The sequence below is a fragment of the Lancefieldella parvula DNF00906 genome (assembly GCF_000758945.1).
Taxonomy (GTDB): Bacteria; Actinomycetota; Coriobacteriia; order Coriobacteriales; family Atopobiaceae; genus Lancefieldella; species Lancefieldella parvula_C.
Genome location: NZ_JRND01000007.1, coordinates 1 through 56,366, shown reverse-complemented (window position 1 = coordinate 56,366; position 56,366 = coordinate 1). Strand labels below are relative to the sequence as shown.

The following is a 56,366-nucleotide window of genomic DNA, read 5'->3' as shown; positions in this document are numbered from 1 at the left end:
CCGTAGCTGGAGCCGTTGCCAGAAGGCTTTACAAACATAGGGAGTCCGAGGTCCTCAATAAGCTTGTCTACCTGTTCATCTGTAAAGACGGTACCTGCGGCAACGTCAATTCCCTTAGGAGTTGGAACACCTGCCTGCCTATACATGAGCTTCGACAGCTCTTTTTCAGTTCCCATAGCAGACGCAAGGACCCCAGAAAACGTGTAAGGAATGTGCAGAATCTCGAGAAGACCTTGGATGCAGCCATCCTCACCAAAACGGCCGTGCATAGCAACGTACACGACATCATAACCGCCCTGAGCAAGGGTAACTACAAAGTCTTTTTCTGCAACATCAAGCAGGTCAACACTGGTAAAGCCAGCTTCTTTAAGCGCTTCTGCACACTGCTTGCCAGACTCCATTGCAATCTCATGCTCGTCTGACCAGCCACCTGAAACAACTGCTACATGAAGCTTTTTTAGCTCTTCACGTGTCATTTCCGCTCCTTCAGATAAGTCTCCCATAGGGTAAACTCTAGTAAACGTATTTCTTCTAAGATACCGCAGATAGCTTAGAAGAGTTGGAGAAGGACAAAAATGCAATCAAATAATACTCTTGACGGCACAAACACCACGGCTGACGGCGCAGACATCTCCGCGCTTGATTCTCGCCCACAGAAGGCTGCCGCCAAATCTGACCTCAGAAGCCTTTCATCAGAGCAAATTCTTGAACTGGTGACCTCCCTTGGCCAGCCGAAATTCCGTGCAAAGCAGATTGAGGAGTGGATCTGGTCTAAGGGCGCTACCTCTTTTGATCAGATGAGTAATCTTCCAAAAACACTGCGAGAAGAACTATCTAAGCAGGTAACGCTTGCTGGTGCTGAACAAATTGTTCGCCAGGTCTCTGAAGACGGAAGCCGTAAATACCTGCTTCGCTACCCTGATGGTACTTCTGTCGAGTGCGTTGGCATGCCAACCGGCAATAAGCTTTCGGTCTGTGCTTCTACACAGGCTGGCTGCGCCATGAGCTGTGCTTTCTGTGCAACAGGCGCTGCTGGTCTCACGCGCTCTCTTTCTGCGAGCGAGATTTACGAACAGGTTATACACGTCCGCGACGATTTTGACGCGCGCGTTACCAGCGTTGTTCTTATGGGACAGGGCGAGCCCTTCATGAACTACGACGCTACTCTCGCAGCTATGAGACGTCTCAACTCCCCTGACGGAGCCGGCATTGGTGCACGCCATATTACGGTTTCCACCTGCGGTGTTATACCTATGATTAAGCGTTTTGCTTCTGAACCAGAGCAATTTACGCTTGCTGTTTCGCTTCACTCTGCAGTGCAAAAGACGCGAGACTCCCTCATGCCAGGAGTTCGTAAATACTCACTGATTCACCTGTACGACATTATGGGTGAGTATGTCGATAAGACCGGTCGACGTCCAACATATGAATATGCGCTGATTAAGGGCGTTAACGATTCTGACAATGAGCTTGGAGCTTTGAGAGACTTCTGTCGAGGAACGCTTTGCCACGTTAACATCATTCAGCTTAATGAGATTGAAGGTTCTAAGTTCCATCCAACATCTCCTGCCCGCGCGCAGGAGTTTGTAAACAGCCTTAACTCTGTTGGCGTTGAAGCAACCATCCGTCTTTCTCGTGGATCTGACATTGATGCTGCTTGTGGACAGCTCTTCCAAAAGAGAACTGCACGTTAAACGTGACATACCCTACATATTACAGGTAAAGAAGGGACCCTCTCGAGTCCCTTCTTCTTTAGTTCATATGTAGAACATTTGTTCTAATTAATTGCTTTTAACCATTCTTTTTCTACTCTCGCTTGATGAGAGAGAATGTTTTTTGAAGTTTTTCTATCAACACCACCTGAATAATCGTCGAGAATTGCATCAAGCGCCCTTCTCGACCTTCTCATTGCGTGGAGAAAACTTCTTTGCGCTTCTTTAGTCAACAAGGTATGCTTAGCGAGAAAAGCTATTCCAAGCAGTGAAACTGTAGATATAATTGCAAACTTTATCTTCATTATGCTTCTTTACCGTTTGACAGTTTTTCAACTAAAGCAGCAAGCTCATTCTCATCATTGAATTCGATTTCAATTTTATTCTTGCCGCGAACATTTCGCACTTTGACTGGAGTATCCAAAGCAATTCTTAACTGCCTTGCCGCACGCTTATATGCCTGTGGAGTTGGTTGTCTTTTTGGTTTCTCTACAGTAGTGACAGAAAATAGTGGAGCAAGGTTTTCTGTCTGGCGGACAGACAAGTTCTCTTCAATCACTTTCTGAGCAAGTTTAATTCTTCCTTCTTTGCCACTAACGGAAAGAATTGCACGAGCATGTCCAGCACTAATACGTCCTTCTACCATCAAAGTCTGCACCTCAGTTGGAAGGTCAAGAAGGCGTAGGGTATTTGTGATTGCAGATCTTGATTTTGAGAGAACCTTGGCCAAATCGTCTTGAGTTAAGTTCTCCTGTTTAATTAACTGCTTATAACCTTGTGCTTCTTCGATTGGGCTTAAGTCAGATCTCTGCAAATTCTCAATAAGCGCAAGCTTGAATACTTCCTCGTCAGAAATTGCTTTGATTACTACAGGTACTTCCTCTAATTTTGCAAGTTTTGCAGCCTGGAAACGTCTCTCACCAGCAACAATTTCGTAGTGATCGCCCTTCTCGCGAACAAGAAGTGGCTGAAGAATACCATTTTGCTTAATAGAATCACTGAGTTCAGTGAGCTCAGCTTCGTCAAAATGCTTGCGAGGCTGGTCTTTATTCGGCTTAATCTTCTTCAAAGGCAGCGTGGTAGTTTCTTTTTTATTACCGACCTCTGCATCCACCTCACTAAAGAGCGAATTAAGGCCTTTACCAAGTCCTGATTTTTTAACCACGACGATTCACTTCCTTTGCAAGTTTGTTATATGCAAGTGCGCCCATACTTATTCGTGCATACATGGTTACTGGCAAACCATGACTTGGTGCCTCAGCAATTTTGACGTTTCTTGGAATAAGTGTCTTGAATACCTTGTTACCAAAGTAGTTAGATACTTCATTAACTACCTGCTTAGAAAGGGAAGTTCTGCTATCAAACATGGTCATTACTACACCAAAGATATCAAGATCCGGATTGAGCTGTTTTTGAACCATCTTCATTGATTCAACAATCTTAGTTACGCCCTCTAGTGCATAATATTCGCACTGAATTGGGATAAGAATGCTGTTTGCTGCGACTAAAGCATTAATTGTTAAAAGACCTAGTGATGGTGGGCAATCAATCAAAATGTAGTCAAAATAGTCTTTAACCTGGTCAATTGCCTGCTTTAATATGTTTTCTCTTGATTTCACGGAAACGAGTTCAATTTCTGCACCAGCAAGTTGAATGGTAGCAGGAGCAATAGTCACGTATTTCTGAACTGTTTGTTGTAATACGTCTTCAAGTGGCGTTTCGTTGAGGATTACATCATAGATATCTGCTTCTAGTTCCTCTTTATCAATTCCAAATCCACTTGTTGCATTACCTTGTGGGTCAAAATCGATAATTAGAACCTTCTTTTTTGTTTCTCCAAGTGCTGCTGCAAGATTTATTACGGTAGTTGATTTTCCAACTCCGCCTTTTTGATTAATTACAGCAAGTACTTTAGGATCTCTATCTTGAAATCCCCTCGAAAGGTCTTTGTAGCTCATTTATCCTCCGTTTGACCAAGTTTATTTAATAATACAGAATGTTTCACGTGAAACATTCCACAATTAGTCTCTTCTTGCAACAAACGGATTTGATTTAGCCATTCCTGTTTTTCTCGGTAGTTTAATTTTGCTTTTTGCAACTTTTTTATAAAGAAGAATTTCGCGATGACCAAGATCGTTTGGCAATTCAAATGTTTCACGTGAAACATTTTCATACCCAAAAATTTTGGCTGCCTGAGAGGCGTCCTGAAGCTCTATCTCATCAACGTTGGCCTTCATTACTATGAGGGTACCCTGTGGAGCTAAGAAAGGCTCTGCGTACTCCAAAAGAATATTTGTCTTTGCAACTGCTCTGAAAGTAACAAAATCAAACTTCTGCTTATAGTCGTTTGGAATTTCTTCAGCTCGAAGCTTTTCAGCTCTTATTCTCACACCAAGACCAATCTCATCAATCATTGACTGTACGGCACTGATCTTTTTTCCAATTGAATCAACAAGCAATGTTTTGTTATCGCTCATGATTGCAAGAGGCAGTCCAGGGAAGCCTCCACCGGTACCAATATCAATATAGTTTTGAGCCTCAGATATAAACTCATTACATACTTTGAGTGGTAATAAAGAATCAAGAATATGAAGAACCAGTGCATCATCAATTGAAGTGATTCTTGTGAGATTGAGGTTTTTATTAATCTCGATGAGCAATTCAATATGCTTGAGGAGTTGTCTTCTTTGGGTCTCAGTTGAATTGATTCCATAGGTAAGGAGAAGTTCCTTAAGTACATTCTCTTTTGAATCGTATAACGACTTCTCTGATTCAGACATTGCTTCTCCTGTGACAAAACTTCTTGTAACAAGAAGAATTGTCACAAAAAAAGAGGAAGGCGTAAACCTTCCTCATCAAATTAGTAAAGCTTGTTAAAAATTCTTAGCTGTTAATAGCTGTAACAACAACGCGACGGTATGGATCATCGCCCTCAGAGTGAGTTGTAACTTCAAGATTATCTCGAAGTGCAATGTGAATGATACGACGCTCATAGCCACTCATTGGAGCAAGAGAAACCTTACCAGTCTTCTTAGCACGAGCAGCAGCAGAGAGCGCCATCTCCTGAAGCTTATTACGGCGGCGGCTCTTGTAGCTTTCTACATCAACAGATACTGGATAGTGGAAGTGAAGCTTAGCGCTCATCAAAGACGAAAGAACCATCTGAAGAGCCTCAAGCGTATTACCGTGACGACCAATGAGAATTGCAAGATCGCCGCCGGTTACATCAAGAATAAGCTCTCCATCTTCACCATCATACTCATCAATTGCACAGCTGTTCTCGCCAAAGAAGGAGAGAAGCTCTCTTAGATAAAAGACAGCGGTATCAGCAATCTTATTCATCTCCGCATCAGTAAGCTGAATTCCAGCTTCAAAATGCTCTCGAATTGAAACAAACTCGTCTTGTGAATCAACGACAGGAGACTCATTAAGAGCGTTTGGCTCAGAAACGAAAGTCTCATCCTCCATGTCGTCCTCCAGTCAATATAAAAAGTTTAACTATTAATCTACCGTAAAAATTTTTTTTAAACAAAAGTTATTTTGTTTAAGCCCAGCTACTAAGCCTTTTTATGAGGGCGTGGCTTCTTCTCTTTTCTAACCACATCTACCTCGATTGGCTTATTAGCCATCTGAGCCTCGGCCTTAAGCTTCTCTTTTTCCATAATGCGCTTGGTAATAAGCTGCTGCTGAGCAAGCTGCCAAATACCAGAAGTTACGTAGTAGAGAAGAACAGCTGCTGGCACAGTCCAACCAAACCAGAGCATCATGAGGGTCATCATGCCACCCATCATGTACTGCTGGGTACGCTGCTCACCGGAGCTTGTACGAGCATTTACTGCCATGGAAAGGAAGGTAGTAAGGCCAAACAGAAGAACAAAAATCATGTAAGGGATAGCGGTAACAAAGCCATCAACAGCAAAAATGTCGGATGTTGAGCGCGCAATAGAAGGAAGAATGTTGTAGAAGCGGGAGTCTACTGGAACCATCTTTGCAACGGTAAAGAGTGCAATAAAGATAGGGGACTGTAAAAGCAGCGGTAGACAACCACCGAGTGGATTGAAATTAATCTCTGCGTAAAGCTTACGCATTTCTTCGTTCTGTCTTACTGGATCATCAGCATAGCGCTCCTGGATTTCTTTGAGCTTTGGCTGAACAACGCTCATACGAGCCATAGAGGCCGTCTGCTTGTTGGTCATTGGAACCAGGATAATACGAATAATGATGGTAAGCAGGATAACTGCCATACCCCAGTCTCCCGAGAATGATTGAAGTCCCGCTAAGACTGTGTATAGAAAGTTAACAATCCAATCCCACATATTTCCTCCGGTGCGTTCCTTTACGGAACGGGATCGTATCCTCCCTTATGAAAAGGGTGACAGCGAGCAATACGCTTAAGAGCAAGCCAACTTCCCTTTTTAACACCATACTTTTGTATGGCCTGAACTGCATATTCGGAGCAAGTGGGCCGATAAATACAGTGCGGCTTAAAAAGGGGAGAGATGTTTCTTTGATAGAAACGAATAGCACTTAGGAACAAGTTTGCGAGAAAAGAGCCTTGTCTTTTCTCGCTCATTTGACCCCTGTCTTTCTTAACAAAGCATCCAAAGAAACGCTTATATCAGCAGGATTAGTGCTGTGTGTATCTTTAGTCGCAAAGAGAATAATGCCGTATCCCTCAACAGGTAAACCGCTCTTTCGAGCTGCTTCGCGTAAAACGCGTTTACACCTGTTTCTAAATACGGCGTTACCTAGTCTTTTTGGAGCTACAAAGGCTACCTCGGAAGGATGTGCCTCAGTGGATGGTGCTACTCGTATACGAAGAACAGAACTTTGAGCCCTCTTCCCCGCAGAGAAGACCCTTTCAAACTCTGAACGAGATTTAATGGTCTTCACAGAAACATTCCTTAGACAGTGAGGCGCTTACGGCCCTTAAGGCGGCGACGAGCGAGAACGGCACGACCATTCTTAGTTGCCATACGTGCACGGAAACCGTGGGTAGTTGCGCGCTTGCGCTTATTTGGCTGGTAGGTACGCTTCATAGCTATTTCCTCCCGAACGGGTACAGTATCGATTAAAAAGCCTACAGATTGTACTCGCGTTTATGGGTACCTGTCAAATTTTCTACGCAAATACCTCAACTTTTTCTCTTTTTTATTCAAAAACCTAGCGAGAAAACCTTTCATTTTGAAAATTTCACTTGAGATAAGTGAAGAAATTTGTTGAAAGGAATATTTCTGCAAGCTGAAATATGTCCGTTAAATGCTACTATCATTCAGTACGTCTTTCACAAAGATATAAAGTTATCTACAGATGTTTAACACTTGTTGAAAACTTTCATTCATCGTGAAAGAAAACGAAAAGTTTTCTTCATTTGTTTAACAATTGTTGAAAAGGGGGTGTCATGGCAAGAGATTTCTTTCCTTTTGTTGAGGAAAACACAAACCAGAATGAAAAAGACGCTGGTTCTGATAATTCTCTCACCGTCCGTTATGCTGCACGTATTGCAGTGTATGACGATAAAGCCGCAGCACCTCGTGTTGTTCTCGTAGAACCAAAAGATGTTCGGTCTTATCTTGATGAAATTGCAGCTACCGTTAACCAGCTTGCTCACGAGCAGGGAGGAAAAATTCCTTTTATGGTTATGCGTGAGATTGTGGAAAATTTCATTCACGCTCGGTTTGTGGCACCTACAATTTCAATCATGGATAACGGAAATACCATTAGGTTTTCAGACCAAGGACCTGGTATTAAAGAAAAAAATCGAGCTCTTGAGTTTGGTACTTCTTCTGCAACAGAAGAGATGAAATCGTTTATTAGAGGCGTTGGTTTTGGTCTTCCTTACGCTCAACAATACATGGTTGAGAAGGGTGGAAGTCTTACCCTCGAAGACAATATCTCTGGCGGAACCATTGTTACCTTGTCAACACGCCGCTCTAAAGATGCGCACATTCAGACGCTTCCAACTCAAGAAGAAGCTGAAGAATTACCTGTAAATCAGTACCAACAAACAGTTTCACATGCTCCGCAAGCAGTTTCTCATGAGACAGCTGCACAGCTTCCTAATCTGGTACTTACATATCGAGCAAAACAAGTTCTTCAATATCTCTCTGAACATGAATGGGTTGGAGCAACAGAGCTCAATAGTACCTTTGGACTTTCTACACCAACCTGGTCAAGAGAGTTAAAATCCCTGGTAAACATAGGAATAATTGGAAAAGTTGGGCAAAAATATAAGCTCACTACTATTGGAGAAACCCTCCTTTCATAGAGTTTCTCAACATTATTCACTGAAAGTTATCAACATTCCTTTATACTAGGTGTCTTAATTTTCAACATTTTGATTGGACACGTATGGATGCATCAATTGATTCAGACGCAGTAGCTCTGTGGCAAGACGCAATCGACCTCTTGGTTGAAGAGAATCAGCCAGAGGCTTTTATCGCTATGTTGAGAACCTGCACTCCAATTAAAGTTGAAGATAACGCACTGTGTGCGGAAACATCAATGCGCTTGGCATATAACCGTATCCTTAAGAATCTACCGATTGTTGAGAGGTGTCTTTCGGCAGCAGCCTTTGAAGACATTATCTTGAGTCTTACGCTTACAAAGTCTTCTACTCCTGTTACCACTACTTCCACAATGACTCCTCAAGAGTTCAACGCTTGGAAGCAGAAAACCGCTCCTCTACAAGCAGTTGTTCCAGAACAAATCCAAGATTTTGAATCCCAGGAGCAATGCCTTGAGGAACTAAAACAGCAGACCCTAAAGCGCCGTAAGAGTAATCCTCTTTATGAAGAGACATCTTTCAATTCAAACCTCACGTTTGATCGCTTTGTTGTTGGTGACGAGAATGAGCTTGCTCATCAACATGCATTAAATGTTGCAAACGACGCAAAAGGTAAGGCAAACCCACTGTTTATTTACGGTGCAAGTGGTCTTGGAAAAACTCATCTTCTACGTGCGGTCCAAAACTACATCAACTCTGAAGATATCGAACGTGTTTGTGTTTACAAAGATGCAGATGCTTTTGTTGATGACTACGTAAATGCAGTTCGTAAAAATGCATCAGGAAACGCCGCAACAGAGCTTAATAATAACTACCAAAATATTGATGTTCTTATCATCGATGACGTCCAAAAACTTGCTGGTAAAGCAGGTACTATTAACTTCTTCTTCAATATTTTTAACTCTCTTATTGATAGAGGTAAGCAGATTATTCTTGCCGCAGATAGAACACCTGCTCAGCTTGGTATGGGATCTGACGGCTTTGATGATCGTATTACTTCTCGCATGAGTGGTGGCATTGTTATTGGTATTGAGTCTCCAAGCTACGAGATGAAACTTAATCTTATTCATGTCTTCTGCGACCGAGCTTTTAAAGAGAGAAATTCTTCTCTTACTGCAGACGATTTGCCAGAGGACATCCGTCGTTACATGGCTGACAAGGCTGGTCAAAGTATTAGAACGCTTGAGGGCTTCTGTAATCGCTGTGTAACTGGTCAGATTAAAGCAAAAGAATCTGGCACAAATATCAAACAAGAAGAAATCGATAAGATTGCAGACACGCTCTGGCGTCGCGTTTCAAAGACCGTAAATATCGAGAAGGTCCAAGAAGTCGTAGAAAATATTTATGGTATTAGTCATCGCGATATTGTTGGCAACAAGAGAAATAAAGAGATTGCAGAACCTCGTCACGTTGCAATTTATCTTGCTCACGACCTTTGCCAATACACGCTGGTAAATATTGGTAAGCATTTTGGTGGAAGAAAACACGCAACTATTTTGCACAGCATTGAGGTAATAGAAGAAAGAATCAAAGAAGACAAAAGTTTCTATGATCAAATTTCTCAACTCAAGAAGACTATTCTTGAACAAAGTTAGTGTTTAAAACCTGTTAGTAAGATGTTAATTGGTGAAGAGAAGTAGTGATTTGTTGTTGAGAGTTTAAGAGGGGGAGTTTTACTTTGTTTATGAATGTCAAAAATAAGCAAACAAATCTGACCTCTAGAAACATATTTCTACCTCTAGAAATGTAAAGCTTTCTTCTTTTCAACATAGCTTATTATTACTACGATATTTTTATTCTTATCTAAGAAATAATAGAAAGGGTCGTCATGAAATTTACCGTAAGTCAATCCGCTCTCCAGACGGCACTTGATATTGTTTCTAAAGGCATTGGTTCTAATACAACACTTCCTATTCTCTCTGGCATTTACCTCAAAGCATTTAATGGCATGCTTGAGCTACAATCCAGCGACTTAACTATTTCTATTAAGCATCAAATTGCAGCAAACGTAGAGGAAGAAGGAGAGACAGTTGTTTCTGGAAAGGTTATCCAGAACATTGTTAAAAATCTTCCTGATGCGGCAATTACTTTTGAAGGTGGAGAGCGCACACTTTCTGTAACATGTCAGCGTTCTTCTTTTAGACTTAATACTCTTTCTGCTCACGATTGGGCTCAATTCCCAGAGTTTGATCTTGAGAAAACCTGTGAGCTCCCAAGCCAGCTTCTATCAACTATGGTCGATAAGGTGTATCGAGTAACTTCTAAGGAAGCTTCTCGTCCTATTCTTCAGGGAATTTCTCTTACTGTTGAGGACAACACTATTTGTCTTGTTGCTACTGACTCATTCCGTCTTGCCGTTTGTGATTCCAACACAGATACTCCAGCAGGTGAGTCTTTTACTGCAATTATCTCTGGTGAAGTGTTCCATGACGTTCTTTCCATGCGTAGCATGACTGAGAAGGTTTTGATTGGTACTACAGATAACCAGGTAGTCTTCCAGTTTGGAAACACCACTCACATCTCTCGTAAGATTGAAGGTCATTTCCCTGACTATAAGCAGCTGCTTCCTACGTCTTGCACCGCGTCAGTTGATATCAACGTTGAAGATTTCTCTTCAGCCCTGAAGCGCGTCTCTGTTATTGCACTAGCAAATCCTTCAGTTCGTTTTGATGTTGACGCCGATGGTAAAGAAGTTAAGCTCTCTGCATCCTCACCAGATCAGGGTGAGTCTTCCGAGCATATTGAAGCTCAGATCGAGGGAGATTCTCTTTCAATTGCTTTGAATTATCACTATGTCTTTGATTGTGTAAATGCTGCTCCTTCTAAGGATCTTCTGCGCCTTGAGCTACAAGGTCCTTCTCAGCCAGCTATTTTCAAATCAAACGGCAAGGTTAACTACTTGTATCTTCTGATGCCTGTTCGCCTCTAATTTGATAGGGGTTGTGTGGGACTTAAAGTTGAACATGTTTCGCTGTATAACTTTCGTTGTTTTTCTTCGAAAGAGATAGATTTATCTGCACAAACTACTATTTTTGTAGGAAAGAACGCTGCAGGTAAGACAAATACTGTTGAAGCACTACAACTCCTTACTGCTGGGTATTCATTCAGAAAACCCACACCATCACAGCTCCTTCTTACAGGTACTTCTGAGGCAAAGATAGAGATTTCTCTTACAGGAGATGGAAGAAAGCTAGAAAATACCTGCACCATTACAGAACGCCGTCGTCAATTTTCAAAGAATGGCAAGAAATGTCAGGCTGCAGATATTTCTGGAACACTGATGTCGGTACTTTTTAATCCCGATGACCTTTCAATGATTAAAGGTGGCGCATCGTATCGCCGAGAAGAATTTGATGACTTTGGCCGCCAGGCAAATAAAAGCTACTTCAAGGTCTTCTCGGCGTATACCAAGACAGTTGAGCAAAGAAATAAGCTGCTTAAATCTGATTGGCCAGATGAAAACTTGCTTGATGCTTGGGATCTTTCTCTTGCAAGAGGAGGGGCTACGCTTCTTCATGCACGAATTCATTTGTTTGATCGCCTGGCAAAGAAGACATGTGAGATCTACCAGGAACTCTCTGGTGGAGAACACCTAGAAATGAACTATATTTCTTCAATTGGAGAGGTTTCTCTTGATGCTTCTAGAGAAGAAATTACTGATCAATTCTTGCAGGTATTACATGAATCTCGCACGGATGATATTCGTCGTCAGCAAAGTATAAAAGGACCTCATCGAGATGACGCTGAGTTTTTAATTGAGGGTAAAGACGCTAGAAATTTTGGTTCTCAAGGTCAAATTAGAACTGTCGTTTTAGCACTTAAGATGGCAGAAGTTCTCCTTTCAGAAGAAATACTTGGCGAGAAACCCTTGCTGCTTTTAGATGATGTTATGAGTGAGCTTGATGAAGACCGCAGAAAAGCAATCATGGAATTTGCATTCCATGACATTCAAACGGTAATTACCACTACAAACCTTGGGTATTTCTCTGAAGAGGTTTTAGAAAAAGCGCAGATAGTTAGGTTTAGCGATGAATAATCAACAAGAAACACCTGCGCGCGGTGGCAATAAAAATGCAAAAGATTTAATGAGTTCTCTGCTTGGAACCTTCAGAGATTCTAAGAGTATGTCAAAAAACCGTCGCGCCTATCTAGCATGGATTGAGGCAAACGGTGAGAGAGAAGTAGAACACACAACCGGCGTATTTGTTAGAGAAGTTGCTGGTAGAGAGTTCCCTGTACTTACAGTCTATGTAGATAATCGTATGTGTATGATTGATTTTCTTGCACAAAGAGAAATTTATAGAGCCAGGCTCTCAGAGCAAGGCCTGGAGTTCTCAGACCTTGAATTTAAGCTGGATAAATACAACAGACATGCTGGTAAAGAAGATGACTCATCAGAAAATCAAGCACAGGGCCAAAAAGAAGAGAAAAAAGAACTTCCAGAACTCACACTAGAAGAGAAATTACAAATTTCTGAGTTGGTTTCTGGACTTTCTGAGCCACTTAAGTCAACGGCTTATAAAGCGATTGAAGCAAGTTTTAGACAAAAAAAGAGTCTTTAGTCAAATCTGTCACTAATCTGTCCTTAAATCTCTTTACAGAGCCTCTCAGATACCAAATATTACTGTTTAAACAATGAAATTTCTCTGTGCCGAGTTGATTTTGGCGATTTCATAGTAAAATACCTATATCATTCCGCTCACAATTGAAGAGAGGACTTACGTGGCAAAAGAAAATAAGTATGACGGTACAGAGATTAAGATCCTTGAAGGCCTTGAGGCTGTTCGTAAGCGTCCAGGTATGTATATTGGTACAACTTCAGCTTCTGGTCTGCATCACCTTGTTTGGGAGATTGTAGATAACTCAGTCGATGAGGCAATGGCTGGTTATTGCTCCAAAATTAAGGTAACCGTTCATCCAGATAACTCTATTTCTGTTGAAGATAATGGTCGTGGTATTCCTGTAGACCTTCATCCCCAGAAAAAGATCCCAACTCTTGAGGTTGTTCTTACTATCCTTCACGCGGGTGGTAAGTTTGATAACAACGCTTATAAAGTCTCCGGTGGTCTTCACGGCGTTGGCGTTTCTGTTGTAAACGCTCTTTCAAAGAAACTTGTTGCACAGGTTAAGCGTGATGGCAAAATCTACGAGATGGTTTTTGAGCGCGGCAAAACCGTTCAGAAGATGAAGGAAATTGGTACTTCAAAATCTAACGGTACTACCATTACTTTCTGGCCAGACGACATGATCTTTGAGACCACTACGTATAACTTTGACACACTTCGTGATCGTCTCCAGGAAACTGCATTCCTTAACAAGAACCTTAAAATTACTCTTGTTGATGAGCGTGAGCTCACTCCTCGTCAGGTTGATTTCCAGTATGCTGGCGGCATCATCGATTTTGTTAAGTATCTTAATGACGAGAAGACCGTTTTACCAGGACTTTCTCGCCCTATCTATATTGAAGGTAAGTCAGACCCTGACGCTCCAATGTCTCAGATGGGTGAGGTAGAGGTTGCTATTCAGTGGAATACTGACTTCAGTGACAGAACTCTTTCTTTTGCAAACGACATTTTCACTGAGGAAGGCGGAATGCACCTCGAGGGCTTCCGTACTGCTCTTACTAAAGTAGTAAATGATTACGGCACCAGGCAGGGAATTCTTAAAGAGAAAGACCCTAAGCTTGAGGGCGGCGATATTCGTGAGGGTTTAACTGCTGTTATTTCAGTTAAGCTGCCAGATCCTCAGTTTGAAGGACAGACAAAGGCAAAGCTTGGTAGTTCTTACATGAGAACTCTCACCAACAAGATTGTTACTCAGGGCCTCTCAGAGTACCTGGAAGAGCATCCAAATCAGGCAAAAGAGATTCTCAAGAAAGCATCTCAGGCTGCAAAAGGCCGTCTTGCTGCTCGTAAAGCTCGTGAAGCAACACGCCGTAAGGGACTTCTTGAGTCAGCTGCTCTTCCTGGAAAGCTTGCAGACTGCTCTGTTCGCGATGCAGAGATGACTGAGCTCTTCATTGTCGAGGGTGACTCCGCAGGTGGTTCTGCAAAGATGGCACGTGACCGTTCTATCCAGGCAGTTCTTCCACTTCGCGGAAAGATTTTGAACGTTGAGCGCGTACAGGCTCACCGCGCACTTTCTTCTGACACTATTACTTCGTTGATTACCGCTATTGGTACTGGTGTTGGAGATGAATTTAATATTGAGAAGGCTCGTTATCACAAGATTGTCATCATGACCGATGCTGATGTTGACGGCTCTCACATTAGAATTCTTCTACTTACCTTCTTCTATCGTTATATGAAGCCAATGATTGACGCAGGTTATATCTACGTTGCTCAGCCTCCTCTGTATCAGATTAAGCCAAAGGGTAAAAAGAACGGTAAATACATCTATACCGATGAAGAACTTGCTCTTGAGACGAAGAAGTTTGAGGACAACACCAAGTACACCATTCAGCGCTACAAGGGTCTTGGTGAGATGGACCCAGAGCAGCTTTGGGCAACCACTATGGAGCCAAAGAACCGCATTCTTCTTAAGGTAACCATCGATGATGCTCTTGCCGCTGATCGCGCGGTCTCTGACCTTATGGGCAACCAGGTTGAGAAGCGTAAAGACTTCATCCAAACACATGCAAAAGACGTCCGCTTCCTGGATATTTAATGGTTTCTCGCTAAATCATTAGACAGAAAATGAAAGGGTAACTTGTGGCAGACGATAAAAATATGAATGATGATCTTTTTGGTGCAGACGAGGATCAAGACCTTGATGCACAAAACGATATGGATGAAGAATACGAAGATGACGAGGTAGAAGAAGACTCTGACGAGTTTGACCCAGAGACTGGGGAAAATCTAATAACGGGAGAAACTTCACACATTATCTCTGATGAGGCTGGTACTCGTCTTGACCTCTCAGACATTCACGGTGGCACGCTTAAGCCAACCGATTTGTCCTCAGAGATGAAGACTTCCTTCCTCGAGTATTCCATGTCCGTTATTGTTGCTCGTGCACTTCCAGATGTTCGAGACGGCCTTAAGCCTGTTCACCGCCGTATTTTGTACGCAATGAGCGAGGCTGGCATTACGCCAAACCGTCCACATAAGAAGTCTGCATGGGCAGTCGGTGAAGTCATGGGTAAGTATCACCCACACGGTGACTCTGCTATTTATGACTCCATGGTCCGTATGTCTCAGGATTTCTCGATGAGACTTCCTCTGATTGATGGTCACGGAAACTTTGGTTCTATCGACGGTGATCCACCAGCAGCAATGCGTTATACCGAGGCACGTCTTACCAGAAGTGCTATGGAGATGCTGGCAGAGCTTAACAAGAACACCGTTGATCTTCAGTCAAACTATGATGAGTCTTTGACAGAGCCTGCAGTTCTTCCTGCTCGTTTCCCAAATCTTTTGGTTAACGGTTCTTCAGGTATTGCAGTTGGTATGGCTACCAACATTCCTCCTCACAACCTTGGTGAGGTTACTAACGCTGTCTGCATGATGATTGAGAACCCTGACGTTACCACTGAGGAGCTCATGACCGTTCTACCTGGTCCTGACTTCCCAACAGGCGGCATCATCATGGGCACTCAGGGCATCAAGGATGCCTATGAGACTGGTCGCGGTTCCATTACTGTCCGCGCAAAGGTTCACGTTGAGCAGGTCAAGAGTGGTCGCCAGCGCCTTGTTGTTACCGAGATTCCTTACCAGGTTAACAAAGGTCTTCTCCAGGAGAAGATTGCTCAAGCAGTCAACGAGAAGAAAATTGAAGGCATCTCTGACATGCGCGACGAGTCCAACCGTAAGGGTATGCGCATCGTTTTGGACCTCAAGCGTGATGCTGTTCCACAGGTTGTTCTGAATAACCTGTACAAGAAGACTCAGCTCCAGTCCAACTTTGGCATCATTGACCTGGCCTTGGTTGACGGTGTTCCTCGTACCCTTTCTCTTCGCGAGATTCTTCGTCACTACATTGATCACCAGATTGATGTTGTACGCCGTCGTACTGAGTTTGACCTGGATAAGGCACAGAAGCGTGTCCACATTTTGGAAGGTCTTCTGACCGCAGTTGATAACATCGACGAGATTGTCCACATCATCCGCAGCTCGCAGGATGATGCTGAGGCAAAGAAGCGCATGAACGAGCGTTTTGGCCTGGATGAGATTCAGGGCGAGGCAATCCTTCAGATGCGTCTGCGCCGCCTCACCGGTCTTGCTCGTCAGGATCTTGTTGACGAGATTTCCCAGCTCAGACTTGATATTGCCTACTACGAGGATCTTCTCGCTCACGAGGAAAAGATTCTGGCTGTTATTGCTGATGAGCTTCGTGAGATCTCTAACCGCTACGCTGACAAGCGTCGTACGCAAATCTCTGACCAGGACATTCAGAACCTGGACGTCGAGGATCTTATCGCTGAAGAGGATATGGTTGTTACCGTTACTCACGCAGGTTACGTAAAGCGCGTTCCTGTTGAGATTTATCGTTCTCAGAAGCGCGGCGGCAAGGGTGTTCAGGGCGTCTCTCTCAAAGAGAACGATTTTGTCGAGAACCTCTTTGTTGCTTCTACCCACGATTACGTGCTGTTCTTTACCAACTTTGGTAAGGTGTATCGCCTCAAGGTCCACGAGCTTCCTGTTGGTAGTAGAACTACAAAGGGTAGCGCCATCATCAATGTCATCGAGACACTTGCAGAGGGCGAGAAGGTCAAGGCAGTCATTACTACCCGCGACTTCCCAGAAGACAACTACCTGATGTTTGCTACTAAGCAGGGAATGGTCAAGAAGACAGCAATGTCTGAGTACGACCGCACCCGTAAGGACGGCCTCATTGCAATCAACCTTAAGGATGGCGACGAGCTTGTTAACGTCCGCCGTGTCCATCCAGGTGACAAGGTTGTTCTGTGCTCCTCCGACGGCAAGGCAATTCTGTTTGACGAGGCAGAGGCAAGAAGCATGGGCCGCGGTACCTCTGGCGTTCGTGGTATTACGCTCAAGGGCGATGCGACTATGCTTGGCATGGAAATTACCAACGGTAACGGTGACCTTTTCGTTATTACCGAGAAGGGCTATGGAAAGCGCACGGCAATTTCTGAGTATCCAGTTCACAAGCGTGGTGGCCAGGGCGTCTTTACCATCACAATGACGGAGAAGAAGGGTAACCTGGTTGCCTGCCGCGTTGTTGGTCCTCAGCACGAGATTATGATCATGTCCGAGGAGGGCGTTGTAATCCGCGTCAAGGCTGGCGATATCTCCAAGCTTGGCCGCTCTACTCAGGGCGTCAAGGTTATGAACCTCTCTGGTACTGACGTCGTTTCTGCAGTTGCCCGTATGGTTGCCAACAAAAAGAAGGCTCCTAAGCACGCAGAGAACCAAGGCATGCTTGATCTGATGGCAGCAGGCGCTCGCGATGCTGACGAGGCAGAGTCTGTTGACCTCGGAGATGAAGAGGAAGTACTGGACGATTCACTGCTGGATGATGACGAATAAGCATTTCAGCTATACGTAATTTGAAGAGCTCAGGAGGCAATTCTCCTGAGCTCTTTTCGCTTACCGAGAAAAACGACACGCTAATAGCAACGATTTTTATATAAAAGATGCATCAGTTGTTTAAAAGTAAACCATAGAGCAGGACTTATGAGAAATCCTCAGGAGAGACATCCTCAATAAACTGGTGGAACTCCTCAAGCTCTTGGGCCTGAACGTCCTTCTCGACATCAGTAAAGTCTGGAGCAGCAGCAATTTCCAGAACGCTCTCGTCAGCAAAGATCGGAGCGTTTGTTCTTACTGCCAGCGCAATTGCGTCTGACGGACGAGCATCCACGTAAATATGTTCTCCCTCTTTAGAGATAAGCTCAATTTGCGAGAAGAACGTGGTGCCATGGACACCTACAATGCGCACGCTTTTAATGTCTGCGTCCAGAGAATCAAGAACGGAGCGAAGAAGGTCATGCGTAAGCGGTCTCTGGGTAGACTCTTGGTCTATACCAAGGCTGATAGCAGAGGCTTCAATGTTGCCAATCTTAATAGGTAGGCTGAGCGTGGAGACCCCGCGTGGATCATGAAGACGCAGGACAATAACGGAAGAGATTGGTCCTCCTCCGACAACAACCGTTTGTATGTCCATACGTTTTAGTGACACAAAAACTCCAAAAAGCACGCCATTTATCAATCTTTGGGCAGATAGTCTACGACTCTCTGTTCTCACTTCATACCCAATTTCAAGAAACTTTAAAACAAAACAAAAAAAGTGTTGACCTACGAGAAGTATGGAGGTATTATTTTTCCCTGCGTTGGGCCTGTAGCTCAGTTGGTCAGAGCGTCCGGCTGATAACCGGGAGGTCACAAGTTCAAACCTTGTCAGGCCCACCACTTTATGTGACAATAGTCACCCCAACGTTAGCCGAGTCGCCGTTGGGGTGATTATTAAAACCTTCTGGGCCCAACCAGAAGTCAGTACGGGGAATTAGCTCAGCTGGGAGAGCGCGGGCTTTGCAAGCCTGAGGTCAGGGGTTCGATCCCCCTATTCTCCACCAAATGTTCAAGGCCAGGGATTTTGTCCCTGGCCTTTTTGCTAGTTATTTTTCAAAATAGCACTCATAAAAGACGCAAAAGACGCGGTTGCGCCATAAAACATACCGATGACCGTTATTTTTACCCACTTATCGAATAGTTACATATTTTTACAACAAACATGAGTAGGATTTACACAGGAGTATGTTCTTTTCGTTGGCACTGTGGAAAACCACAAGGAGAGAAAAGAGTTCTTATGTCAAACCTTACTCGTCGTAACTTTTTTGGAGTCAGCGCAGTTGTAGCAGGCCTGGGTATCACCGCCTGCAAAAAGTCCGATTCTGATGCTGGTGAGAAAAAAGAATCTGACACCAACTCTACAGACGCGGTTGGAGCACCAGAAGAGCTGGTAAAGGCAGCAAAAGAAGAGGGTAAGCTGATTGTTTACGGCTCTTGTGAGGAAGAGTATCTAAACGCAGTTTGCGCCAATTTCAAGAGTCTGTATGGCATTGAGGTTCAGGCACAGCGCCTGTCAACTGGCGAGGTTGCTGCAAAGATTGAGGAAGAGAACGGCCATCCATCAGCAGATGTTTGGTTTGGTGGCACAACCGATCCTTACAACGTAACCTCTTCAAAGGGTCTGCTTGAGCAGTACGAGCCAAAGAATGCATCACATCTTATTTCTGATAAGTTCAAGAGCACAAATAAGGACTGGTACGGAATTTATAAGGGTATTTTGGGAATTCTGTACGATAAGGAAGAGCTACAGCGTCTTAAGCTCGACGTGCCTCAGGACTACAAGGATCTTATCGATCCCAAATATAAGGGTCTTATCTGGTCTTCTAACTACAACACCGCTGGTACTGCAAAGCTGATCATTAATACTGTTATTCAGAAATATGGTCATGATCAGGGTATTCAGTATCTTGTTGACCTTGATAAGAACATTGCTCAGTACACCAAGAGTGGCTCTGGTCCTTCCAAGGCTATTGGAGCCGGTGAGTGCACCATCGGAATTGGTATGCTCCACGATGGTATTTATCAGATTGTTGACCAAGAGCATGAGAATGTTGGTCTTCAAATTCCAAGCTCTGGCGCATCATACGAGGTTGGTGCAACCGCAATCTTCAAGGGCGCTGCACATCCAAACGCAGCTAAGCTCTGGATTGAGTATGCACTTTCACCAGCATGCGTTGACCTTGCTCAGAAGAACGGCTCTTACCAGTTCCTGGTAATTGACAACGCAAAGCAGCCTGAGATTGCAACTGAGTACGGTCTTGATCCAAATAACGTTATGGACTACAACTTCGAAGACGCTAAGAAAAACACCGAGCAGTATGTCAAGGACGTTATGCAGGCACTTGGTGGCGGAGACAGCCGCTTTAAGACCGAGTAAACACCACGCGGATAAGCAACTAAACAATGCTGTTGCTCAAGATCTGAGTGGCAGATTATACTGGGTAGGCAGAGATCTGCCTACCCAGTTCCACATAGAGCTTTGCGTATAGGTTTAGTGTTTCAGAGTTAGGACCAGCATGGCAAAATCCCAGAGCGCTCGACTTGAGCGAAAAAAGCTCCTTGGCGATCCAATTTTGATAACGACCATTGTCGTTCTTATCGCCTTCTTAACCCTTTTTATTCTGTATCCTCTTGCCATTCTTATGGTTGACTCTGTAGTCTCCGATAACGGAGTTACCTTTAATGTCTTTACTCGCGTCTTGGCCATGCCTTCCTTTAGCCATGCAATTACCAACACCCTTAGGGTTGGATTTGCAGTAGGCATTTTATCAGCGCTTATTGGTCTTCTTTTTGCGTATGTTGAAGTGTACGTAAAGCTTCGTACAAAGTTTATGACAGGCCTTTTCCGCGTGGTTTCCATGCTTCCTGTTGTTTCTCCACCATTTGTTCTCTCGCTTTCCATGATTATGATGTTTGGCAAGAAAGGCCTGATTACCCGCGGTCTTTTGGGAATTTTTGACAACAACATCTATGGCTTCTGGGGCATTTTTATTGTCCAGACTATGTCGTTCTTCCCTGTGTGCTACATGATGCTTAAGGGCCTGCTCAAAAACATTGACCCATCCCTTGAAGAAGCAGCACGTGACATGGGTGCAAGCCGCTGGAAAGTATTTACCAGCGTTACACTTCCTCTTATTTTGCCTGGTTTAGGCAACGCTTTTCTCGTCTCATTTATTGAGTCGATCGCAGACTTTGCAAATCCAATGATTATTGGTGGCTCCTACGATACTCTGGCAACAACTATCTACCTGCAGATTACAGGAGCGTACGACAAGCAGGGTGCGGCTGCAATGGCTGTTGTTCTTCTTTCCATTACGCTGCTTATGTTTGTTGTTCAGAAGTTTGTGTTGGAAGCAAAGAGTACATCTACACTTTCGGGCAAAGCAACGCGAGCTAGGATGCTTATTACAGACAATTCTGTTCGCGTCCCACTTACCATTCTTTGCGCACTAGTCGCACTCTTTGTTATTGGCATGTACCTCTGCGTTCCTTATGGTTCGTTTGTTCGTTCCTGGGGCTCCAATTACGAGTTAACAACAAAGTGGTTTGAGCAGGTATTTACCAAGTACCACGGCTTGCAGGCGTTTAGCGACTCGTTTATGCTTTCGCTTATTGCAGCACCAATCACGGCTCTGCTTTCGATGATTATTTCTTATCTGGTAGTAAAACGTCGCTTCCGTGGCCGTGGTTTTATCGAGGCTGTATCCATGCTTGCCATGGCAGTTCCTGGTACGGTCTTGGGCGTTGGTTATATTCGCGGTTTCTCAAGCGGTGTCATGCACACAGGATTTTTACAAGGCCTGTATGGTACAGGACTTATCCTGATCATTGTCTTTGTCGTGCGATCGCTTCCTACAGGAACACGCTCGGGCATCTCGGCACTTCGACAGATTGATAAATCAATTGAGGAGTCCGCATACGACATGGGCGCCGACAGCTTTACGGTGTTTATGACCGTTACGTTGCCGCTGATTAAAGATTCGTTCTTGTCGGGCTTGGTAACGGCGTTTGTCCGCTCCATCACCGCAATTTCTGCAGTTATCCTCTTGGTCACACCAGAGTTCCTGCTTATTACCGTTCAGATTAATGAGTTTGCTGGTAAGGGTTCATATGGTATGGCCTGCGCCTTTGCAACAATTCTGATTGTTATTACCTATGGCTCGGTATTGCTTATGAATTGGGCCATCAAACACTTTGGCACCAGCCGAGCACTCAAGGAGGAGTAACACATGGCTACAGAGAAAAAAGGCGTTCGCCTTGAGCACATTTCCAAGATTTATCAGGATCAGAAGACTGGAAAAGACTTCTACGCAGTTCAAGACGCTAACATCACTATTGCTCCTGGCGAGTTTGTAACACTGCTTGGCCCTTCTGGCTGCGGAAAGACCACCATTCTGCGCATGATTGCTGGTTTTGAGAGTCCTGATGAGGGAAAGATCTTCCTTGGCGATGAGCAGATTGATGAGCTTACTCCAAACAAACGCGATACCGCTATGGTGTTCCAGAGCTATGCATTGCTTCCTCACTACAACATCTTTGACAATGTTGCCTATGGCCTCAAGCTTCGCAAAATGGATAAGGCAGTAATTCGCGAGAAGGTCCTTCATATCCTTGGTCTTGTTGGACTTGAGGGCATGGAAGAACGCATGACCAATCAACTTTCTGGTGGTCAGCAGCAACGTGTTGCTTTGGCACGCGCTCTGGTTATTGAGCCAAGCGTGCTCCTCTTTGACGAGCCTCTTTCAAACCTTGATGCGAAGCTCCGCGTTGACATGCGTAACGAGATCCGCCGTATTCAGCAGGAGGCCGGTATTACCGCCATCTACGTCACACATGACCAGTCAGAGGCAATGGCGCTTTCAGACAACATCATCATTATGAAAAAGGGTGTTGTGGACCAGGTTGGCGATCCTCAGACGGTTTACTATCACCCAGCAGACGAGTTTGTTGCAGACTTTATTGGTGAGTCAAACTTCCTGCATGCAACCATTGCAGACAAGCTTGATTCTGAGACTGCACTTTGCCGCTTTGAGGGTCATGAGTTTGAGGCTAGCGGATGTTCTCACCTGGACAAGGGCAAGGAATGCTGCATTGTTCTTCGTCCAGAGTCTGCACGCCTTGCTGACGAGGGAACACTTGCCTGTGAGGTAGTTCTTTCTCGATTCATGGGCCACTACCAGAACTACCACGTTATGGTTGGAGACACCCTCATTAAGATTACGGACTTCAACCCTCGTACACACAAGATTTACAACGTTGGCGACCACGCCTTTGTTGACTTTACCAAGGACGAGGTCCACGTTCTGTAAGTGTTTGAGTTAAAGCAGTAACGTATGGCGAGAAGATTCGTTTGTCTTCTCGCCATTTTTGTTAGATGGTGGATTTGAGCCAATTAAGCTTGCAGGTGAGCAACTTGTGGTCGGGCTCAAGCGAGGGGTCTTTGATTCTTTTAAGGAGCATCTTGCAAGCGGCGTAGCCCTCTTCATAGACGGGTTCAACAATAGTTGAGATGCTTTTAGCAGGTAAATCGGTCCAATCAGTGTTATTGAATCCCAACAGACCAATTTGCTCTGGAATTACCTCTTCATAGGCATGCAGCGCGCTATAGACACTTTTGAGAGCCCACTGATTTGGTACAAATACCAGCGTTTTCTTTGATGGAAGAATGTGGTTGTTAAGCCATTGCGTGATTTCAGGGATAGAGAGCGTATTTTGCTCTATGGTGAGACGCTCATGAGGTTTATTTAAGGCCTCTAAGGCATCAGTGAAGCCAGATTCTCGTTCAATTCTGGTACGACCTTTTGGCTCTCCACCAATGATTAAAAAGTTTTCGTATCCGCGTTCAACGCAGTGGGTTGCAGCTGAATAAACGCCGTCATAGAGGTTACTTTTTATCCAGGAAGCATTAAGGGCAAGAAGGTCGCAGTCAAAGTAGACAACGGGCTTTCCAACTTTAGCAATTCGTCTATCTACCGCTCTGAATTGATTGGTGGGCTGGATAAGCATGCCATCTGCTCCAATTGAAAGCATTTTCTCAACCCAGTCAGCTTCAAGCGTGGGGTCAAAACGAGAATTGCAAATAATTGTCTGATATCCAGATTCAAGAGCAGCATCTTCAATACCGTTAGTCATTTGAGCTGCCCACGCATTAGTATTGTCCAAGATGAGAACAGCAATAATTCCAGAGCTCTTCTTAACCATTGCTTGAGCTTGGGCGCTTGGAATATATCCCGTATTTTCGATTGCTTTTTTGATACGTTGCTTAGTTGCTTCGGACATCTTTTCAAAGTGTCCATTAAGGTAATTTGAAACGGTAGCAATAGAAACATTTGCTAATTTTGCAAGGTCAATGATAGTGGTCTTAGACATTGGCACTCATTTCACCGAAATCTTTACAATGTACTTGCAAAATACCAACGTTAGTGAGTGTGCTGGATTCTACGTTGGTTAAACGTTTAACAAAATTCATCATAACACAAGGTAGATTAGACGTTTACCGAAATCCTCTTTTAAAAAAGATTGAAACAATGCAAAGTATGAGTTGGAAACGTACGTCGTCAAAAGACGTGCTCGTGCGCCCCGCTTAGGGGCTCACAACTTACTTTGCGAGAGGACATAACCATGAACGTCGTTGCTGTATGCGCTTGCACGGTTGGAATTGCTCACACCTGGATGGCAAAAGAGGCCATTGAGAAAGAATGTGAGCGTCGCGGCTATGAATTCAAGGTAGAGGCTCAGGGTGGTTACGGTATTGAGAACGAGCTTGAGCAGGACGAAATTGATGCTGCAGACGTTGTTCTTCTCGCCATTGCAATTGGCATCGAAGGCGACGAGCGTTTTGACGAGAAGCGCGATGAAGGTCGCGTTCTTACGTTGGATCCATCGCTTGCCATTGCGGATCCAGCAAAGGTTATTGATCAGGTAGTTGCGCTGGCTGAGTAGCAAGCGCGTAAGTGATAACGCAAGGAAGAAGAGAGGAGAAACCCATGGCAGAGGAAAAGAGTCCCTCAGTTTTGGGCAAGGTCGGAAAAGACCTTCTAAAGGCGTTTAACACTGGTGTTTCGTACTTTATTCCTATTGTCGTAGTTGGTGGAGTCTTCTTGGCTTTCTCGCTAGCTACAGGAACTGCAGGAAAGGACGGTATTGAAGTCACCAATCCTTTGATGCAGAGCCTTAACCTTATTGGTATGGCCGGCATCAAGATGATGATTCCTGTCCTTGCTGCTTACATTGCCTATTCTTTGGGCGGAAAGCCTGCTCTGGCACCTGGCTTTGTCCTTGGTTACCTGGCAAGCAATCCTGTTCCTGTAGGTGAGGTCCAGGTTTCTACTGGCTTCTTGGGCGCAATGGTCCTTGGCGTTGCTGCTGGCTACCTTGTCCAGTGGATGAAGAGCTGGAAGGTCAATAGCACCATTCGTACCATCATGCCAATTCTGATCATCCCAAGCTTATCTTCGCTTGCCCTTGGCATGCTTTACATCTATGTTTTGGCAGCTCCACTTGGCGCTTTCATGGATTGGCTGACAAACCTGCTTTCAAGCCTTCAGGGTGGTTCTGCAGTTGTACTCGGCATCGTAATTGGCCTCATGACCGCATTTGATATGGGTGGCCCAGTTAACAAGACTGCTTCTACCTTCACCATGGCTCTTATGACCGCAGGTGTTTATGGTCCTAACGGCGCATTCCGTGTTGCAGTTGCTATTCCTCCACTGGTCTGCGGTGTTGCTTCTCTTATTGCTCGCAGCAAGTTTGACGACACTGATAGGCAGATGGGTATCTCTGCAGTCTTCATGGGACTCATTGGTATTACCGAAGGCGCAATTCCATTCGCTGTTAAAGATCTTGCACACACCCTTCCTGCAATCATGATTGGTTCTGCAGTTGGTGCTGGTCTTGCTGCTTGGCACGGTATTGAGTGCTTTGTTCCTCACGGTGGCATGATTGTTGCTGCAGCTACAAACAACATTGCCCTCTACACCCTTGATATGGCAATTGGCGTTGCAGTAGGTGTTGCAATCCTTGTTCTCACCAAGCCAAAGCTTGAGGACAACAAGTAATACAGAGCGAGATACGCATGTACCTTTTGGTCTTAGACCTTAAAAATTGAAGTTAAAAGGAGAGGGGCGTAGGGATTCAACCCCCACGCCCTTCTTATTACCAAGAAACACTCTTGGGAAGGGGTAATTATGGAAAAGCTACCAATCAAAAAAGCTGTTGAAGGGTTGCTTAAACTTCAAGACACAGGAAAGTCCGCCACGCTGTTAGGAATTGGACCGATGTCGCCCAACCTGCTTCAGGCAGCTTTTGAACTTGGTAGAGACTGCGATTTTCCTCTGATGTTTATTGCATCTCGAAACCAGGTTGATCTTGATGAACTTGGTGGAGGATACGTAAATTCTTGGGATCAGAAGCGTTTCTCGGATGATATTGCTGAAGCAGCTCAGAAGGTTGGCTTTGACGGTCTGTATTACCTCTGCCGCGACCACGGCGGTCCTTGGCAGCGTGACGAGGAGCGCAACGCTCACCTTCCAGAAGATGAGGCTATGGAGCTTGCCAAGAAGTCTTATCTTGCCGACATGCTTAACGGCTTTGACCTGCTGATGATTGACCCAACTAAGGATCCTTTTGAGATTGGCAAGGTTATTCCGCTTGATGTGGTTCTTCGTCGTACGGTTGATTTGATTGAGTGGTGCGAGAAGGAACGTGTTTCTCGCGGTCTTCCTGAGATTGGCTATGAGGTCGGTACCGAGGAAACAAACGGCGGCTTAACCTCTACTGATAAGTACCATACCTTTATTGAGCAGCTTAAGAGTGAGCTCACCGCTAAGGGTCTGCCGATGCCAACCTTTATTGTTGGACAGACAGGAACGCTTACGCGTCTTACTGAGCAGGTTGGACATTACGATTTTGAGGCCGCCATTAGCCTTGCTGAGATGGCCAAGAGCTACGGTGTTGGTCTTAAAGAGCACAATGCAGATTACCTTGATGATGTAACGCTGCTTGAGCACACTCCCGCAAACGTCACCGCTTCAAACGTGGCGCCTCAGTATGGAACGGAAGAGACTCGCGCATATCTGAAACTTTGTGACGTCGAAGATCTTTTGGTCAAAGAAGGCCTTCTGAAGGCAGATGAGGTTTCTGGCTTGAGGAACACCCTGCTGGTTAAGGCAATTGAGACTGAGCGTTGGCGCAAGTGGATGGTTGGCGATCAGGTTAATCTGACTGTTGAGCAGATTCTTGCTAATCACAAGCTGTCACTGGATATTCTTGATATCTCTGGCCATTACGCGTTCAATGATGACGAGGTCAAAGCCGCAACCGAGCACCTGTACAAGAACCTTGCCAAGTTCAATATTGATGGACAGCGTTTTGTTGTTGACCACATTAAGCGCCCTCTTCGTCAGTATGTTGAGTGCTATAGGCTTGAGGGAGTTACTACGCGCATCCGTGAGGCACTGGCAGAGTAACCGCTCGTGCTTTCAGACGCGGTGTTTTGCCGTTGTAACGCCGTTGCTGTCTAATTTTGGACAGATAGCTGACAAACCCAAGAGGTCGAAGGCTTTTTGCTTTCGACCTCTTTTCTTGTGCGATGTATCATAGAGAACAATAGTTACAAAAAACGACGCTAAGGAGCGGCATGGCCGAAAACAACGAGCGCAAAGATGGAGTTTCTCCCCAGCTTGATATGCTCTCAACTGAGCTGCTTGGAGATGCGTTTGACCTGCTTGCAGATGGCCAATCACTCAACGTTTTGCTTGTAGTTGAGGACGCGTCAGGCACGGTTGCAAGCTATGAGTTCTCCGATGACGGCCCAGAGGAGCTGCTTGAAGGCGCCCATAAGCGCGTGCTTGACCTGGCAAAACAGAAGGGCGATAAAGAAGCGGGACTTGAAGAGCCTGTTCGCTATGCGCTTGTATATGAGGGGGCCATTCAACTGCTCAAAGAGGGCGGTTACGAGGATGCCGTGCTTCTTGAGTTTGGCGAGAAGGGCTATAAGAGTTTCTCGGCATATTCTTTAGTTCACGGAAAAGGCCAAGGCGACCAGTTTGTGTGGTCTGATCCCGCTCCAGCAGGGGAGCTTGAGCCACTTCTGTAATGAAAAAGCTGCGTTCATTGAAATTTCTGGGCGCTCTAGGCACGTAATTGCACTAAAGTTCTAAAGCTGATAAAAATTGGACCTGAAGTAGCAAGTCCAAACACATACCTTCGAGAGATAGAGACTTATGCGTCAAGACAACATCAGAAATATTGCTATCATCGCCCACGTTGACCACGGTAAAACCACCATGGTTGACCAGATGCTTAAGGCAACCGATGCATTCCGCGAGAACCAGCAGGTTCAAGAGAGAATTCTGGACTCCAATGATCAGGAGCGTGAGCGCGGAATTACCATTCTGGCAAAGAACATCTCTATTGAGTACAAGGGCGTCAAGATTAACGTTATTGATACCCCTGGCCACGCTGACTTCGGCGGCGAGGTAGAGCGTGTTTTGAAGATGGCTGACGGTGCGCTTCTGCTGGTTGACGCAGCCGAGGGCCCTATGCCACAGACTCGCTTTGTTCTGCGCCACGCTATCGACGCAGGCCTTTCTATCATGATGGTTGTCAACAAGATTGACCGTGACGGCGCTCGTCCAGAGGCTGTTGTCAACGATTCTCTTGATCTGATGATGGACCTCGGCGCAACTGATGAGCAGCTTGAGTTCACCATGGAGCACGTCATCTTTGCTTCTGGCGTTAATGGTTACGCTCGCCTTGATCCAAATGATGACAACGACAACATGTTCCCTCTTCTTGACATGATTATTGATGGTCTTCCAGCTCCAGATGTTGATATTGACGGACCTCTTGCTATGCAGTGCGTCACCATCGATCACTCCGACTACCTGGGCCGCATTGGTATTGGCCGTGTGTATTCCGGAACTGTTCATACTGGCGACAAGATTCTTGTTGTCAAAAACGACGGTTCCCGCGCCATGAGTCAGGTCAAGCAGCTGTTCACCTTTGACTACCTGGGCCGCAAGGAGTGCGATGAGGTTGACGCAGGCGATATTGCGGCAATCGTTGGCGTTGATAAAACTGATATTGGTGATGTTTACACCGATCCAGAAAATCCCGTTGAGCTTGATCCAATCGAGATTGATCCACCAACCCTTTCTATTATTTTTGAGCCTTCTACCTCGCCACTTGTTGGCCGCGAGGGAGACATTGTTGGCGGCCGTCAGCTCAAAGAGCGCCTGATGACAGAACGCGAGAATAACGTCACCATGCGCATCGAGGAGCTTCCTGATAAGACGGGTATTGAGGTTTCTGGCCGTGGTATTCTTCACCTCTCCGTTCTTATGGAGAGCATGCGCCGTGAGGGCTTTGAATTCCAGGTTGGTCGTCCTCGCGTTCTGTTCAAGAAGGACGCCCAGGGTCACACACTTGAGCCTATTGAGCAGGCTGTTGTTGAGTGCAACCCAGAGTATGCCGGCAAGGTTATTGAGGTCTTTGGTAACGTTGGCGGCACCATGTCTATCATGGACACTGGCGAGACTCAGACACACCTTGAGTTCAAGATTCCAACCCGCGGCATCATGGGCCTTAAGACGCGCGTCATGAACGTTACCCACGGAGACGCAGTCTTCTACCACACCTTCCTTGAGTACGGTCCTTTTGCAGGTGATATTGGTAGCCGTCAGAACGGCGCCATGATCTCTATGTCTACCGAGAAGGCCGTTGCGTACGCACTTGGTACGCTTCAGGAGCGCGGCCAGCTCTTTGTTGCTCCAGGTGTTGAGTGCTACGAGGGTATGCTGGTTGGCGAACGTTCAAGGCCAGGCGACATGGTTGTTAACATTGCACGCACCAAGTCTTTGGGCAACCAGAGGTCTTCAACTGCAGATATTTCAGTTCAGCTGACTCCTCCACGCCTGTTTACGCTGGAAGAGGCTCTGGAGTACATCATGGACGACGAGCTTGTTGAGATCACACCACTCAACATCCGTATGCGTAAGCGTATCCTTTCCGAGACCGAGCGCCGTAAGTGGGCAGTTCGTAACGGTATGGTCAAGAAGTAACAGCGTCGTTTACAGACAATCAATCTGGCGAGAAAAACTTGCAGCCGCAAGGGTTTCTCGCCAGTTTTGTTTTAGGTGGATTTTAAATAAAGTGCTGATAAACGGTATGTGAGGGCGATGCAAAACCGCCCAAAAACATCCAAAACCGTCTGATTGTGAGCGATACTACTTTGATGGGGTGTTCTGCTCAGGTTGCTTACCCGGCTTCTGAGCTTTGTGACGAAGCTTGTTAACACTGCGCATTACGTGCGGCGTAAGGTCAACGTCGGCCGGAGAAAGTACGTTGTACTTGAGCGACCAACGCCTCAGGCAAACGGTAACAGCAACGCAGACAACGGCTGCCCAGATTTTGGTGACTCCAGCGTAGGAAACAAGTGCCCAATATGAGGTGGCGCCAGCAACTGCGCAAAACGCGTAGAGATTGCTTCGTTGGAAAATACGAGGGATATCGCCAAGAAATACGTCGCGAAGCATACCGCCACCAACGCCCGTAATGCTTCCCATCAAAATGACCGAGAAGGGAAGCAGGTGATATACCAGGGCTTTATCGGTACCAACCACAGCGAAGAGGCCAACAGAGATAATGTCGGTCCACTCAAGCATGCGAGGGAATCTATCAAGCGGCTCAGGGAACATAAACAGCAAAATGGCGGTAAAAACGGCAGCCGGAATGGCGTAGGGCGAGTTGAGCATGTAGACGCCGCCTTCTTGCATCATGACGTCCCTGATAAGCCCTCCACCCAGGCCACCTAAAAGGCCAAGACCCACAAAGCCTACAAGATCCAAGTGACGGTCTCTTGCAACCAAAATTCCCGAGATTGCACCAATAATTACCGTTAGAAGGTCTAGCCAGTAGGGGATGCCCACAGAAATTGCATCTGTGCCATACGGCGAGAAAAACGGTGGCATCCATACCTCCTACTGGTGTTTTTGTTTTTATTAGTATGACAATACTACACAAGTATTAAAAATACACAGAACTTCTCGCCCTATATTGGTGAGAAATCCGCTATACTGTCCCGTGCGGTTTTATATGGAGAGTTGTCCGAGTGGCCGAAGGAGCACGATTGGAAATCGTGTAGGCGTCTAAAGCGTCTCCAGGGTTCAAATCCCTGACTCTCCGCCAGAATTTTCACGGCGCCTACGGGCGCCGTTTCACCCTTCGGAGGGGTGGCAGAGTGGTTGAATGCGGCGGTCTCGAAAACCGTTTACCCCTTCTAGGGGTACGAGGGTTCGAATCCCTCCTCCTCCGCCATTTAACATTTTCATTTGATTAATTGTTACCAATAAAGATATATTTATTTTTCGATTTTATATAGAATGTTTAGGCTTTGTAATTCGATGTCATCTTTTTTGACACGAGGGGAGAGTTAAATGGCTGTTTCAGCAGATGAGTTGAATGGCTACAGACGCGATCGCTACTTTGCACGCTCCTGGGCACTTCTGACTTTGGAAAAGGGTTGGTGGAAGCCTGTCCTTATTATGGCTCTGTTTGGTCTTATTCCAGTTGTCGGAATTCTTGCACTTGTTGGCTATGCACTTGAGACTGCACGCGTAACTGCATGGGGCATCAACGCTGGTCCAAAGCAGAAAGACCTTAAGTTTGGTACCTATATTGTTACCGGCTTCAAGGCAGTTGTTATTGCACTTGCCTTTGGTCTGGTATACAGCATTGCAACGGGAATTCTTTCTTTCATTCCAGTTATCAATCTGATTCTTATCCCAGTCTTTATTGTTGCAGCATTTGTGTATCCACTGTGCATCAATGTTATTCAGGTTCGCGCATCAGTTTATGGTCGCATCTCTGCAGGTTTTGCTTTTAAGAACATCTTTGAGATGATCAAGCATGACATGGGCGGTCTGTTCCGTATCTTTGGTATGGGTATTGTGCTTGGCATTGCCACCTCACTTATTATGGGCATCATCGGCGGTAGCGCTGCAATTAGCATGATTGTTAACATTGGCACTCAGGCTTTAACCATTGCAAGAACTCAGAACGTTACCGACCAGAGCCAGGTGGGTCTTATCATGCTTGCTCTTCTTGCACGCGGCTTTATTCAGATGGGACCAATCTTCCTGGTTATTGGCTATATCGGCCACGTTGTTGGTCTTATCGTTATGCTTCTTATGCAGAACGCTATCGCTCTTTGGATGCGTCAGTTCAATGTTCCTGCATGGGGACAGAGCAACGATCCACTGCCACCATTCATTAACGATCCTCGTGATGGCGCAGCTGCTACGTATGCAGCTCCAGCACCAGTTGCTCCTACTGCACCAGCAGCAACCGCTGCTCCTGCAGCAGCACCTGTTGCTGTTCCTGTCGCAGCACCTGCACCAGCAGCCACTGCTCCTGCAGCTCCAGCAGCTCCTGCTGCCCCAGTTGCTGCTCCAGCTCCAGTTGCACCTGCAGCCCCAGTCGCTGCTCCAGCTGAGCCTGTTGCGGCTCCAGTAGCACCTGCTGCACCAGTGGCTCCTGCTGCTCCTGTTGCGCCAGCAGCACCTGCTGCACCAGTGGCTCCTGTCGCTCCAGCTGCACCTGCTGCACCAGTGGCTCCTGCTGCACCTGCTGCCCCTGCTGCACCAGTGGCTCCTGCTGCACCAGCAGCACCAGCAGCACCTGTTGTTCCTGCGGCTCCTGCGGCACCAGTTGCACCTGTTGCGCCAGCAGCACCTGTAGCGCCAGAGGTTCCTGTCGCTCCCGCAGCTCCAGAGCCTGCACCTGCTTCGACTGTTGTTGTTGAGCCAATTATCCCAACAACTCCAGAGGCTCCTGAGGCACCAGCTGCTCCAGCAGACGCACCAACTCAGAATCCTGAGGGACCTGCAGCTCAGTAAAGTAGAGCACATATAAAAGAGACGGCCATCATGCAGATTGTGTGATGGTCGTTTTTCTTTTTCAATCCCATGTTTTTAAAATTGCGCGAGTGACCACGCCTTAGAAAGATTCGCGTCAGATAGTTGCAAGTTTAGAGGTAAATAAGCAACAAATTGCCGATTTAAGCTTTATATGTGGACTGCATGTGAGAAAGTTTGTGGGTCAGTTTCGTATTTGAGCATTTATGTGGTATGATGCTTGGTCGAACTTTCCTGCTTCGGGTGCACCTTCACTTCCCGAAGCCATTAGCCCAGAGGAGGTGACAATATGAAGGCCTATGAACTGCTGTTTTTTGTTGACCCAGCTTCCACCGAGGAAGTCCGCGCTGGTGTAATGAAGCGTATTGACGTTGCTATCACCACTGACGGCGGAGTAGTCGACAGCGTCGAGGACTGGGGTAAGCGTAAGCTTGCTTTTGAGATCGACGATCTTACCGAGGGTGACTATACCCTCATCAATTTCCATGCAGATCCAACGCAGATTGCAGAGCTCGATCGAGTCCTGCGAATCAATGATGCTGTTAAGCGTCACATGATCGTGCGTCGAGTCGATAAGGACTAAGTCCTTGTAATGGAAAAGTGGAATTATTCCACGATGAGAGGTAGTGAGATTTATGAGTATTAACAGGGTTAACATTTCGGGCAACCTGACCCGTGACCCGGAGCTTCGCTCCACAGCAGGCGGTACCCAGATTCTATCCTTCGGCGTTGCGGTTAACGATCGTCGCAGGAACCAGCAGACCGGTGAGTGGGAAGATGTTCCCAATTTCGTTGACTGCGTAGTATTTGGACAGCGTGCTGAAGCACTTTCCCGCTTCCTCTCCAAGGGTTCGAAGGTTGCTATTGAAGGCAAACTTCGTTTCAGCTCCTGGGAGACGAAGGAAGGACAGCGTCGCAGCAAGCTTGAAGTTGTTGTTGATGAGGTCGAGTTCCTTTCTAGGAATCAGCAGGGTGGAGCCCCTATGTCACAGGGTGCACCATCTTATGCAGCTCCAACTCCACAGGCACCCGCTCCTGTTCCGGCTCCGCCAGACGAGGAGTTCTACGATGCTGATATTCCGTTTTAAACGTCAGACAGCAACACAGACGTTACTGTCATCTGAAAGGTAAAAGACATGGCTCAGCAGAAACAAGATTTCCAGCGCCAGCCGCGTCGCAAGTATTGCCAGTTCTGCAAGGAGGAGACTGAGTTCATCGATTACAAAGATACTCAGCTTCTTCGTAAGTACATGACCGACCGTGGCAAGATTAAGCCTCGTCGCGTCACTGGCACCTGCACGCAGCACCAGCACGACATTGCACTTGCTATCAAGCGCGCACGCGAGATGGCACTTCTGCCCTACACTGTCCCTGTGGTTTCCAGCCGCGGTGGCCGTAGTCGCGGATAACCTATCTGTTCTTCAGGTAGAGTTGGTTAGCAATGGATAGACCGGATTCAAATATTCCTCAGGCACCTGAAGGGTATTCTCGCCCAGAGAGTAGCCCACAGAATTTTGCTGGTCCAAGCAACCAAAACGGAGGCAAGCCGCGTCCGTTTGAAGCTCCAACCTACAAGCAAGGCTTTGTTCTTTGCGTTGTTGGCGGAGTAATTACCGGGCTCCTTTCTTTTATTGGAGCAGCTTTGGTTGCGTATGGCATGGTAATTGCTGTCTATTGCAAAAAAGGGCACGGATGGTTTGGTCCTGCTATTACTTCAGTACTTGTTACGGGTGTAGCAGCTTATTTGCTCTCGGGACCAACGGAGGCGGCTACCTCAGTTACCGCTTGTGCACTTGCTCTTGGAGTTGGCTACGCTTTTGCAACAGAGAAACTCACCGTTGGTGTTGGATCTCTTCTTGTAGGAGCAACGGCTTTGGCACTTCTGGGATACGACGCGTTCTTTGCCGCAATGGCAGGAACAACTCTTCCCGAGCTTGCTCAGAACGTATTTAATCAATACGCCTCGCAGGTCTCAGGTGCTTCTCCAGAGATTCAAGAAGGTCTTTCAACGGCAAAGGCACTCTTTATGCTCTTTTGGCCAACCAGCTATACCGGCATGGCGCTTTTATATTTTGTAATTGCGCGTTTTGGAGCTCGAACAGTGTATAAGGCGCTGACAAGAGACCCACAGAAATTGCCACAGTTCCAGCTGATGGATGTTCCATTTTGGATGTGTGTTCTTACCGTGGTCAACTTGTTTGTATATGCACTCTCAAGCACCATTTTGCCTGCACAAGACATACTTCAGCTTATTACGTTGAATGTGTTTATGGCTCTTAGAGTTGTGTTTGCTCTTCAGGGCCTTGCAGTGCTCACATGGTTTGTGCGCGAGAAGCACTTCTCGCCAGCACTTTCTCTGTCACTGTTTGTATTGGCAGGCATGTTAGAAGTTCAGTTAGGCGTTATGGCTCTCGTAGGACTTATTGACGCCTGGGTAAACTTCCGAAAGCTTAATCGCTCAGGAAACCAGGATTCAGAGCCTACGATAAACAACAACTAGTCGATACCATCGACTCATCAAAGGAGTTTCCCATGAAAGTTATTCTCTTGGGCGAGCTTCGCGGTAAGGGCGGCGAAGGCGACATCGTAGAGGTCGCACAGGGTTATGCGGAGAACTTCCTGTTCCCCAACAAGATTGCCCAGCCTGCTACACCGGGTAACATCAAGCAGCTTGAGGAGCGTCGTCACAATATCGCTAAGCGCGAAGAGCAGCGTATTGCTGACGCAAATGCTACCAAGGCAGCTCTTGATGGCAAGCTCGTAACTGTTGACGCTCGCATTGGCGAGGAGGGCCAGCTCTTTGGCTCCGTCACCACCGCTCAGATTGCTGACGCAATCGAGGCACAGCTCAACGTCACCGTTGATCGTAAGCGCATTGCTCGTAGCGCTGCTATCAAGACCGCTGGTCGCCACAATGTCACTATTGAGCTTTACCGTGACATTACCGCAACCGTCGTTGTTCTTGTTGGCGAGGACGATGCTGCTCCTGCAGAGGAGGAAACCGAGGAGGTTGCCGCTGAGGCAACTGTCGAGGCTGAGGTTGAGTCCGCAGAGTAGTTTTATGCATGCATAAAACACTGTTCTCCTGCATTTTTTGGTGGTTTATACAATTTCTACAGTTTTCTACAGATTTGTAAGCTTTTAGAAAAAGCAAGGCCATCTTAAAAGAATGGAATGTTTGTTCGAACCACCCCTTTGTGAAACATAACAAAGGGGTGGTCTTTTTATGTGTAGACAGAACGGTATATTTTCTTATACTCTACCTGCGGTTATTCAAAATGTTATGTAAAACATATTTACTTAACCTGCGGAATTGTAATTTGATTTGTATAAATGCAGATAAGCAATTGTGTAGAAAATACCACGTGTCGAAAAAAGTCTAAAAAATGTTGAAAACGTTGAAAACTCAAGGAAATCCCGCTCAGGGTATGCGAGTTTTGGAAAATCGTGTTGAAGACTTAACTTTTCGAATTTTGCAAGCCAAAATGACTCTTTATTTTTTTGAAAAGTACACTACTATTCAGATTCATTCCCAAAAAAACATGATTGGAAAAGACGATGGCACAAGACTCGTTTGAGATGAATCCTACGCAATTGACGGCCCTAGAGAACGCCTCTATGCCACAAGATTCTGATGCCGAGTTTTCCATTCTTTCTGCAATGATTCTTTCGGAAGAAATCAGAGGAGAGTGCCTCATTAGGCTTTCTTCCGAGGATTTCTATATTCCATCCAATCAAATTATTTTTGAGGCAATTAAGTCTCTGTTTGACAATAACAAGCCAGTAGATGTCATTTCGCTTGCAGACCACCTTAAGAGTAACGGCAAGTTTGAGCGCGCTGGAGGAGCTGTCCGTTTAGCAGAGCTTGGAAACAACCCACTTGCTATGGTTGGTTGGGAAAACCACGCCGTTATGCTGCACCGTGATACTACGCTCAGAAAGATGATTAGTGCTTCTGCAAAGATTTCTGCGCTTGCCTACAACGCTCCAGAAGATACAAAAGAAGTAGTTGACCAGGCAGAGAAGCTCATTTTTGATGTAACCAACAGAGATGTTCAGCAGTCTGAGCAGGGCATTGAAGACATCATGACTGATCTCTTTGAAGAGCTTCAGCAAAATGCCGGTAAAGATGCGTCGGAGTTGGGTGTCCAAACAGGATTTGCAACCCTAGATAATCTCTTCCAAGGTCTTCGTCCTGGTCAGATGGTTGTTATTGGTGCTCGCCCTGGTGTTGGTAAGACCTCTTTTGCTCTCAGCATGGCCTATAACGCCGCAGTTTCCGGTGCAACTGTTGCGCTCTTCTCGCTTGAGATGAGCAAGATTGAGATTGCGCAGAGACTGTTGGCTTCTGAATCAAAGGTTGATTTGCAGACCATCCGTTCTTCCAACATCAGAAATGAGCAGTGGCCTACCCTTCTGGAGGCAGCAGAGCGCATTTCTCGCCTTAAAATCATCGTTGATGATACTCCGGGCACAACAGTCACAGAAATCCGCGCAAAAGCCCGCAGAATGCTTAATAAGGCCGAGAAGGGCGTCATTATCATCGACTACCTTCAGCTGCTTTCTCCACCAGCCGAGAAGGGCCGTGCGGACAGTCGTGCAACTGAGGTTTCCGAGATGTCTCGTGGCATTAAGATTATGGCTAAAGACCTCAAGGCGCCTGTTATTGCACTTTCTCAGCTCAATCGTACGCTTGAGAACAGAAACGGCAAGCGTCCACAGCTTTCTGACCTGCGTGAGTCCGGCGCAATCGAGCAGGATGCAGATATTGTTTTGCTGCTTGACCGCTCACTGAGCGATGAAGAAGCCGCACGCGATGACCGTCCTGATAAAGACGTTACCAACATCATTGTTGCAAAGAACCGTGCAGGTGCTCTGAGGGATGTCCCTGTTATGTTTATGCCAACATCCACCAAGTTTGTTGAGATCTACCAGGGAAATAATTACTCAGAAAGTGAAGCCGCACAGTACGCTGCGATGGCAAACCCCGCGCATTAATCGTTTCTTATGTGTGACAAAACCTCTGCGCTTCTGTGCTTTTGCGAGCGGTATTAGATATACTTATGAAGCAACCCCTAAAGAGGTTGCAACCGTCATGTAATGGTCGTGTTTGTAGATAGCTGCGATAGGGGAGAACTTATGCCAGCTTCCGTACTTGTTGGTGCTCAGTGGGGAGACGAGGGTAAGGGTAAAGTTACCGACCTCATTTCCGGAGATTTTGACGTTGTTTGCCGTTACGCAGGTGGTGCAAATGCGGGCCACACGGTAATTGCTGGAGATACAAAGCTTGCGCTTCACCAGGTTCCATCTGGTGTTATGTACGAGAACACCTATCCAGTTATTGGCAATGGTTGCATTGTTGACCCAGAGGTTCTTCTCGGCGAGATTGACATGCTGGAGAGCAAGGGTATTTCCTGCGACCTGCTTAAGATTTCCGGCAACGCTCACATTGTTATGCCTTATCACAAAGATCTTGATGGCGTGCACGAGAAAAAGCTGGGCAAGAACCTTATTGGTACCACCAAGCGCGGTGTCGGTCCAACGTATATGGACAAGATGAACCGTACTGGCCTGCGTATTCAGGACATGCTTGACGAGAAGATCTTCCGCAAGAAGCTTGAAGCTGCACTTGAGTACACCAATCCAATCTTGAGTCTTGTGTATGGTCTTCCAACCTATACCGTTGACCAGATTTGCGAGACCTACCTGCCTTATGCAGATCGCATTCGTCCTTACATTGTTGAGTCTTCTCTCTTCCTCAATGAAGAGCTTGAGGCTGGTAAGAACATTCTCTTTGAGGGTGCTCAGGCAACCATGCTTGATATTGACCACGGCACCTATCCATTTGTTACCTCTTCTAGCTGCACCGCTGGTGGTGCAGTTACCGGTTCTGGAGTTGGCCCAACCAACATTGACCGTGTCCTGGGTATTGCAAAGGCATACCTCACACGCGTTGGTTCTGGTCCATTCCCAACAGAGCTCTTTGACGAGACCGGCGATCTTCTCGGCGAAGTTGGCCATGAGTATGGCGTTACTACCGGTCGTAAGCGCCGCTGCGGTTGGTATGACGCAGTAGTTGTTAACTACGCGGCTCGTATCAATGGCCTCACTGACCTGGCAATTACCAAGCTTGACGTTCTTGGCTGCCTGGACGAGATTAAGGTCTGCGTTGCTTATGAGTGCGACGGCAAGATTTACAAGACCGTCCCAGAGCACCAGAGCGTCTTCTATCACGCAAAGCCTGTGTACGAGACTCTTCCTGGTTGGAAGTGCGACATCTCTAACATTCGTAACTTCTACCAGCTACCTCGTGAGGCTAAGGACTACATTGATTTCCTGGAGCAACTTGCTGGTGTACGCGTTTCTATCATCACCGTTGGTCCAGATCGCGAGCAGACAATCGACCGCTACTGGAGGTAACCTGTGGCGTCTTCGGACTGCTCAACTTTTGCAATAGTTTGCGATAACCCCTGTGGGCTTGAAGCTTCCCAGCTTGAAGCCCTGGGGGTTTCTGTAATACCTGGAGCTCTAAATTCAGATGCTGATCAGGTGGGCGAGTTTTACCGAGGCATTATTGAGTCAGGAGCTCAAAAGATCCTCTCGCTCCATGTGTATGCAGATTTTTCTGACTCGCTTCTTACGGCAAAAAAGGCGTGTCAGAACAATCCTGATATTTCAAGCTCAATTTGCCTGGTAGATAGCGGAAATATGCCCACTGCTATGGGAATCATGCTTGAGCGCTTAAGTGTGGCAAGAAAGTCTGGAGCTTCATTTGAAGCTGCTTGCGCGTATGCACAAGAGCTTGCTGAGGTAGTTGCCACAATGTACATTGCAATGAACAAGGTTGTTCTTCATAAAAGCAAGGACAAACGCCCCAGGCTTTCGTTGCGACTTCGACTTGAGCGTTTGCATAGGCGCATCTCAAGCGATATGTATTTGTACCGTTTGGTTGGCGGAAAATGTACAGAGGTGGCTCGCTCATCAGATTTTACCGATCTAGCAGCAAGAATTTCTCGCCTTATGAGCGCTTGGTTTGTAAAGCGCGGCGAGCTCAAGTATGTAGTGATTTCAAGTGGCGAGAAACGCATAGAAAAGCATCTCAAAAAGCCGCTTAAAACCAATGAATATGATGCAGAATGTATTGCAGAAAGACTTGCTTCCCCTGAGTTTAAAAAACATCTTGGAGAAGGCGCTGTTGGCGTTGCTTGTATCCCAAAGGCGTTGTATCAGAAGGCTGGAGTACTTATGAATGACACCGTTGATATTTTGTTGCTCGGCGCAGGCGGTCGTGAGCATGCGCTCCTGACAAAGCTGCAGGAGTCTCCGCGCGCAGGAAAAATTTATGTTGCTCCAGGTAATGGTGGCATGGCTGCCCAGGCAGAGATTGCTCCTATTGATCAAAATAACCCTGATGAGGTTGTTTCTTTTGCCAAGGAAAAAGGCATTGGTCTGGTAGTTATTGGCCCTGAGGCTCCTCTTGTTGTGGGTGTTGCAGATGCCGTCCGTCAGGCTGGTATTGCATGTTTTGGCCCTAATCAGAATGCAGCCCAGATGGAGGGCTCAAAAGCGTTTGCCAAGGGCGTTATGGAGCGAGCAAACGTTCCAACTGCTGCATGGAAGTCCTTCACAGACCAGGCGTCTTGTGAGGCGTATGTTCGTCACATCGGCGCTCCTGTTGTTGTTAAGGCAGACGGTCTTGCTGCAGGTAAGGGTGTTATTGTTGCAACTGAGCTTGAGCAGGCCCTCGAAGGTGTTCGCGAGTGTTTCTCGGGCCATTTTGGCGATGCAGGTGCAACCGTTGTTGTCGAGGAGTTCCTTGAGGGGCCAGAGTGTTCCTTGCTTGCGCTAACTGACGGAACGTACGTTGTTCCGCTGGCAACAGCCCAGGATCACAAGCGTGCTTACGACGACGATAAGGGACCTAACACTGGTGGAATGGGCGTCTATTCTCCTGTTCCTTTTGTGACCAATGAAGAACTTTCCCAGATGATTGCCATTGAGCAGCGCGTTGTTGACCAGCTCAAAAAAGAGGGTATCAACTATTCTGGCTGCCTTTACGGCGGATTTATGCTGACCAAAGACGGCCCTAAGGTTCTTGAATTTAACGCTCGCTTTGGCGATCCAGAAACTCAGGTTGTACTGCCTCGCCTCCAGGACGATTTGGTTTCAATTTTGATGGCTTGCGATAACGGTACCCTCCGTCATCAGCAGGTTTCCTGGTCTGATACAGTGGCTGTTTCTGTTGTTCTGGCAAGTGCTGGATATCCTGGTTCTTACGAGAAGAGCAAGGAGATTACCGGTATTGAGGCTGCTCAGCAGCTTGAAGGCGTTTCTGTGTATCACGCCGGAACTGCTCAGACCGAGGACGGAAAGATTGTCACAGCAGGCGGCCGCGTGCTCAACGTCACTGCGCTTGCACCAACCTTTGAGGAAGCTCGCGCTCGTGCATATGAGGCCTGCGACCTTATCAACTTTGAAGGCAAGCAGCTCAGGCACGATATTGGACTTAAGGCTCTTCAAGGTCGTCCAGAAAAATAGTTAGGTTAGCGCTTATGGCAAATCAAAATGACGAGAAAACCAACGTACAGGATGGTGCTTGGACCAGCGATCAAAGCAGCTCTCAGTTTAGTGATGTGTTTGATGATATGCAGTCTGCTGAGCCAGAGATTCTTGATGCTGACATGCAGGTAACTCCAGAGGTGTTTGATTCTGCTCGCAATGATTTGCACTCGGCAGTTGATTCGCTTACCTACGACGGTGAGCGTGTTGCCGTGGGTGATGCTGCCTACCATCATTCTGGGGAGCCACAAAAGCGCAGTTTTGTTGCAGGTACAGAGGATGCGCGTGATGCCTCTTTAGAAGAGAAGCCACTTTCTGAAGATACCGTTTGGGTTGGTCGCATTTTTGACGTGAATCGTCTGCGTGTCTCTCTTCCTGATGGACGCACTGCTCTTCGTGATGTTGTGCGTCATCCCGGTGCTGTGGCTATTGTTGCATTGACTGATGAGGGCAGAATTTGTCTGGTTCGTCAGTATCGAACTGCGCTTGGTCGTGTAACAGTTGAACTACCTGCAGGAAAGCTTGACCCAGGTGAGGATCCTCTTGATTGCGCTCACCGTGAGTTGTTGGAAGAGACCGGAATGAAGGCGGGAAAGATGGCTTTTCTCACCACTACCGCCACTTCTGATGGATTTACTGACGAGCTCATTCACCTTTATATGGCAACTGAGTTGACCTTTGAGGGATCAGACCCAGATGCCGACGAATTTATTAACGTGGATCTTGTTCCACTATCTGAGCTGGTAGACGCTGTTCTCGATGGCAAAATCGAGGACGCAAAGACTATCATTGGAGCTCTTATCTGCGATTCAATTTCACACCGATTGCCTATGGAGTAATTACGCATGCTTGATCGTCCTTCTCGCCCTGTACCTGGTAGTTCTTTGACTTCAGCCTCTAGCAGAAACGGCTTTAGAAACTCTGGAAACAACACCTCTGGCAAACACCGCAAATCGCTGTTTGCCAGTTTTCTTTCTTATTATGCTCCGCAAAAGCATCTGTTTATTCTGGACACTATCTGCGCCATCATTTTGGCTTGCATTGAGCTGGCGTTCCCTCAAATTCTGCGATCGCTCACAAAGGGACTGTTTGTGCAGGGTAAAGATGCCATTCTTGGCAGCTTGGTATTCATTGCTGTTGGCCTTGTGGTTATGTACTTTGTCCACTTTCTGTGTCGCTACTTTGTTATTAGTTGGGGACACATCATGGGCGCGCGTATGGAAAGTAAGATGCGAGAAGACCTGTTTGACGCTTACGAGCGTATGAGCTTCTCGTATTACGACCGTCACAAGACGGGCGATCTGATGAGTCGCTTGGTATCCGACTTGTTTGATATTTCTGAGACGGCGCATCATGGCCCTGAGTATCTGATTATTGGCTTGCTTGAGATTGCCGGCTCTTTTGTCATTCTGGCTTTTATTAACGTGTCCCTTACGCTGGTGCTTGCTGGAATCGCTGCAGTGCTGGTAGTGTTCAATTTCTTTGCTAACATGCACATGCGCGGCATTTTTAAAGAGAACCGCATGCGAATTTCCGACGTAAATACCCAGCTAGAAGACTCACTTTCTGGTATTCGCGTGGTTAAGGGCTTTGCGGCGGAAGATCACGAGCGTAAGAAATTTAGAGCAAGTAACTCGGCATACTTAGACTCCAAGGCCAATATGTACCAGGCTATGGGCAGGTACCAAGCTGCAATTTCAGGCATGATGGGTGTTTTGAACACTGTTGTGTTGGTTTTGGGCGGCTGGATGATTGCTCAGGGTCAGATGCAAGCCATTGACCTGGCTACGTATGCACTCTATATCTCGCTGTTTACCACGCCAATCATGAACATTTTGAACTTTACCGAGACATTCCAGAAAGGTCTTGCGGGCTTTAAGCGTTTCTCGGAAATTCTTGAGACTCAGCCAGATATTCAAGATGCGCCTGATGCTCACGACATTCAGATTACTGCTGGCGATATCATCTACCAGGACGTTCATTTCTCTTACAACAACGCCGAAGACGTTATCGACGGATTGAACCTTCATATTGAGAGCGGAAAAACCGTTGCGCTGGTTGGACCTTCAGGTGGAGGCAAGTCCACTACCTGTGCTTTATTGCCACGCTTCTATGACGTTACAAGTGGAAGCATCACCATTGACGGACAGGACATTCGCTCCGTTACGCAGCATAGTTTGCGCTCGTCAATTGGTATGGTCCAACAGGACGTGTACCTTTTTGACGGCACCATTGCGGAGAACATTGCATACGGTTGCCCTGAGGCTTCCGCAGCTGATATTGCGCTTGCCGCAAAGCGCGCAAACATCGCCGAGTTTATCGAGTCGTTGCCTGACGGATATGATACGCAGGTAGGACAGCGTGGAACAAGGCTTTCGGGCGGACAAAAGCAGCGCATTTCCATTGCGCGCGTGTTCCTCAAGAATCCACCGTTGCTCATTTTGGATGAGGCTACTTCCGCTCTGGATAACGAGTCCGAGCGCGCGGTCCAGGAGTCCCTTTCCGAGCTGGCTAAGAACAGAACTACGCTGGTCATTGCCCATCGACTCTCGACTATTATGGGTGCTGATGAAATTATCACCATCAATCACGGTCGTGCAGTTGAGCGTGGAACCCATGATGAACTGCTAGAAAAAGGCGGAATCTACGCTCATTACTATCAAATGCAGTTTGGTGGTGCGCCAAACCTCGCAAGGCGGTAAAATAGAGCATTAGGTGCTTTGCGAAACGCGGTTTGCAGCTTGCAGTTTGCAAACCGACGGCTCGTAACCAAAGATCAAAAGTCAACGCATCGCACGCTTTGAAGGCGTGTTTATGCAGGTTGAATGAGAGAGCTACATGGCTAAAGATGATGCAGAACGTTCACGCTTCGCGCGTCGCCAGAAGGGCGCGCTTGACGCTGACGCAGCTGAAGAGTTGTTTACCAAGGTAGACGAGACAGGTCATCCTAACGAGGAGCGCGCAGCTCTAGAGCGTGCTCGCAGGCAGGGTGGAGCTGCAGCGGTAGACGTTGACCCGCTCTCGGGATCTGATCCTTCGGGCTCAAATATCGAGAAGGTCATTACAAAGACGGCAGTTCTTTTTGTCCTGATTTTCCTGTTAATTGTTGTTCTCATGCAGGTTTCTTGTGGTGTTATTCGTCGAGCCAACACAGCAAATCTAACTGAATCAGTTACGGTACGATCTGTTGCATCCGCACTGCGTGGAGGCGTTGAGTGGGGTAATGGATTTACGCAGTTCCCCGAGGATTTCTCGGTTCAGGAAGCTGATGAGAACACTGGTCGCGTTGAGGTAACGGTTACCGATACCACCTCAAAAGACGTGCTTGAATGCTATGCGGGATCCAGTGTTCAGGCGCAGGCGTTTGCTATTAACGCGCTGCTCAACCCACGAATCAATACCGTTGTCTATCACGTTAGCGTTCATAGAAACGACCAGGGTGAGTTGCAGAAATCTCAGCTCTTTGGATTCCTTAAGCCTGGTGGAGACGCAACACCTATCTTTACCTTTACGTTCTCAAAGACGCAGTCCTCTGATGGCGTAAATATCACCATGGTCATTACTGGTGCAAACGACACCATTCAGAAAGAATTGCGAGACCAGATTGCAACGTCATTTACGCCGGTCCGCGTGCTTGGTGGCATTGTTGGTGGAGACTCTTCAACAAAGAAGAACACTACTACTGGCACAGCGGGAACCACGGGTACCACAGGTACCACTAACACCACAGGTACATCCGACAGTTCTTCAAGCAGCAAGTAGTCTGTCTTACCTGAGAAAAAGTGCAAAAGAGCCGCTGGCACCAGCGGCTCTTTTGCTTGCGCTACATGAAGTGACTCATCGGGAGGTCGGCACGCCTCAAAATGGTGGCACGGCGAATGACTTTGCACGTTAATTTGGCAGAAAGTAAGCGGATTGGTGTTTCCAAGACGATTTTGGTCCCAAAAAGGTAAAAAAACCGTTTAGTTGGGGGTTTTAGTCTTTATGCATGACGATTTTGAGTCATTTAGAGCCAGCAATGTGACGCCCGATTAGCACCAACTGGCCTTTTAGTAATATCAATTCTTTAATCAATTCTTTCGATCCCCAACTAAACGGGTTTTTTACCTTTTTCGCCCTATTTTGGAGCTCAATGTTTGTTGATAAAAAATGAAACGAATAAAGTGCCAGAAAAATGCATTTTCATGCATAGCGTCGAATCTTTGCATGGCTGCTGGCATAAAAATAGATGCCCACTCTATGTGAGTGGGCATCTATGGCAAAGAATCATGTTTGATTTCGCTGAAGTGTAAAGTTTTACACTAGCAGCGCAGCTTGCGCGAGCTTTTACTCCCGCAGAAGCTGAGCAATCAGGCCCAGCTTTGTCTCAAACGAAACGCCACGAAGCTCAAAGTTTGGCTGCTCACGAGTAATTTCCATGGACTCGCAAACAAACTCACCAGCAAATTCAACGGCGTCAGCAATTTCCTGACCACACATAACTGCAGCTAGAAGCGCAGATGCAAACAGGTCACCCGTTCCGTGCAGCATGTATGGCAGAAGCTCGGAGACAATCTCGCCACGCTCGGACTCGGTAGCAACAAAGTTGCGGATGAGGCCGTCGCCACGAACGATACCCTTAAGAACGACGCACTTTGCACCCATTGCAAGCAGCGCATCAAGTAGCTCGTCTACCTGCTCATCCGTCAAATCCTGTCCAGCATAAGGAATACCAGTCAGAATAGAAGCCTCAGTAAGGTTTGGTGTCAGAATATCTGCACCGTTTACCAGGGATTTCATTGCATCGCAAAGCTCTTGCGTATAGGTTGGATACATCTTGCCGCCATCGCCCATAACTGGATCGACAACACGAAGCGCCTTTGGATGCTCCTGGTACAAGCGCTGAATGCTTGCAACCTGCTCTGCTGCACCAAGGAAGCCAGAATAAATGGCGTCCAGGTCAATGCCCTCTTCCTGCCATGCATCCAGGTAATCCTCGAGCATGTTGGTGGTGTCGTGCATGTAGAACGTAGGGAACTTGGTGTGTGCCGAGAAAAGCGACGTAGGTACTGGGCAAACGTCACATCCCGCTGCCGAGAGCACCGGAATAGCTACGCCAAGCGAGCATTTTCCGTATCCGCAGAGGTCATGCACTGCGGCGATGCGAGGGATGTACGAGCCTTCTCGCTGGTACAGAACAGAGTTGGTTTCATTCATTACAGTTTCCTTTCACGTGGACTGATGGACCAACGTTCTAGAAAATCATACTCTATACTGTGAGATGGATATTTGACGTATCCGCCAATTTTATGAGACGTAACAAAGGAGCAGAGATGGCAGATCAGCCTGTTGTCGGCATCATCATGGGATCTAAGAGCGACCTTGCAACTATGGAGGGATGTACCGCTGAGCTCGAGCGCTTGGGCGTTCCATATGAGCTGGTCATTGCATCCGCACACCGCACTCCAGACAAGGTTCACCAGTGGGCCGAGACCGCTGCTGACCGCGGCCTCAAGGTAATCATCGCAGCCGCAGGAAAGGCCGCTCACCTGGGCGGAGTTGTTGCTGCATTCACTCCGCTGCCTGTCGTTGGCGTCCCAATGAAGACCTCCGACCTCGGTGGCATGGACTCCCTGCTTTCCATGGTTCAGATGCCATCCGGCGTGCCCGTTGCCTGCGTTGCCATCAACGGCGCCAAAAACGCAGCTATCTACGCTACTCAAATTCTTGGCGCATCCCTTCCAGAGTATCGCGAGAAGATCGTCCAGCTCAAAGCCGAGATGGCTGACGCATAAGCTGACTCACAGCCCGGAATAGAACCGCACCTGCGCATACCCGCGCGCAAGCACCCGCGCCCGCGCGTACTAGCGTGTACCCGCACCTGCGCGTACCCGCAACCGCACGCAATCACACACAAAACCCGCGCTTTAGAAAACCTAAGGCGCGGGTTTTGCGTATTTTGCGTACCTACAAAATGTGATTATGCGATGACTTCATAAGATGCACAGAGATTTTTGTTTCGTGCATAGCTAAACTTTTAAGGGGTATCACAAGAGTATGACAAAGGTATGACAAACGAGTACCTTCAGAAGGGAAGTGCATGGAATCAAAAAACGGCAAGCATTTTGCTTCATTCGCCGCTGACGATCAGACGGCTGGAAATACTCACACCTCAAAAACCTCCGTCGGGATGGCTTCTATGAAAAGCGCTGCTTCTTCAAAAAAAGATAGCAACAAGAAAACCTCTCCTAAAAAGTCTGGCGAGAAACCCGCTAAGAAGAAGGGTTTTGCCTACATTCTTTCCACAATCTTGCTGGTAGTTGGCATTGGCCTCCTGGTTGTTGCTGGCGTTATGTTTGGCAAGACTCAGCTTGAATATCACGAGCAAGATGTCATCAACGAAGAGCTTGCAACATACGCAACAGTTTCCGAGAAAAAAATGAGGCTCCAGTTATTGATTGGGCTGGTCTTCAGGCAGTAAACAACCAGGTTGTCGGCTGGATTCAGATTCCAGACACACAGGTCAACTACCCTGTGTATCAAACTACAGATAACGACCACTACCTGCACACAAACGCAAAAGGTGAGTGGTCAATCGGTGGCCAGATTTTCATGGACTACCAGAACAATCCAAATGGCCTCACTGACCAGCAGACTATTCTCTATGGTCACCATATGAGAAACGGCTCAATGTTCCAGTACATTGGAGCAATGAATGACCAGTCTACCTTTGATAAGGTCGAGACAATCTGGTACGTCACGCCTACTCAGACGTACGAGCTTGAGCCAGTGTTTACCTATCACACCGACGAAGATGACGAGGAAGTCCGTCAGTTTAACTTCAATTCTGTCGATGAGTTCAGGTCTTACCTAAAAGATAGGCTTTCTAGAGCAGTAAGCTCTCGTTCCGATGCAGCAGATGTTATTTCTCGCGCTGATCATGTTCTTACACTCTTTACCTGCAATTACACCGACCAGTACGGCAGGACCATGCTCATTTGCGTCCCAAAGACTGAGGCCCAGCCAAAGGCTCAGTAGCTGGTACACAGGCGGCAGAAACTCTGGTAAGAGCAGTCCGTTAAGCTCAACAAACTGCCATTTTCTTAAAAAATTGTTACACGCTCCGAACATATTTGTTCGGAGCGCTTTTTCTTGTAAATTTCCAGGTACACTGTATCTATTGTTGCCAAACGTGAGAGACGTTTGATCAAGGGTGGCTCAAGCTGAGGCATCCGGAGGGGATCCAATGGAACTTCACGAGGAATGTGGCGTCTTTGGAGTATGGGCGCCTGACCGTGACGTTGCTCGACTCACTTATTTTGCGCTGCACGCGCTGCAGCATCGCGGACAAGATTCCGCAGGTATAGCTGTCGGTGACGGCCAGACCGTACTTATCAGAAAAGATACGGGCCTCGTAACCGAAGTTTTCAACAACGACGACCTCAACGCAATGCCAGGTAAAGTGGCTATCGGTCACTGCCGTTACGGCACCGCAGGCGCCAAGGGCTGGGAGTCCGCACAGCCTCACATGTCGTCCATCGATGAGACCCTCATTGCCTTGGCGCATAACGGCACCCTCGTTAACTTTGACTCTTTGCGAGAAGAACTGTCTTCTCGCCAGATTTCCTTTAGATCCAACACGGATTCCGAGGTAGCGGCCCAGCTCATCGGCTACTTTACTCGTCGTACACACCGTCTGCGTACCGGTATTGCCGCAACCATGAACCTCATTGAGGGCGGTTACGCCATGGTGCTCATCCGCGAGAACGCGCTGTATGCGTTTAGGGATCCTAACGGTATTCGCCCGCTGGTACTCGGCCATATTGGCGAGGAAGGCGAGAATAACTGGGTAGTTGCATCTGAGACGTGCGCGCTGGATATTGTGGGTGCTACGTATGTGCGCGAGGTGGCTCCTGGCGAGATTATCCGCATTTCCGACAGTGGCCTATCTTCTGAGATGGGACTTTCCCCTCGTCAGCAAGCAGATTGCATCTTTGAACAGGTGTATTTCTCGCGCCCTGACTCTATTATTAGTGGTCGCTCGGTGTATTCTGTCCGTCACCAGATGGGTCGCCAACTGGCAAAAGAGACCCCAGCAGACGTTGACCTAGTAATTGGTGTACCTGATTCCGGTGTTCCTGCAGCTGAGGGTTTTGCGCAAGAGCTGGACGTGACTTTTGGTACCGGCTTGATTAAGAATCGCTACGTTGCAAGAACGTTCATTCAACCTACACAGCAGCTTCGTGAACTGGGCGTTCGCCTAAAGCTCAACGCGCTTTCTGACGTTGTTGCAGGTAAGCGCATCGTAATGGTAGACGATTCTGTTGTTCGCGGCACTACTTCTAAGCAGATTGTTCAGCTGCTTAGAGACGCAGGAGCTACTGAAGTACACGTCAGAAGCGCATCTCCAAAGGTTATCTGGCCTTGCTTCTATGGTATTGATACTGCCGACCAGCACCAGCTTGTTGCGGCAAAAATGACTACTCAAGAGATTTGCGAGTATATCGGTGCAGACTCCTTAGGCTTTTTGAGCCTGGAGGGCCTGCTTGCCTGCGTTCCTTCTCGCGGTTATTGCGAGTCTTGCTTTAGCGGCAGGTATCCTGTGGCAATTCCGGAAGACTTCCACCAGAGGTTCTTGCCAGAGAATAAACCAGACAACTTGCATCCATCGTATGCACTAAAGTTTGACCAGGTAGAACAGCAGTTAATTGACGAGGGTCTTATGCCCTCAGAGCAGTAAGGGGAGAAACAATGACCACTTCCGCTGATCCAGCCAAGCAGATTACCTACGCCGACGCAGGAGTTGACGTTGATGAAGGCGCTCGCGCGGTCGACGCCATCAAGGCTGCTGTTGCTACAACTACTCGTTCCGAGGTCATTGGCGGCTTGGGTGGCTTTGGTTCCTGCTTCTCGGCAGCAGCACTCAAAGACATGGAAGAGCCTGTACTAGTCAGTGGCACCGACGGCGTTGGCACTAAGCTTGCTATTGCTCAGCTTCTCAATCGCCACAATACGGTAGGTGAGGACCTGGTTGCCATGTGCGTCGACGACATTGTTCCCATGGGCGCCGAGCCGCTGTTTTTCTTGGATTACGTTGCTGTGGGCAAGCTTAAAGCCGAGGCAGTCGCCGAGGTTGTTGGTGGCATTGCAGAAGGCTGTCGCAAGAGTGGCTGCGCGCTGGTAGGCGGCGAGATGGCCGAGCATCCAGGTGTTATGAATCCTGACGATTACGATCTTGCTGGCTTTGTCGTAGGCGTTGTCGACAAACCAAAGATTTTAGGTCCCGAGAAGGTCAGTGAGGGTGATATTATCCTGGGACTTCCTTCTTCTGGCATTCACTCCAACGGATATTCGCTGGTTCGCAAGGTGGCCATTGAGGGCAAGACGGTCGAGGAGCTCAACCAGCCTCTGGAGGAGCTTGACGGCGAGTCACTTGCAGATGCCGTTTTGCGTCCAACCACCATTTATGCAGGTGGATTGCTTGCTGCTCTTCGTGCAGGCGCACCTATCAAGGCTATGGCACACATCACCGGTGGCGGAATCACCGAGAACCTTAACCGTGCACTGCCAGCTCACCTTGACGCAGAGGTTGATCGTGGTGGAGAGGCTGGTCCTGCATGGTCTATCCCACCTGTAATTTCATACGTTTCTAACGCCGCAAACCTGTCTCTTGACGAGCAATATCGCACCTTCAACATGGGTGTTGGTATGGCACTTATCGTAGACATGGACGACGTTGACGATGTAGCAGAAGCCCTCTCTGAGCAGGGATTTGAGCCATTTGTCATGGGTCAGATTATCCCAGGCACCGGAAAGGTGGTCTACAACGATGCCAATTAAGCTTGGCGTTCTTCTTTCTGGTTCGGGTACCAACCTCCAGGCCATCATTGATGCCATCCAGGCTGGCACGTTAGATGCAACTATTGAGCTGGTTGTTTCTTCTCGCCCTAGTGCCTATGGCTTGAAGAGGGCAGAGGCAGCTGGCCTGCAAACGCTGACGCTCTCAAAAGAGACATACGAGGATCCGTTTGTTGCGGATATGGTGATTGCTACTGAGCTCAAGCGCTATAACGTCGATTACGTTGTTATGGCTGGTTACATGCGTAAAGTTGGCGTTCCTATTCTGAACACCTTCCCTAATCGCGTGCTCAACCTGCACCCGGCGCTGTTGCCAAGCTTCCGCGGCGCGCACGCTATTCAGGATGCGTATGAGTACGGAGTCAAGGTGACGGGTGTTACCGTTCATCTGGCAAACGCTGATTACGACCGCGGCCCTATTATTGCTCAGCGACCTGTTGTGGTTGAGGAGGGCTGGACTGTTGACCAGCTTGAAGAGGCAATTCACCAGGTAGAGCATCAGCTGTATCCTGAGGTGTTACAGCTTTTTGCGCAGGACAAGGTTCACGTCGAGGGCCAAAAGGTTCGCATAGAGGTAGGCAAGTAAATGGCGAGAAGCGCCCAGATTAAACTGAGTGACGTAGCAACATCGCGTGTCAATAACCTGAACTTTATGAGGTTTATTGCTGCGCTGATGGTTATTGTTTCTCACTGCTATGTGATAGTTTTAGGGGGAAACGCAAGCAGCATTCTTGCGAAATTTACAGAAGATAGGCTGAGCTCTGGTGGAGTTTCCGTTGGCGTCTTTTTCTTATTTGGCGGATTTTTGATTGCTCGTAGTTGCGAGCATTATCCTGAACCAAGAAAGTTCTTCTCGGCACGCGCTTTAAGACTTTTTCCTGAGCTTTTATTTGTTGTGTTATTAACCGTGCTCATAATCGGCCCTTTGGTCACCTCTTTTTCACTTCCAGGGTACTTTACAAGTCCAGAGACTTATAAGTATTTTCTCAACGGTATTCTTATTATGGATTACAAATTACCTGGAGTTTTTACGAAAAATCCATTTAGTGGCGTGGTTAATGGATCTCTGTGGACACTTCCAGCTGAATTTCTCTGCTATATCCTGTGTTTTATCAGCTACAAACTTACCAAGTTTGATAAAAAGAAGTTTTTGCTGCTCTCGCTACCTGTTTTTGTGTTGGCGGCAGTGTATTACGTGAAGTTTTCTCCACTTCAGCTGAGTGCTGTGCGCGCGGTACTTTTGTTTTATTTGGGTGTTTTAATCTGGGTATTTAGAGACCGCATTACTATTTCACCTGTCTTAGGCTTTGCGTCGATTGTTTTGTGGTTTGTCATGGTTCTCGGCGGCATCGATAATCTGGCAATGCTGACGGTTTTCCCTATTGCTTGCTTCTGCCTTGCGTATGGAATGGGCAATCACTTTAGTACGTTTGGCACTAAATTTGAGCTGTCCTATGGCATTTACCTTTGGGCTTTTCCTATTCAGCAAGCGTTGGCACAGTATTTCCCAGCATGGCATCCTTATGCAAATGCACTGGTTGCAGCTTTGCTAGCAACTTGCGGAGCGTTTGTGAATCACTTTGTTGTTACTGCTCCGCTTGGAAGATACCTTAAAGAGCGCCGTCAGAAGACTCTTGAAGAGCAGAAGTCTTCCAAAGGACAGAAACCTTCCGAAGAGCAGTCGGGTGCTTAAAGGAGAAGTGCCGAGAAGAAAAGCTATTTTATCAGTCCCACTAAATAGAGTGCGGTTTGCATATACGCAAACGATGCAACGCCCCAGATAAGAGGCACAGCTATGTCCCTAATAGTCTGCAGGGTCTCGTGAGCAGAGCGTTTGGCTATTTGCGTGAAGATGCCACAGACAATAATAAGGACGCCAATGCCCATAAAGGCTGGAACAAGAAATTGCTGTTTCAGCGCAGCTTCTGTCGTAAGAAACATTATGGCGATAAAAAATGCGGTGCCCACAAAGATATAGAAGAGCATGAGCATTCCAAAACGGAGTAGATCAAAGTTTGTGTGCTTAAAAACTTTGCTCAAGTTCCTCTTTCCCAGAAGCAGATACACCGTAAAAAAATAAAAGGCAGCCATAGGAATACAGATAACCCTATAGACATCCATAAGTGCCATATGACCGCCTTATCTGCTAAATCTGCTAGTTGCTTCTGTACCACTCAGCTTATAGTAGCGCGGTTAGCGCAGTAACAAGTCCAAAGAGAATACCAGGGGCGTTAGCAATCATAATAGGAACATCGCGCTCTTTCTTGAAAGCGCCGTAAATAAACCACACGGTGCAGTTGATCATAGCAACCAGCGGCTGGATAAAACTACCCTTATTTCCAGCAAGGTTATTGGTAATCTGTGGGATATAAGAAACATACATCATGACCGAGAGAATACTGCCAAATTGTCCTAGTCTGTTGAAGAAATTCTCGTCAAACGTAATGGTGCGCTTTTCTGTCATGTAAAGTAGCCTCCAATAGTTGATTAACTGATTGCTGGTTTTTACCCAACTGCTTAAGAAAATATCCGTTAGTTTGTTGCTGAATAGCTTGCATCAATCCATTGGCAGAGCTCATCAAAGTCAATGGAGCCATCTAAAAGCACGGAAATCCAATGCTCTTTATTCATGTGGTATGCAGGCAGATAGCCATCCTGGTGCAGAAGCATTTCCAGAAGAAATGGATCATCTATTTTCACATTAACAAGATCTTTGCGTCTGGATTCCTCCAGACCTAGCTTTTGACCAGGCACATCAGCAACAAGCGCGAACCACTTATTATTGTGTGGGTGGCGTAAAACCGCATAGGTTGGAGCTGTCGAGAAGGGATAGTCGGGGTTTATACCGTACTGATTTGCAATGTAATCAAACAGCTTTTCTCGCATAATCTGGCCTCCCTCGTCCATATCTTATTATGATTGACAGCTTCTCTATGGAGAAGTTGAAATTGTCATTATCTCCAGCATACGTGCCTTAAACAGCTATACTAAAGGTGTCTGTGTATGTAATAAAAGTCCAAGTGAAGGGCGTCATATGAGTCGTGTTTCTCGTAGAGAAGATGAGTTTTATAGCATGTTCTCTGAGTTTTCTGCACTGATTGTTTCTACAGCAAAACTGTTTGTCTCCTATATGGAGTCATTCCCAAGTTCAGAAGATTATGAAGTCCAAATCAAGAACTACGAGACACTCTGCGATGACCAGGTAGGAAAGATTATTTCCACCCTCAACACATCCTTTATCACGCCATTTGATCGCGAGGACATTTCGCGTCTTGCCCTGCTTATGGATGAGATTGCAGACGGCATTGAAAGTGTCTCTGCGCACCTCAGCATGTATGACATCAAAGAAATGCGTCCAGAGGCAGTTCAGGTGGCACATCTGATTCTGTTTGCATCGGAGGAACTGCAGAAAGCTTTTGATCGTCTCCCTGATTATCACAAGGATGACTCAGTCATTCGTCATACGCGCTCTGCAAATGAGTATGAGGACCAGGGCGATGTTGTCTATCGCAACGCTCTGAGCTCTATCTTCAGAAATGTTGATGATCCAATTGAGGTTCTTAAGTGGAAGAGCCTTTTGGATAGACTTGAGTCTACTCTTGACGCTTGCAAGCATGTTGCAAACGCCGTTCAGAATGTTATCGTGAAAAATGGCTAGCATCCTGCTTATTGCGGTACTTGTTTCCGCTCTGATATTTGAGTTCATTAACGGCTTCCATGACACCGCAAATGCCATTGCTACCACGGTGTATACCAAGGCTTTGCCTCTACGCACAGCAATTATCATGTCGGCTATCATGAACTTTATCGGCGCGCTTATGAGCGAGAAGGTCGCTATGACCATCGCGTCTGGTCTGGTTGACATTCAGCTCCAGCTCTACGTTATTTTTGCTGCATTGATGGGCGCTATCATTTGGGACCTCTTTACCTGGTGGTTCTCAATTCCAAGCTCTTCTTCGCACGCACTTATCGGCAGCCTTATCGGTGCAACCATTGTCTTTACCGGCAGCACTGGTCACATCCTCTGGGTTGGCGTTGTTGAGAAGGTTGTTATTCCTCTGTTTACCTCACCGCTTATTGGTATGGCACTGGGCTATTTCATTATGAAGCTGGTATTTGAGATTTTTGCTGATTGGCCACCTAAAAAGGCTCATGGTCTTTTCCACCGTCTTCAGGTTCTCTCAGCTGCCTTTATGGCATACAGCCACGGCAACAATGACGCTCAGAAGACTATGGGAATCATCACGTTGGCGCTGGTTACCGCCGGTCTTCACGACCCTTCTACCGGCATCCCTCTGTGGGTCAAGCTTCTCTGCGCAACTACTATGGCACTGGGCACCTCCATTGGCGGCGGCCGCATCATGCGCACCGTTGGCGACGGCGTTACTAAGCTCACGCCAGTTATTGGCTTTGTCGCCGAAACAAGTTCTACCGTTGCAATTGAGATCATGACCGCTCTTGGCGCACCAGTTTCCACTACGCAGGTCATCACCACATCCATCATGGGCGCAGGATCTGCTCGTCGTCGCAGCTCCGTGCGCTGGGGCGTTGCGCGCAAGATTATTGCCGCTTGGTTTGTGACGCTGCCAGCCACTATGGCACTTGGCGGTCTTATTGCATTCCTGACCAGCTTTGTTCTGGCATAACCTATGCTCAACGTTGTACTGGTAGAGCCCGAAATTCCCGCAAATACGGGAAACATTGGCCGCACCTGCGTAGTGAGCGGGACTCACTTGCACTTGGTGGGCCCGTTGGGTTTCTCGCTTGATGACAAAAGCCTCAAACGAGCAGGTATGGCCTATTGGCAAAGCCTTAACGTTTCTGTCTACGATAACTGGGATCAATTTCTGGAGAAGAACGGTCTAGCCCAAGCATCTGGTGTACCTGCTGGGGACGCTGCACACGACGCTGTCTCCGCTGTAGACATTGCTTCCAACGGCGCTTTTACGGCCAGTAGATCCCCGCTGCACTTCCTTACTAAGAAAGCTAAGAAGACCTATACACAGGCAACGTATCGCGATGGGGATTACCTTATCTTTGGCAAAGAAAGCTTGGGATTATCCGAGGAACTCCTGGCCCAGCATGCTGACGAGTGCGAGAGAATCCCAATGCTGCAAGACTCCGCAAGCTTGGTTAATCGTGAGGACTGGAGTCAAAAGCACGATGCACTTGACGGTGATGATCAGTACTCTCATCCAGCGCTTTTACAGCAGGATATCTGCGGAAACTTCATTGACCCTAACAAGTTCTCGGTCAGTGCACTTAACGTTTCAAATGCTGCCGCTATTGTGCTGTACGAGGCACTACGGCAGATTGGCTTTCCGGGAATGGATGTCTAAGAATTAGTTTGTTGAGTTTGTTTATGATGTAGAACGAAAAAAGTGTCAAGAATGGCTACAGAGGTGAGATGCGTGTTAATTAAAATCCGACAACACCATTAGATGCTGTCGGATTTCTAAATTAAACTTGCTGCTTAATCACTATAAAGCGGTGAGGAATGTTAATCCGCCTAAAATTACACCAG

55 protein-coding genes and 4 tRNA genes (1 of these 59 running past the window's edge) are annotated in these 56,366 nt (G+C 47.0%); 42 read left to right on the top strand and 17 right to left on the bottom strand.

Going from position 1 to position 56,366, the window contains the following annotated elements:
• Window positions 1-476, bottom strand: partial view of a D-alanine--D-alanine ligase family protein gene (locus HMPREF1647_RS01340; RefSeq protein ID WP_035431402.1) — the beginning only. It extends 484 nt beyond the left edge of the window; 476 of the gene's 960 nt are visible here — the first part of the coding sequence; it begins with the start codon at window positions 474-476; its stop codon lies beyond the left edge, outside the window.
• A 99-nt stretch (window positions 477-575) separates the two neighbouring features.
• Here HMPREF1647_RS01340 and rlmN point away from each other — a divergent pair, with 99 nt between their 5' ends.
• Window positions 576-1,694, top strand: a complete 1,119-nt coding sequence (rlmN, locus tag HMPREF1647_RS01335; protein WP_262363771.1) for a dual-specificity RNA methyltransferase RlmN — start codon at window positions 576-578, stop codon at window positions 1,692-1,694.
• An 83-nt stretch (window positions 1,695-1,777) separates the two neighbouring features.
• Here the strand turns inward: rlmN and HMPREF1647_RS01330 are convergent, their stop codons facing one another.
• The 9 genes from HMPREF1647_RS01330 to rpmH form a co-directional block, all read right to left on the bottom strand.
• Window positions 1,778-2,017, bottom strand: coding sequence for a hypothetical protein (locus HMPREF1647_RS01330; RefSeq protein ID WP_035431400.1), 240 nt, complete (start codon window positions 2,015-2,017; stop codon window positions 1,778-1,780).
• Window positions 2,017-2,877, bottom strand: a complete 861-nt coding sequence (locus tag HMPREF1647_RS01325; RefSeq protein WP_035431398.1) for a ParB/RepB/Spo0J family partition protein — start codon at window positions 2,875-2,877, stop codon at window positions 2,017-2,019. Before HMPREF1647_RS01325 ends, HMPREF1647_RS01330 begins: the two co-directional genes overlap by 1 nt.
• The gene (locus HMPREF1647_RS01320; protein ID WP_035431397.1) at window positions 2,870-3,670 is read right to left on the bottom strand and encodes a ParA family protein; all 801 of its coding nucleotides are present in this window, start codon (window positions 3,668-3,670) and stop codon (window positions 2,870-2,872) included. Before HMPREF1647_RS01320 ends, HMPREF1647_RS01325 begins: the two co-directional genes overlap by 8 nt.
• A gap of 63 nt (window positions 3,671-3,733) precedes the next feature.
• Window positions 3,734-4,492: a 16S rRNA (guanine(527)-N(7))-methyltransferase RsmG gene (rsmG, locus tag HMPREF1647_RS01315; protein WP_035431395.1), complete on the bottom strand. Its 759-nt coding sequence runs from the start codon at window positions 4,490-4,492 to the stop codon at window positions 3,734-3,736.
• A gap of 103 nt (window positions 4,493-4,595) precedes the next feature.
• Window positions 4,596-5,180 carry a Jag family protein gene (locus HMPREF1647_RS01310; protein ID WP_035427134.1) on the bottom strand — a complete coding sequence of 195 codons (585 nt, stop codon included), beginning with the start codon at window positions 5,178-5,180 and terminating at the stop codon, window positions 4,596-4,598.
• 89 nt (window positions 5,181-5,269) lie between these two features.
• Complete coding sequence (locus HMPREF1647_RS01305; protein WP_035431393.1) at window positions 5,270-6,028, bottom strand: YidC/Oxa1 family membrane protein insertase; 759 nt, start codon at window positions 6,026-6,028, stop codon at window positions 5,270-5,272.
• A gap of 20 nt (window positions 6,029-6,048) precedes the next feature.
• Window positions 6,049-6,285 carry a membrane protein insertion efficiency factor YidD gene (yidD, locus tag HMPREF1647_RS06905; protein WP_081933297.1) on the bottom strand — a complete coding sequence of 79 codons (237 nt, stop codon included), beginning with the start codon at window positions 6,283-6,285 and terminating at the stop codon, window positions 6,049-6,051.
• Window positions 6,282-6,605, bottom strand: a complete 324-nt coding sequence (rnpA, locus tag HMPREF1647_RS01300) for a ribonuclease P protein component (protein ID WP_035431391.1) — start codon at window positions 6,603-6,605, stop codon at window positions 6,282-6,284. The genes yidD and rnpA overlap by 4 nt, the downstream gene beginning before the upstream one ends.
• A gap of 11 nt (window positions 6,606-6,616) precedes the next feature.
• The gene (rpmH, locus tag HMPREF1647_RS01295) at window positions 6,617-6,751 is read right to left on the bottom strand and encodes a 50S ribosomal protein L34 (protein WP_003148884.1); all 135 of its coding nucleotides are present in this window, start codon (window positions 6,749-6,751) and stop codon (window positions 6,617-6,619) included.
• A 362-nt stretch (window positions 6,752-7,113) separates the two neighbouring features.
• Here rpmH and HMPREF1647_RS01290 point away from each other — a divergent pair, with 362 nt between their 5' ends.
• The 7 genes from HMPREF1647_RS01290 to gyrA all read left to right on the top strand — a co-directional run bounded on the left by HMPREF1647_RS01290 (window position 7,114) and on the right by gyrA (window position 17,489).
• Window positions 7,114-7,980: an ATP-binding protein gene (locus HMPREF1647_RS01290; protein WP_035431389.1), complete on the top strand. Its 867-nt coding sequence runs from the start codon at window positions 7,114-7,116 to the stop codon at window positions 7,978-7,980.
• Between the two features lie 83 nt (window positions 7,981-8,063).
• Window positions 8,064-9,593, top strand: a complete 1,530-nt coding sequence (gene dnaA / locus HMPREF1647_RS01285; RefSeq protein ID WP_035431387.1) for a chromosomal replication initiator protein DnaA — start codon at window positions 8,064-8,066, stop codon at window positions 9,591-9,593.
• A gap of 233 nt (window positions 9,594-9,826) precedes the next feature.
• The gene (gene dnaN / locus HMPREF1647_RS01280; protein WP_035431385.1) at window positions 9,827-10,927 is read left to right on the top strand and encodes a DNA polymerase III subunit beta; all 1,101 of its coding nucleotides are present in this window, start codon (window positions 9,827-9,829) and stop codon (window positions 10,925-10,927) included.
• 15 nt (window positions 10,928-10,942) lie between these two features.
• On the top strand, window positions 10,943-12,034 hold the full coding sequence (gene recF, locus HMPREF1647_RS01275; protein WP_035431383.1) for a DNA replication/repair protein RecF: 1,092 nt from the start codon (window positions 10,943-10,945) through the stop codon (window positions 12,032-12,034).
• The gene (locus tag HMPREF1647_RS01270; RefSeq protein ID WP_052039083.1) at window positions 12,027-12,560 is read left to right on the top strand and encodes a hypothetical protein; all 534 of its coding nucleotides are present in this window, start codon (window positions 12,027-12,029) and stop codon (window positions 12,558-12,560) included. Before recF ends, HMPREF1647_RS01270 begins: the two co-directional genes overlap by 8 nt.
• Before the next feature lie 160 nt (window positions 12,561-12,720).
• A complete protein-coding gene (gene gyrB, locus HMPREF1647_RS01265; protein WP_035431381.1) occupies window positions 12,721-14,664 on the top strand; it encodes a DNA topoisomerase (ATP-hydrolyzing) subunit B in 1,944 nt (647 codons plus the stop codon).
• A 62-nt stretch (window positions 14,665-14,726) separates the two neighbouring features.
• Window positions 14,727-17,489 carry a DNA gyrase subunit A gene (gene gyrA / locus HMPREF1647_RS01260; protein ID WP_035431490.1) on the top strand — a complete coding sequence of 921 codons (2,763 nt, stop codon included), beginning with the start codon at window positions 14,727-14,729 and terminating at the stop codon, window positions 17,487-17,489.
• 145 nt (window positions 17,490-17,634) lie between these two features.
• Here the strand turns inward: gyrA and HMPREF1647_RS01255 are convergent, their stop codons facing one another.
• Complete coding sequence (locus tag HMPREF1647_RS01255; protein WP_035427122.1) at window positions 17,635-18,141, bottom strand: bifunctional nuclease family protein; 507 nt, start codon at window positions 18,139-18,141, stop codon at window positions 17,635-17,637.
• Between the two features lie 153 nt (window positions 18,142-18,294).
• Between HMPREF1647_RS01255 and HMPREF1647_RS01250 the strand changes: the two genes are divergently transcribed.
• The 5 genes from HMPREF1647_RS01250 to HMPREF1647_RS01230 all read left to right on the top strand — a co-directional run bounded on the left by HMPREF1647_RS01250 (window position 18,295) and on the right by HMPREF1647_RS01230 (window position 22,840).
• A tRNA-Ile gene (locus HMPREF1647_RS01250) sits at window positions 18,295-18,371 on the top strand.
• An 88-nt stretch (window positions 18,372-18,459) separates the two neighbouring features.
• Window positions 18,460-18,535: transfer RNA gene (locus HMPREF1647_RS01245), tRNA-Ala, on the top strand.
• Window positions 18,536-18,768: 233 nt separating this feature from the next.
• On the top strand, window positions 18,769-19,908 hold the full coding sequence (locus tag HMPREF1647_RS01240) for an ABC transporter substrate-binding protein (RefSeq protein WP_035431379.1): 1,140 nt from the start codon (window positions 18,769-18,771) through the stop codon (window positions 19,906-19,908).
• A 139-nt stretch (window positions 19,909-20,047) separates the two neighbouring features.
• Entirely contained in the window at window positions 20,048-21,757 is a 1,710-nt protein-coding gene (locus HMPREF1647_RS01235) for an ABC transporter permease (RefSeq protein ID WP_035431377.1), read from the top strand.
• Window positions 21,758-21,760: 3 nt separating this feature from the next.
• Window positions 21,761-22,840, top strand: coding sequence for an ABC transporter ATP-binding protein (locus tag HMPREF1647_RS01230; RefSeq protein ID WP_035431375.1), 1,080 nt, complete (start codon window positions 21,761-21,763; stop codon window positions 22,838-22,840).
• Between the two features lie 61 nt (window positions 22,841-22,901).
• Here HMPREF1647_RS01230 and HMPREF1647_RS01225 read toward each other — a convergent pair whose 3' ends face one another.
• Complete coding sequence (locus HMPREF1647_RS01225) at window positions 22,902-23,900, bottom strand: LacI family DNA-binding transcriptional regulator (RefSeq protein ID WP_035431373.1); 999 nt, start codon at window positions 23,898-23,900, stop codon at window positions 22,902-22,904.
• A gap of 252 nt (window positions 23,901-24,152) precedes the next feature.
• On the opposite strand from HMPREF1647_RS01225, the gene HMPREF1647_RS01220 reads away from it, so the two are divergent.
• From HMPREF1647_RS01220 to typA, 5 genes are all read left to right on the top strand, one after another.
• Window positions 24,153-24,473, top strand: a complete 321-nt coding sequence (locus HMPREF1647_RS01220) for a PTS fructose transporter subunit IIB (protein WP_035431371.1) — start codon at window positions 24,153-24,155, stop codon at window positions 24,471-24,473.
• Window positions 24,474-24,517: 44 nt separating this feature from the next.
• Window positions 24,518-25,588 (top strand): PTS fructose transporter subunit IIC, encoded by a 1,071-nt coding sequence (locus tag HMPREF1647_RS01215; RefSeq protein WP_052039082.1) that lies wholly within the window; start codon window positions 24,518-24,520, stop codon window positions 25,586-25,588.
• Window positions 25,589-25,717: 129 nt separating this feature from the next.
• Window positions 25,718-26,998 (top strand): class II D-tagatose-bisphosphate aldolase non-catalytic subunit, encoded by a 1,281-nt coding sequence (locus HMPREF1647_RS01210; protein ID WP_035431369.1) that lies wholly within the window; start codon window positions 25,718-25,720, stop codon window positions 26,996-26,998.
• A gap of 170 nt (window positions 26,999-27,168) precedes the next feature.
• On the top strand, window positions 27,169-27,627 hold the full coding sequence (locus HMPREF1647_RS01205) for a hypothetical protein (protein WP_035431367.1): 459 nt from the start codon (window positions 27,169-27,171) through the stop codon (window positions 27,625-27,627).
• A 127-nt stretch (window positions 27,628-27,754) separates the two neighbouring features.
• Window positions 27,755-29,593 (top strand): translational GTPase TypA, encoded by a 1,839-nt coding sequence (typA, locus tag HMPREF1647_RS01200; protein WP_035431365.1) that lies wholly within the window; start codon window positions 27,755-27,757, stop codon window positions 29,591-29,593.
• Between the two features lie 165 nt (window positions 29,594-29,758).
• On the opposite strand, the gene HMPREF1647_RS01195 is transcribed toward typA, so the two are convergent.
• Window positions 29,759-30,502, bottom strand: a complete 744-nt coding sequence (locus HMPREF1647_RS01195; RefSeq protein ID WP_035431363.1) for a trimeric intracellular cation channel family protein — start codon at window positions 30,500-30,502, stop codon at window positions 29,759-29,761.
• Between the two features lie 126 nt (window positions 30,503-30,628).
• On the opposite strand from HMPREF1647_RS01195, the gene HMPREF1647_RS01190 reads away from it, so the two are divergent.
• The 14 genes from HMPREF1647_RS01190 (at window position 30,629) to HMPREF1647_RS01125 (ending at window position 44,767) form a co-directional block, all read left to right on the top strand.
• Window positions 30,629-30,719 (top strand) — tRNA-Ser (locus HMPREF1647_RS01190).
• Between the two features lie 38 nt (window positions 30,720-30,757).
• A tRNA-Ser gene (locus tag HMPREF1647_RS01185) sits at window positions 30,758-30,848 on the top strand.
• Between the two features lie 119 nt (window positions 30,849-30,967).
• Complete coding sequence (locus tag HMPREF1647_RS07150; protein ID WP_052039081.1) at window positions 30,968-32,428, top strand: DUF4013 domain-containing protein; 1,461 nt, start codon at window positions 30,968-30,970, stop codon at window positions 32,426-32,428.
• 307 nt (window positions 32,429-32,735) lie between these two features.
• A complete protein-coding gene (rpsF, locus tag HMPREF1647_RS01175) occupies window positions 32,736-33,029 on the top strand; it encodes a 30S ribosomal protein S6 (protein WP_035427103.1) in 294 nt (97 codons plus the stop codon).
• 52 nt (window positions 33,030-33,081) lie between these two features.
• The gene (locus HMPREF1647_RS01170) at window positions 33,082-33,534 is read left to right on the top strand and encodes a single-stranded DNA-binding protein (protein WP_035427101.1); all 453 of its coding nucleotides are present in this window, start codon (window positions 33,082-33,084) and stop codon (window positions 33,532-33,534) included.
• Window positions 33,535-33,582: 48 nt separating this feature from the next.
• Window positions 33,583-33,855 (top strand): 30S ribosomal protein S18, encoded by a 273-nt coding sequence (rpsR, locus tag HMPREF1647_RS01165; protein ID WP_012808120.1) that lies wholly within the window; start codon window positions 33,583-33,585, stop codon window positions 33,853-33,855.
• Window positions 33,856-33,887: 32 nt separating this feature from the next.
• On the top strand, window positions 33,888-34,946 hold the full coding sequence (locus tag HMPREF1647_RS01160) for a DUF2232 domain-containing protein (protein WP_035431361.1): 1,059 nt from the start codon (window positions 33,888-33,890) through the stop codon (window positions 34,944-34,946).
• 32 nt (window positions 34,947-34,978) lie between these two features.
• On the top strand, window positions 34,979-35,503 hold the full coding sequence (gene rplI / locus HMPREF1647_RS01155; RefSeq protein WP_035431359.1) for a 50S ribosomal protein L9: 525 nt from the start codon (window positions 34,979-34,981) through the stop codon (window positions 35,501-35,503).
• A 501-nt stretch (window positions 35,504-36,004) separates the two neighbouring features.
• Window positions 36,005-37,444, top strand: a complete 1,440-nt coding sequence (gene dnaB, locus HMPREF1647_RS01150) for a replicative DNA helicase (protein ID WP_035427093.1) — start codon at window positions 36,005-36,007, stop codon at window positions 37,442-37,444.
• Window positions 37,445-37,585: 141 nt separating this feature from the next.
• Window positions 37,586-38,866 carry an adenylosuccinate synthase gene (locus HMPREF1647_RS01145; RefSeq protein WP_035431357.1) on the top strand — a complete coding sequence of 427 codons (1,281 nt, stop codon included), beginning with the start codon at window positions 37,586-37,588 and terminating at the stop codon, window positions 38,864-38,866.
• Between the two features lie 3 nt (window positions 38,867-38,869).
• Window positions 38,870-40,984, top strand: coding sequence for a phosphoribosylamine--glycine ligase (gene purD / locus HMPREF1647_RS07145; RefSeq protein ID WP_081933294.1), 2,115 nt, complete (start codon window positions 38,870-38,872; stop codon window positions 40,982-40,984).
• Between the two features lie 14 nt (window positions 40,985-40,998).
• A complete protein-coding gene (locus tag HMPREF1647_RS01135) occupies window positions 40,999-41,844 on the top strand; it encodes an NUDIX domain-containing protein (RefSeq protein ID WP_035427089.1) in 846 nt (281 codons plus the stop codon).
• Between the two features lie 6 nt (window positions 41,845-41,850).
• Entirely contained in the window at window positions 41,851-43,707 is a 1,857-nt protein-coding gene (locus HMPREF1647_RS01130) for an ABC transporter ATP-binding protein (RefSeq protein ID WP_262363770.1), read from the top strand.
• Window positions 43,708-43,843: 136 nt separating this feature from the next.
• On the top strand, window positions 43,844-44,767 hold the full coding sequence (locus HMPREF1647_RS01125) for a hypothetical protein (protein WP_035431355.1): 924 nt from the start codon (window positions 43,844-43,846) through the stop codon (window positions 44,765-44,767).
• A 564-nt stretch (window positions 44,768-45,331) separates the two neighbouring features.
• Here HMPREF1647_RS01125 and HMPREF1647_RS01120 read toward each other — a convergent pair.
• Window positions 45,332-46,201, bottom strand: a complete 870-nt coding sequence (locus HMPREF1647_RS01120; RefSeq protein WP_035431353.1) for a pyridoxamine kinase — start codon at window positions 46,199-46,201, stop codon at window positions 45,332-45,334.
• 116 nt (window positions 46,202-46,317) lie between these two features.
• Between HMPREF1647_RS01120 and purE the strand changes: the two genes are divergently transcribed.
• From purE to HMPREF1647_RS01090, 7 genes are all read left to right on the top strand, one after another.
• A complete protein-coding gene (gene purE / locus HMPREF1647_RS01115) occupies window positions 46,318-46,779 on the top strand; it encodes a 5-(carboxyamino)imidazole ribonucleotide mutase (protein WP_035428223.1) in 462 nt (153 codons plus the stop codon).
• Between the two features lie 305 nt (window positions 46,780-47,084).
• Window positions 47,085-47,465 (top strand): hypothetical protein, encoded by a 381-nt coding sequence (locus tag HMPREF1647_RS07110; RefSeq protein ID WP_262363767.1) that lies wholly within the window; start codon window positions 47,085-47,087, stop codon window positions 47,463-47,465.
• A gap of 53 nt (window positions 47,466-47,518) precedes the next feature.
• A complete protein-coding gene (locus HMPREF1647_RS07105; RefSeq protein ID WP_262363766.1) occupies window positions 47,519-48,022 on the top strand; it encodes a class B sortase in 504 nt (167 codons plus the stop codon).
• A 208-nt stretch (window positions 48,023-48,230) separates the two neighbouring features.
• Window positions 48,231-49,724 carry an amidophosphoribosyltransferase gene (gene purF / locus HMPREF1647_RS01105; RefSeq protein WP_035431351.1) on the top strand — a complete coding sequence of 498 codons (1,494 nt, stop codon included), beginning with the start codon at window positions 48,231-48,233 and terminating at the stop codon, window positions 49,722-49,724.
• 11 nt (window positions 49,725-49,735) lie between these two features.
• Window positions 49,736-50,824 (top strand): phosphoribosylformylglycinamidine cyclo-ligase, encoded by a 1,089-nt coding sequence (gene purM, locus HMPREF1647_RS01100; protein WP_035431348.1) that lies wholly within the window; start codon window positions 49,736-49,738, stop codon window positions 50,822-50,824.
• Window positions 50,814-51,428, top strand: a complete 615-nt coding sequence (gene purN, locus HMPREF1647_RS01095; protein WP_035431346.1) for a phosphoribosylglycinamide formyltransferase — start codon at window positions 50,814-50,816, stop codon at window positions 51,426-51,428. The genes purM and purN overlap by 11 nt, the downstream gene beginning before the upstream one ends.
• Window positions 51,429-52,535 (top strand): acyltransferase family protein, encoded by a 1,107-nt coding sequence (locus HMPREF1647_RS01090; protein WP_052039080.1) that lies wholly within the window; start codon window positions 51,429-51,431, stop codon window positions 52,533-52,535.
• Window positions 52,536-52,558: 23 nt separating this feature from the next.
• Here HMPREF1647_RS01090 and HMPREF1647_RS01085 read toward each other — a convergent pair whose 3' ends face one another.
• The 3 genes from HMPREF1647_RS01085 to HMPREF1647_RS01075 all read right to left on the bottom strand — a co-directional run bounded on the left by HMPREF1647_RS01085 (window position 52,559) and on the right by HMPREF1647_RS01075 (window position 53,749).
• Window positions 52,559-52,972 carry a hypothetical protein gene (locus HMPREF1647_RS01085; RefSeq protein WP_035431344.1) on the bottom strand — a complete coding sequence of 138 codons (414 nt, stop codon included), beginning with the start codon at window positions 52,970-52,972 and terminating at the stop codon, window positions 52,559-52,561.
• Between the two features lie 49 nt (window positions 52,973-53,021).
• Window positions 53,022-53,306, bottom strand: a complete 285-nt coding sequence (locus HMPREF1647_RS01080) for a SemiSWEET family transporter (RefSeq protein ID WP_052039079.1) — start codon at window positions 53,304-53,306, stop codon at window positions 53,022-53,024.
• Window positions 53,307-53,374: 68 nt separating this feature from the next.
• The gene (locus HMPREF1647_RS01075) at window positions 53,375-53,749 is read right to left on the bottom strand and encodes an MmcQ/YjbR family DNA-binding protein (RefSeq protein WP_081933293.1); all 375 of its coding nucleotides are present in this window, start codon (window positions 53,747-53,749) and stop codon (window positions 53,375-53,377) included.
• A gap of 127 nt (window positions 53,750-53,876) precedes the next feature.
• Between HMPREF1647_RS01075 and HMPREF1647_RS01070 the strand changes: the two genes are divergently transcribed.
• Genes HMPREF1647_RS01070 through HMPREF1647_RS01060 form a run of 3 tightly spaced genes read left to right on the top strand, consistent with a single transcriptional unit; the run spans window position 53,877 to window position 56,181 of the window.
• Window positions 53,877-54,500, top strand: coding sequence for a DUF47 domain-containing protein (locus HMPREF1647_RS01070; protein ID WP_035428216.1), 624 nt, complete (start codon window positions 53,877-53,879; stop codon window positions 54,498-54,500).
• Window positions 54,493-55,488, top strand: a complete 996-nt coding sequence (locus tag HMPREF1647_RS01065; RefSeq protein ID WP_035431342.1) for an inorganic phosphate transporter — start codon at window positions 54,493-54,495, stop codon at window positions 55,486-55,488. The genes HMPREF1647_RS01070 and HMPREF1647_RS01065 overlap by 8 nt, the downstream gene beginning before the upstream one ends.
• Before the next feature lie 3 nt (window positions 55,489-55,491).
• Window positions 55,492-56,181, top strand: a complete 690-nt coding sequence (locus HMPREF1647_RS01060) for a tRNA (cytidine(34)-2'-O)-methyltransferase (RefSeq protein WP_035431340.1) — start codon at window positions 55,492-55,494, stop codon at window positions 56,179-56,181.
• Window positions 56,182-56,366 lie beyond the last annotated feature (185 nt).

Excerpts from the sequence above, each read along its gene's own strand:
- rlmN (WP_262363771.1), top strand. The coding sequence starts at position 576 with ATGCAATCAAATAATACTCTTGACGGCACAAACACCACGGCTGACGGC.
- HMPREF1647_RS01330 (WP_035431400.1), bottom strand. The coding sequence starts at position 2,017 with ATGAAGATAAAGTTTGCAATTATATCTACAGTTTCACTGCTTGGAATA.
- HMPREF1647_RS01320 (WP_035431397.1), bottom strand. The coding sequence starts at position 3,670 with ATGAGCTACAAAGACCTTTCGAGGGGATTTCAAGATAGAGATCCTAAA.
- rsmG (WP_035431395.1), bottom strand. The coding sequence starts at position 4,492 with ATGTCTGAATCAGAGAAGTCGTTATACGATTCAAAAGAGAATGTACTT.
- HMPREF1647_RS01310 (WP_035427134.1), bottom strand. The coding sequence starts at position 5,180 with ATGGAGGATGAGACTTTCGTTTCTGAGCCAAACGCTCTTAATGAGTCT.
- HMPREF1647_RS01305 (WP_035431393.1), bottom strand. The coding sequence starts at position 6,028 with ATGTGGGATTGGATTGTTAACTTTCTATACACAGTCTTAGCGGGACTT.
- yidD (WP_081933297.1), bottom strand. The coding sequence starts at position 6,285 with ATGAGCGAGAAAAGACAAGGCTCTTTTCTCGCAAACTTGTTCCTAAGT.
- rpmH (WP_003148884.1), bottom strand. The coding sequence starts at position 6,751 with ATGAAGCGTACCTACCAGCCAAATAAGCGCAAGCGCGCAACTACCCAC.
- HMPREF1647_RS01290 (WP_035431389.1), top strand. The coding sequence starts at position 7,114 with ATGGCAAGAGATTTCTTTCCTTTTGTTGAGGAAAACACAAACCAGAAT.
- dnaA (WP_035431387.1), top strand. The coding sequence starts at position 8,064 with ATGGATGCATCAATTGATTCAGACGCAGTAGCTCTGTGGCAAGACGCA.
- dnaN (WP_035431385.1), top strand. The coding sequence starts at position 9,827 with ATGAAATTTACCGTAAGTCAATCCGCTCTCCAGACGGCACTTGATATT.
- HMPREF1647_RS01270 (WP_052039083.1), top strand. The coding sequence starts at position 12,027 with ATGAATAATCAACAAGAAACACCTGCGCGCGGTGGCAATAAAAATGCA.
- gyrA (WP_035431490.1), top strand. The coding sequence starts at position 14,727 with ATGAATGATGATCTTTTTGGTGCAGACGAGGATCAAGACCTTGATGCA.
- HMPREF1647_RS01240 (WP_035431379.1), top strand. The coding sequence starts at position 18,769 with ATGTCAAACCTTACTCGTCGTAACTTTTTTGGAGTCAGCGCAGTTGTA.
- HMPREF1647_RS01235 (WP_035431377.1), top strand. The coding sequence starts at position 20,048 with ATGGCAAAATCCCAGAGCGCTCGACTTGAGCGAAAAAAGCTCCTTGGC.
- HMPREF1647_RS01230 (WP_035431375.1), top strand. The coding sequence starts at position 21,761 with ATGGCTACAGAGAAAAAAGGCGTTCGCCTTGAGCACATTTCCAAGATT.
- HMPREF1647_RS01225 (WP_035431373.1), bottom strand. The coding sequence starts at position 23,900 with ATGTCTAAGACCACTATCATTGACCTTGCAAAATTAGCAAATGTTTCT.
- HMPREF1647_RS01220 (WP_035431371.1), top strand. The coding sequence starts at position 24,153 with ATGAACGTCGTTGCTGTATGCGCTTGCACGGTTGGAATTGCTCACACC.
- HMPREF1647_RS01215 (WP_052039082.1), top strand. The coding sequence starts at position 24,518 with ATGGCAGAGGAAAAGAGTCCCTCAGTTTTGGGCAAGGTCGGAAAAGAC.
- HMPREF1647_RS01210 (WP_035431369.1), top strand. The coding sequence starts at position 25,718 with ATGGAAAAGCTACCAATCAAAAAAGCTGTTGAAGGGTTGCTTAAACTT.
- HMPREF1647_RS01205 (WP_035431367.1), top strand. The coding sequence starts at position 27,169 with ATGGCCGAAAACAACGAGCGCAAAGATGGAGTTTCTCCCCAGCTTGAT.
- typA (WP_035431365.1), top strand. The coding sequence starts at position 27,755 with ATGCGTCAAGACAACATCAGAAATATTGCTATCATCGCCCACGTTGAC.
- HMPREF1647_RS01195 (WP_035431363.1), bottom strand. The coding sequence starts at position 30,502 with ATGCCACCGTTTTTCTCGCCGTATGGCACAGATGCAATTTCTGTGGGC.
- HMPREF1647_RS07150 (WP_052039081.1), top strand. The coding sequence starts at position 30,968 with ATGGCTGTTTCAGCAGATGAGTTGAATGGCTACAGACGCGATCGCTAC.
- rpsF (WP_035427103.1), top strand. The coding sequence starts at position 32,736 with ATGAAGGCCTATGAACTGCTGTTTTTTGTTGACCCAGCTTCCACCGAG.
- HMPREF1647_RS01170 (WP_035427101.1), top strand. The coding sequence starts at position 33,082 with ATGAGTATTAACAGGGTTAACATTTCGGGCAACCTGACCCGTGACCCG.
- rpsR (WP_012808120.1), top strand. The coding sequence starts at position 33,583 with ATGGCTCAGCAGAAACAAGATTTCCAGCGCCAGCCGCGTCGCAAGTAT.
- HMPREF1647_RS01160 (WP_035431361.1), top strand. The coding sequence starts at position 33,888 with ATGGATAGACCGGATTCAAATATTCCTCAGGCACCTGAAGGGTATTCT.
- rplI (WP_035431359.1), top strand. The coding sequence starts at position 34,979 with ATGAAAGTTATTCTCTTGGGCGAGCTTCGCGGTAAGGGCGGCGAAGGC.
- dnaB (WP_035427093.1), top strand. The coding sequence starts at position 36,005 with ATGGCACAAGACTCGTTTGAGATGAATCCTACGCAATTGACGGCCCTA.
- HMPREF1647_RS01145 (WP_035431357.1), top strand. The coding sequence starts at position 37,586 with ATGCCAGCTTCCGTACTTGTTGGTGCTCAGTGGGGAGACGAGGGTAAG.
- HMPREF1647_RS01135 (WP_035427089.1), top strand. The coding sequence starts at position 40,999 with ATGGCAAATCAAAATGACGAGAAAACCAACGTACAGGATGGTGCTTGG.
- HMPREF1647_RS01130 (WP_262363770.1), top strand. The coding sequence starts at position 41,851 with ATGCTTGATCGTCCTTCTCGCCCTGTACCTGGTAGTTCTTTGACTTCA.
- HMPREF1647_RS01125 (WP_035431355.1), top strand. The coding sequence starts at position 43,844 with ATGGCTAAAGATGATGCAGAACGTTCACGCTTCGCGCGTCGCCAGAAG.
- HMPREF1647_RS01120 (WP_035431353.1), bottom strand. The coding sequence starts at position 46,201 with ATGAATGAAACCAACTCTGTTCTGTACCAGCGAGAAGGCTCGTACATC.
- purE (WP_035428223.1), top strand. The coding sequence starts at position 46,318 with ATGGCAGATCAGCCTGTTGTCGGCATCATCATGGGATCTAAGAGCGAC.
- HMPREF1647_RS07110 (WP_262363767.1), top strand. The coding sequence starts at position 47,085 with ATGGAATCAAAAAACGGCAAGCATTTTGCTTCATTCGCCGCTGACGAT.
- purF (WP_035431351.1), top strand. The coding sequence starts at position 48,231 with ATGGAACTTCACGAGGAATGTGGCGTCTTTGGAGTATGGGCGCCTGAC.
- purM (WP_035431348.1), top strand. The coding sequence starts at position 49,736 with ATGACCACTTCCGCTGATCCAGCCAAGCAGATTACCTACGCCGACGCA.
- purN (WP_035431346.1), top strand. The coding sequence starts at position 50,814 with ATGCCAATTAAGCTTGGCGTTCTTCTTTCTGGTTCGGGTACCAACCTC.
- HMPREF1647_RS01090 (WP_052039080.1), top strand. The coding sequence starts at position 51,429 with ATGGCGAGAAGCGCCCAGATTAAACTGAGTGACGTAGCAACATCGCGT.
- HMPREF1647_RS01085 (WP_035431344.1), bottom strand. The coding sequence starts at position 52,972 with ATGGCACTTATGGATGTCTATAGGGTTATCTGTATTCCTATGGCTGCC.
- HMPREF1647_RS01080 (WP_052039079.1), bottom strand. The coding sequence starts at position 53,306 with ATGACAGAAAAGCGCACCATTACGTTTGACGAGAATTTCTTCAACAGA.
- HMPREF1647_RS01075 (WP_081933293.1), bottom strand. The coding sequence starts at position 53,749 with ATGGACGAGGGAGGCCAGATTATGCGAGAAAAGCTGTTTGATTACATT.
- HMPREF1647_RS01070 (WP_035428216.1), top strand. The coding sequence starts at position 53,877 with ATGAGTCGTGTTTCTCGTAGAGAAGATGAGTTTTATAGCATGTTCTCT.
- HMPREF1647_RS01065 (WP_035431342.1), top strand. The coding sequence starts at position 54,493 with ATGGCTAGCATCCTGCTTATTGCGGTACTTGTTTCCGCTCTGATATTT.
- HMPREF1647_RS01060 (WP_035431340.1), top strand. The coding sequence starts at position 55,492 with ATGCTCAACGTTGTACTGGTAGAGCCCGAAATTCCCGCAAATACGGGA.